56 protein-coding genes, 1 tRNA gene and 1 pseudogene (1 of these 58 only partly in view) are annotated in these 55,413 nt (G+C 67.5%); 41 read left to right on the forward strand and 17 right to left on the reverse strand.

Annotation, left to right across the window (positions count from 1 at the left end; translation table 11 throughout):
• Positions 1 to 103 precede the first annotated feature (103 nt).
• Together DS843_RS21925 and DS843_RS32075 are read right to left on the reverse strand one after the other, a co-directional pair.
• Complete coding sequence (locus DS843_RS21925; RefSeq protein WP_149470963.1) at positions 104 to 1,372, reverse strand: site-specific integrase; 1,269 nt, start codon at positions 1,370 to 1,372, stop codon at positions 104 to 106.
• Positions 1,373 to 1,393: 21 nt separating this feature from the next.
• Positions 1,394 to 1,564 (reverse strand): annotated as a pseudogene (locus tag DS843_RS32075) (DUF6538 domain-containing protein); the annotation flags it as partial.
• 209 nt (positions 1,565 to 1,773) lie between these two features.
• Here DS843_RS32075 and DS843_RS21930 point away from each other — a divergent pair.
• The 17 genes from DS843_RS21930 to DS843_RS22005 all read left to right on the forward strand — a co-directional run bounded on the left by DS843_RS21930 (position 1,774) and on the right by DS843_RS22005 (position 16,047).
• The gene (locus DS843_RS21930; RefSeq protein ID WP_149470964.1) at positions 1,774 to 3,567 is read left to right on the forward strand and encodes a site-specific integrase; all 1,794 of its coding nucleotides are present in this window, start codon (positions 1,774 to 1,776) and stop codon (positions 3,565 to 3,567) included.
• 71 nt (positions 3,568 to 3,638) lie between these two features.
• Positions 3,639 to 3,842, forward strand: coding sequence for a hypothetical protein (locus DS843_RS21935; RefSeq protein ID WP_149470965.1), 204 nt, complete (start codon positions 3,639 to 3,641; stop codon positions 3,840 to 3,842).
• 33 nt (positions 3,843 to 3,875) lie between these two features.
• A complete protein-coding gene (locus tag DS843_RS21940; protein WP_167525410.1) occupies positions 3,876 to 4,346 on the forward strand; it encodes a DUF1441 family protein in 471 nt (156 codons plus the stop codon).
• The gene (locus DS843_RS21945; protein ID WP_149470967.1) at positions 4,336 to 6,237 is read left to right on the forward strand and encodes a phage terminase large subunit family protein; all 1,902 of its coding nucleotides are present in this window, start codon (positions 4,336 to 4,338) and stop codon (positions 6,235 to 6,237) included. The genes DS843_RS21940 and DS843_RS21945 overlap by 11 nt, the downstream gene beginning before the upstream one ends.
• A 59-nt stretch (positions 6,238 to 6,296) precedes the next feature.
• A complete protein-coding gene (locus DS843_RS21950; RefSeq protein WP_149470968.1) occupies positions 6,297 to 7,757 on the forward strand; it encodes a phage portal protein in 1,461 nt (486 codons plus the stop codon).
• The gene (locus tag DS843_RS31320; RefSeq protein WP_167525411.1) at positions 7,754 to 7,924 is read left to right on the forward strand and encodes a hypothetical protein; all 171 of its coding nucleotides are present in this window, start codon (positions 7,754 to 7,756) and stop codon (positions 7,922 to 7,924) included. Before DS843_RS21950 ends, DS843_RS31320 begins: the two co-directional genes overlap by 4 nt.
• Positions 7,914 to 9,758, forward strand: coding sequence for a prohead protease/major capsid protein fusion protein (locus tag DS843_RS21955; RefSeq protein ID WP_149470969.1), 1,845 nt, complete (start codon positions 7,914 to 7,916; stop codon positions 9,756 to 9,758). Before DS843_RS31320 ends, DS843_RS21955 begins: the two co-directional genes overlap by 11 nt.
• Before the next feature lie 3 nt (positions 9,759 to 9,761).
• Complete coding sequence (locus DS843_RS21960; RefSeq protein WP_149470970.1) at positions 9,762 to 9,977, forward strand: phage head-tail joining protein; 216 nt, start codon at positions 9,762 to 9,764, stop codon at positions 9,975 to 9,977.
• A gap of 1 nt (position 9,978) precedes the next feature.
• Positions 9,979 to 10,314, forward strand: coding sequence for a DUF2190 family protein (locus tag DS843_RS21965; protein ID WP_149470971.1), 336 nt, complete (start codon positions 9,979 to 9,981; stop codon positions 10,312 to 10,314).
• Between the two features lie 201 nt (positions 10,315 to 10,515).
• Positions 10,516 to 10,827, forward strand: coding sequence for a head-tail joining protein (locus DS843_RS21970; RefSeq protein ID WP_149470972.1), 312 nt, complete (start codon positions 10,516 to 10,518; stop codon positions 10,825 to 10,827).
• The gene (locus DS843_RS21975; protein WP_149470973.1) at positions 10,824 to 11,438 is read left to right on the forward strand and encodes a DUF6441 family protein; all 615 of its coding nucleotides are present in this window, start codon (positions 10,824 to 10,826) and stop codon (positions 11,436 to 11,438) included. The genes DS843_RS21970 and DS843_RS21975 overlap by 4 nt, the downstream gene beginning before the upstream one ends.
• 17 nt (positions 11,439 to 11,455) lie before the next feature.
• A complete protein-coding gene (locus DS843_RS21980) occupies positions 11,456 to 11,863 on the forward strand; it encodes an acyl-CoA transferase (RefSeq protein ID WP_208852297.1) in 408 nt (135 codons plus the stop codon).
• 10 nt (positions 11,864 to 11,873) lie between these two features.
• Entirely contained in the window at positions 11,874 to 12,803 is a 930-nt protein-coding gene (locus DS843_RS21985; protein WP_149470975.1) for a phage tail tube protein, read from the forward strand.
• 11 nt (positions 12,804 to 12,814) lie between these two features.
• The gene (locus DS843_RS21990) at positions 12,815 to 13,330 is read left to right on the forward strand and encodes a hypothetical protein (protein WP_149470976.1); all 516 of its coding nucleotides are present in this window, start codon (positions 12,815 to 12,817) and stop codon (positions 13,328 to 13,330) included.
• 65 nt (positions 13,331 to 13,395) lie between these two features.
• Positions 13,396 to 13,605, forward strand: a complete 210-nt coding sequence (locus DS843_RS21995) for a DUF7697 family protein (RefSeq protein ID WP_149470977.1) — start codon at positions 13,396 to 13,398, stop codon at positions 13,603 to 13,605.
• Positions 13,571 to 15,670, forward strand: a complete 2,100-nt coding sequence (locus tag DS843_RS22000) for a phage tail tape measure protein (RefSeq protein ID WP_149470978.1) — start codon at positions 13,571 to 13,573, stop codon at positions 15,668 to 15,670. Before DS843_RS21995 ends, DS843_RS22000 begins: the two co-directional genes overlap by 35 nt.
• Complete coding sequence (locus tag DS843_RS22005; protein ID WP_149470979.1) at positions 15,667 to 16,047, forward strand: hypothetical protein; 381 nt, start codon at positions 15,667 to 15,669, stop codon at positions 16,045 to 16,047. Before DS843_RS22000 ends, DS843_RS22005 begins: the two co-directional genes overlap by 4 nt.
• A 186-nt stretch (positions 16,048 to 16,233) precedes the next feature.
• Here DS843_RS22005 and DS843_RS22010 read toward each other — a convergent pair whose 3' ends face one another.
• From DS843_RS22010 to DS843_RS22020, 3 genes are all read right to left on the reverse strand, one after another.
• The gene (locus tag DS843_RS22010) at positions 16,234 to 16,815 is read right to left on the reverse strand and encodes a hypothetical protein (protein ID WP_149470980.1); all 582 of its coding nucleotides are present in this window, start codon (positions 16,813 to 16,815) and stop codon (positions 16,234 to 16,236) included.
• A gap of 153 nt (positions 16,816 to 16,968) precedes the next feature.
• Complete coding sequence (locus DS843_RS22015; protein WP_149470981.1) at positions 16,969 to 17,379, reverse strand: hypothetical protein; 411 nt, start codon at positions 17,377 to 17,379, stop codon at positions 16,969 to 16,971.
• 48 nt (positions 17,380 to 17,427) lie between these two features.
• The gene (locus DS843_RS22020) at positions 17,428 to 17,811 is read right to left on the reverse strand and encodes a hypothetical protein (protein ID WP_149470982.1); all 384 of its coding nucleotides are present in this window, start codon (positions 17,809 to 17,811) and stop codon (positions 17,428 to 17,430) included.
• A gap of 116 nt (positions 17,812 to 17,927) precedes the next feature.
• Between DS843_RS22020 and DS843_RS22025 the strand changes: the two genes are divergently transcribed.
• From DS843_RS22025 to DS843_RS22035, 3 genes are all read left to right on the forward strand, one after another.
• Positions 17,928 to 18,467 (forward strand): hypothetical protein, encoded by a 540-nt coding sequence (locus DS843_RS22025; RefSeq protein WP_167525412.1) that lies wholly within the window; start codon positions 17,928 to 17,930, stop codon positions 18,465 to 18,467.
• An 80-nt stretch (positions 18,468 to 18,547) separates the two neighbouring features.
• Complete coding sequence (locus DS843_RS22030; protein WP_149470984.1) at positions 18,548 to 19,207, forward strand: hypothetical protein; 660 nt, start codon at positions 18,548 to 18,550, stop codon at positions 19,205 to 19,207.
• Between the two features lie 672 nt (positions 19,208 to 19,879).
• The gene (locus DS843_RS22035) at positions 19,880 to 20,086 is read left to right on the forward strand and encodes a hypothetical protein (RefSeq protein ID WP_149470985.1); all 207 of its coding nucleotides are present in this window, start codon (positions 19,880 to 19,882) and stop codon (positions 20,084 to 20,086) included.
• Positions 20,087 to 20,319: 233 nt separating this feature from the next.
• Here the strand turns inward: DS843_RS22035 and DS843_RS22040 are convergent.
• The 5 genes from DS843_RS22040 to DS843_RS22060 all read right to left on the reverse strand — a co-directional run bounded on the left by DS843_RS22040 (position 20,320) and on the right by DS843_RS22060 (position 27,365).
• Positions 20,320 to 20,394 (reverse strand) — tRNA-Gln (locus DS843_RS22040).
• 78 nt (positions 20,395 to 20,472) lie between these two features.
• A complete protein-coding gene (locus DS843_RS22045; RefSeq protein WP_149470986.1) occupies positions 20,473 to 22,572 on the reverse strand; it encodes a hypothetical protein in 2,100 nt (699 codons plus the stop codon).
• Positions 22,569 to 25,310, reverse strand: a complete 2,742-nt coding sequence (locus DS843_RS22050; protein ID WP_149470987.1) for a DUF4159 domain-containing protein — start codon at positions 25,308 to 25,310, stop codon at positions 22,569 to 22,571. Before DS843_RS22050 ends, DS843_RS22045 begins: the two co-directional genes overlap by 4 nt.
• A 179-nt stretch (positions 25,311 to 25,489) precedes the next feature.
• Entirely contained in the window at positions 25,490 to 26,389 is a 900-nt protein-coding gene (locus DS843_RS22055) for a DUF58 domain-containing protein (RefSeq protein ID WP_149470988.1), read from the reverse strand.
• A gap of 10 nt (positions 26,390 to 26,399) precedes the next feature.
• The gene (locus DS843_RS22060; protein ID WP_149471058.1) at positions 26,400 to 27,365 is read right to left on the reverse strand and encodes an AAA family ATPase; all 966 of its coding nucleotides are present in this window, start codon (positions 27,363 to 27,365) and stop codon (positions 26,400 to 26,402) included.
• A 242-nt stretch (positions 27,366 to 27,607) separates the two neighbouring features.
• On the opposite strand from DS843_RS22060, the gene DS843_RS22065 reads away from it, so the two are divergent.
• From DS843_RS22065 to DS843_RS22080, 4 genes are read left to right on the forward strand one after another with little or no spacing between them, the layout of a single operon-like run.
• On the forward strand, positions 27,608 to 28,177 hold the full coding sequence (locus tag DS843_RS22065; protein WP_149470989.1) for a DUF1285 domain-containing protein: 570 nt from the start codon (positions 27,608 to 27,610) through the stop codon (positions 28,175 to 28,177).
• A complete protein-coding gene (locus DS843_RS22070) occupies positions 28,174 to 28,818 on the forward strand; it encodes a CoA pyrophosphatase (RefSeq protein ID WP_149470990.1) in 645 nt (214 codons plus the stop codon). The genes DS843_RS22065 and DS843_RS22070 overlap by 4 nt, the downstream gene beginning before the upstream one ends.
• 12 nt (positions 28,819 to 28,830) lie before the next feature.
• Positions 28,831 to 29,121, forward strand: coding sequence for a DUF6111 family protein (locus tag DS843_RS22075; protein WP_149470991.1), 291 nt, complete (start codon positions 28,831 to 28,833; stop codon positions 29,119 to 29,121).
• 25 nt (positions 29,122 to 29,146) lie between these two features.
• Positions 29,147 to 30,385: a CCA tRNA nucleotidyltransferase gene (locus DS843_RS22080; RefSeq protein WP_149470992.1), complete on the forward strand. Its 1,239-nt coding sequence runs from the start codon at positions 29,147 to 29,149 to the stop codon at positions 30,383 to 30,385.
• A 10-nt stretch (positions 30,386 to 30,395) separates the two neighbouring features.
• On the opposite strand, the gene hemF is transcribed toward DS843_RS22080, so the two are convergent.
• Positions 30,396 to 31,271 carry an oxygen-dependent coproporphyrinogen oxidase gene (hemF, locus tag DS843_RS22085; RefSeq protein ID WP_149470993.1) on the reverse strand — a complete coding sequence of 292 codons (876 nt, stop codon included), beginning with the start codon at positions 31,269 to 31,271 and terminating at the stop codon, positions 30,396 to 30,398.
• Complete coding sequence (locus DS843_RS22090) at positions 31,268 to 31,753, reverse strand: tRNA (cytidine(34)-2'-O)-methyltransferase (RefSeq protein WP_149470994.1); 486 nt, start codon at positions 31,751 to 31,753, stop codon at positions 31,268 to 31,270. The genes hemF and DS843_RS22090 overlap by 4 nt, the downstream gene beginning before the upstream one ends.
• Before the next feature lie 256 nt (positions 31,754 to 32,009).
• Between DS843_RS22090 and petA the strand changes: the two genes are divergently transcribed.
• The 4 genes from petA (at position 32,010) to DS843_RS22110 (ending at position 35,317) form a co-directional block, all read left to right on the forward strand.
• The gene (gene petA, locus DS843_RS22095) at positions 32,010 to 32,579 is read left to right on the forward strand and encodes a ubiquinol-cytochrome c reductase iron-sulfur subunit (RefSeq protein ID WP_149470995.1); all 570 of its coding nucleotides are present in this window, start codon (positions 32,010 to 32,012) and stop codon (positions 32,577 to 32,579) included.
• A 29-nt stretch (positions 32,580 to 32,608) separates the two neighbouring features.
• On the forward strand, positions 32,609 to 33,877 hold the full coding sequence (locus DS843_RS22100) for a cytochrome b (RefSeq protein WP_149470996.1): 1,269 nt from the start codon (positions 32,609 to 32,611) through the stop codon (positions 33,875 to 33,877).
• Complete coding sequence (locus DS843_RS22105; protein WP_149470997.1) at positions 33,877 to 34,641, forward strand: cytochrome c1; 765 nt, start codon at positions 33,877 to 33,879, stop codon at positions 34,639 to 34,641. The genes DS843_RS22100 and DS843_RS22105 overlap by 1 nt, the downstream gene beginning before the upstream one ends.
• A gap of 124 nt (positions 34,642 to 34,765) precedes the next feature.
• Complete coding sequence (locus tag DS843_RS22110) at positions 34,766 to 35,317, forward strand: DUF924 family protein (RefSeq protein WP_149470998.1); 552 nt, start codon at positions 34,766 to 34,768, stop codon at positions 35,315 to 35,317.
• Here the strand turns inward: DS843_RS22110 and DS843_RS22115 are convergent.
• Entirely contained in the window at positions 35,292 to 35,861 is a 570-nt protein-coding gene (locus tag DS843_RS22115) for a response regulator (RefSeq protein ID WP_286192254.1), read from the reverse strand. The two genes, DS843_RS22110 and DS843_RS22115, sit on opposite strands and share 26 nt — an antisense overlap.
• A 181-nt stretch (positions 35,862 to 36,042) precedes the next feature.
• Between DS843_RS22115 and DS843_RS22120 the strand changes: the two genes are divergently transcribed.
• Entirely contained in the window at positions 36,043 to 36,447 is a 405-nt protein-coding gene (locus DS843_RS22120; RefSeq protein WP_149471000.1) for a DUF423 domain-containing protein, read from the forward strand.
• Between the two features lie 19 nt (positions 36,448 to 36,466).
• Here the strand turns inward: DS843_RS22120 and DS843_RS22125 are convergent, their stop codons facing one another.
• A complete protein-coding gene (locus DS843_RS22125; RefSeq protein ID WP_149471001.1) occupies positions 36,467 to 36,826 on the reverse strand; it encodes an ArsR/SmtB family transcription factor in 360 nt (119 codons plus the stop codon).
• A 245-nt stretch (positions 36,827 to 37,071) separates the two neighbouring features.
• On the opposite strand from DS843_RS22125, the gene DS843_RS22135 reads away from it, so the two are divergent.
• From DS843_RS22135 to DS843_RS22165, 7 genes are all read left to right on the forward strand, one after another.
• A complete protein-coding gene (locus tag DS843_RS22135) occupies positions 37,072 to 37,299 on the forward strand; it encodes a sulfurtransferase TusA family protein (RefSeq protein WP_149471002.1) in 228 nt (75 codons plus the stop codon).
• Positions 37,300 to 37,467: 168 nt separating this feature from the next.
• Positions 37,468 to 38,397: a histone deacetylase family protein gene (locus tag DS843_RS22140; protein WP_149471003.1), complete on the forward strand. Its 930-nt coding sequence runs from the start codon at positions 37,468 to 37,470 to the stop codon at positions 38,395 to 38,397.
• Positions 38,398 to 38,553: 156 nt separating this feature from the next.
• Positions 38,554 to 38,808: an exodeoxyribonuclease VII small subunit gene (locus tag DS843_RS22145; protein ID WP_149471004.1), complete on the forward strand. Its 255-nt coding sequence runs from the start codon at positions 38,554 to 38,556 to the stop codon at positions 38,806 to 38,808.
• Between the two features lie 25 nt (positions 38,809 to 38,833).
• Entirely contained in the window at positions 38,834 to 39,700 is an 867-nt protein-coding gene (locus tag DS843_RS22150) for a polyprenyl synthetase family protein (protein ID WP_149471059.1), read from the forward strand.
• Positions 39,701 to 39,709: 9 nt separating this feature from the next.
• A complete protein-coding gene (gene dxs, locus DS843_RS22155; RefSeq protein ID WP_475849321.1) occupies positions 39,710 to 41,635 on the forward strand; it encodes a 1-deoxy-D-xylulose-5-phosphate synthase in 1,926 nt (641 codons plus the stop codon).
• A gap of 235 nt (positions 41,636 to 41,870) precedes the next feature.
• Positions 41,871 to 42,779 (forward strand): histidine kinase dimerization/phosphoacceptor domain -containing protein, encoded by a 909-nt coding sequence (locus DS843_RS22160; RefSeq protein WP_149471005.1) that lies wholly within the window; start codon positions 41,871 to 41,873, stop codon positions 42,777 to 42,779.
• Positions 42,780 to 42,868: 89 nt separating this feature from the next.
• Positions 42,869 to 43,612, forward strand: a complete 744-nt coding sequence (locus DS843_RS22165; RefSeq protein WP_149471006.1) for a TlyA family RNA methyltransferase — start codon at positions 42,869 to 42,871, stop codon at positions 43,610 to 43,612.
• A 9-nt stretch (positions 43,613 to 43,621) separates the two neighbouring features.
• On the opposite strand, the gene DS843_RS22170 is transcribed toward DS843_RS22165, so the two are convergent.
• Entirely contained in the window at positions 43,622 to 44,350 is a 729-nt protein-coding gene (locus DS843_RS22170; protein ID WP_149471007.1) for an aspartate/glutamate racemase family protein, read from the reverse strand.
• Between the two features lie 61 nt (positions 44,351 to 44,411).
• Positions 44,412 to 45,860 (reverse strand): helix-turn-helix domain-containing protein, encoded by a 1,449-nt coding sequence (locus DS843_RS22175; protein WP_149471008.1) that lies wholly within the window; start codon positions 45,858 to 45,860, stop codon positions 44,412 to 44,414.
• Positions 45,861 to 46,080: 220 nt separating this feature from the next.
• On the opposite strand from DS843_RS22175, the gene DS843_RS22180 reads away from it, so the two are divergent.
• From DS843_RS22180 to DS843_RS22200, 5 genes are all read left to right on the forward strand, one after another.
• The gene (locus DS843_RS22180; protein ID WP_149471009.1) at positions 46,081 to 47,613 is read left to right on the forward strand and encodes an acyl-CoA carboxylase subunit beta; all 1,533 of its coding nucleotides are present in this window, start codon (positions 46,081 to 46,083) and stop codon (positions 47,611 to 47,613) included.
• Positions 47,614 to 47,627: 14 nt separating this feature from the next.
• Positions 47,628 to 49,637: an acetyl-CoA carboxylase biotin carboxylase subunit gene (locus DS843_RS22185; RefSeq protein ID WP_475849325.1), complete on the forward strand. Its 2,010-nt coding sequence runs from the start codon at positions 47,628 to 47,630 to the stop codon at positions 49,635 to 49,637.
• A gap of 39 nt (positions 49,638 to 49,676) precedes the next feature.
• Positions 49,677 to 50,270, forward strand: a complete 594-nt coding sequence (locus DS843_RS22190; protein ID WP_149471010.1) for a biotin transporter BioY — start codon at positions 49,677 to 49,679, stop codon at positions 50,268 to 50,270.
• 178 nt (positions 50,271 to 50,448) lie between these two features.
• The gene (gene scpA, locus DS843_RS22195) at positions 50,449 to 52,602 is read left to right on the forward strand and encodes a methylmalonyl-CoA mutase (RefSeq protein WP_149471011.1); all 2,154 of its coding nucleotides are present in this window, start codon (positions 50,449 to 50,451) and stop codon (positions 52,600 to 52,602) included.
• Between the two features lie 82 nt (positions 52,603 to 52,684).
• Positions 52,685 to 53,377, forward strand: coding sequence for a DUF2161 domain-containing phosphodiesterase (locus tag DS843_RS22200; RefSeq protein ID WP_149471012.1), 693 nt, complete (start codon positions 52,685 to 52,687; stop codon positions 53,375 to 53,377).
• A 7-nt stretch (positions 53,378 to 53,384) separates the two neighbouring features.
• Here the strand turns inward: DS843_RS22200 and DS843_RS22205 are convergent, their stop codons facing one another.
• A protein-coding gene (locus tag DS843_RS22205; protein ID WP_149471013.1) for a tetratricopeptide repeat protein crosses the window boundary here: on the reverse strand, positions 53,385 to 55,413 show its 3' portion. The gene runs 134 nt beyond the window's last position; the window shows 2,029 of its 2,163 coding nt (coding positions 135-2,163); its start codon lies beyond the right edge, outside the window; it ends in the stop codon at positions 53,385 to 53,387.

Consider the following 55,413-nt stretch of genomic DNA (forward strand, 5'->3'; position numbering starts at 1 on the left):
GGGTAACGCAGCCCGCTGCGATCGTGGCGGTCTCGCTTCTCCGCTGTCCACATCTTCGCCTCCGTCTTGGAGGCTACCTTGAATCACAACCGATTCATCCGATTCAACTTCTTCCCGGACAGGCTCTAAAAGTCCGACGTAGGCTGTGAAAATCACGCAGTGGCTCGTACAGACCGCAGCGCCGACGGTAGTCGGTGAAATGGGTGCTGTAGGTATCGCCGAACTTTTCAAGCTCCCCGGTGGGCTTCAGTTCCGGGAAGATCCGAGCGTCTCGGACACGGCCCCTTTTGAACAGATCGAGTGCGCCAATTTCTACCAGGAACGGGTGGACAGGGATGTTTCTGACACTGTTCTGGTTCTTCGTCCGCCGGTCACCTTCGTCATGGATTTTTATGAACGGCGTTCCATGCGCGTCGAACCCCAGGTCCGAATGGTGAAGCTGAGCCAACTCCTCTAGGCGCCCGCCAGTCCACAGAGCCAGCACCGGTAGCCACCAGTACGCATCCCGGTATACATGCGGTCCAGGTTGATTTCGCTTCGAGAAGGCTTCCCGGCGGCTTCGTGTCCCTGACCAGACAGGCGAACGGAACAGGGCGTTCAACTGGTCGATCTGCCAGCTCTTCCGCTTACGCGCTGAGGGCACCCATTCCGACAGGTCGATGCCGTCGAACATCCCATTGATGTCAGCCTCATGGGCGAATTTGTAGTGTTTGATGGCGCACCGGAACATCGCTTTGACGTGCATTATGTGCTTGCCGATGGTGGTCTCCCCCATCGTTGGCTTGCCACGCGACTCCCGGAGTAGCTGATCAATGCTCTTCTTCTGGTCCGACGGCGACTTACCTAGGCTGGCCTTGAAGCGTTCAAGCGTTCTGACCCACGCCACAATGTCGGCGCGCCCGTAGGCGTTCAGCGCCTTGTTGCCGGTAACACGGGCGAACAGCCGGATGTAATTTTTCACATGACGGTCACTATCGTCCTGAAGTCGTTTTTCTTCGCTGTACGTCTCGTCGAGGAAGGCAATGACCTTGGGTGCGGGCGTTGACCTCATCGTTACGCCAAGGGTGCCGAGGAGGTCGCTCAGCTTGTCGATGGTTTCGGTCGCCTGTGCGATGCCACCGGCTTTCTCAACTTTGTCGCGCTCGTCGATCAGCGCTGTGATGACCTCCGCGTCGCGCAGGCCCTCTCGCTCGGCGTAGGCGACGTAGTCCCCGTGGCGTTCCAGCAGTCCGACTGTCTGGTTGTTAAGTGCCGTGTACTCGGCGGTGACCAGTTCCAGAGCGGCCGTTGTGTCCTGGAGTTGTCGTGTGGCCGCGTCCAGCGCCCGCGCCAGCGACGCAATCAGCGCATCCTTGTCCTGCCCCCCGTCCATGGTCCCCTTCCGCAACTGCTCAAACCACGTCTGTGCGGCGACGTAGCACCGTGCGGCCGTGGTCCGGGCAACCCGGTGGTCCGCAGTGCCGAGTGACCGCTTGACCTCGGCTCGGCCAAGGCGGTTTACCAAGTCGCGCGGGACGCGGCAACGGAATGAGTAAGCGGCGGTGCGCCGTACGAGGAACGCCATGGGTGCCCAACCAGCTGGTACACAGGGGTGGTACACAGCGCGGCGCCGGGTGCCTCGAAAACGGCAGATTTCCTTGCCTGGAAAATTGGCTGGGGCGCCAGGATTCTAATCCAGCCCCATCCAACCCCTTGAGCACTGTAATTATTGCGTTTTTCGGCGCTGACTGTTACACATAGCAGCCTCAGACGACTGATACGCGCGAGAAAACAATGTGCCTTGCAACCAACCTCGTTCGGCGCAATGCGACCTACTACATCCGGGCGCGGGTGCCGAAAGACCTGACAGGGCACATGGGCAAGGAAGAGGTGTGGAAGTCCCTTCGGACGAAGGACCCGCAGGAGGCGAAGCGACTTCTCCCGGCCGCGATGACGGAGCTTCACGCGCTGTTCGACGGTGAGCGCGCCAAGCGCGATCACGGTCCCGGTAACGGCGAACAGCGCCACGCCACGCCGCAGCGGTTCACCACCGAGCAGCTTCAGGGCTTCGCGCTCGACTACTACCGGGCCGAATTGGCGACGGACGAAGGGGAGCGGCTTCACGGCACCGATCCGACCTTCGCCGCGCTCCGTCAGCGCTCCGCGGAGTTGCAGCGTCGCGACCTCGGCATGAGCGGCAACTTCGTTCACGTCCACCATGCGGCCGACGCGATCTTCGAGCGCTTGGGGTGGACCGTGCGTCCGCCGGCCGACGAAGACCCTCACGCACCCCAGGGCGATCCTGCCCGGCCGGTCCTGCGGCGGGATGATCCTGCTTACCGGGAACTCTGCATGTGGCTCATGCGTGCGAAGGCGGAAACCAACAAGCGCTTCGCCGAGCGCGACCAGGGCGACTACGGCGGCACGCCGGCCGACCCGGTGCTCAAGCCGTCCCCCGCACCAGCGCCGGCCCCGTCAAGAGCCGAACCGGAACCCGCGGTGGTTGTCGCTCTCGAAGGCGAGACGCTGGCCGAACTGCATGGGCGCTACCTCGCCGAGCGGCAGGACATCACGCCTGAATGGGCAGGGACGAACCGGGCGATCATCCGGCTGTTCATCGAACACGTCGGCGCCCGTAAGCCCGTCACGACGATCAACAAGCGTGACGTGCGCGAGTGGAAGTCTGAACTTCTCCATTTCCCTTCGCGTGGCACGCTACGCGGGGATAGAGGCACGTTCAAGGAGATCGTTGCGCGGAACAAACGGGAGAAGTTGCCGGCCGTCAGCGCGCGCACGATCAACAAGTATCTCTCTGCGCTCCGTCAGTTCGGGAAGTGGCTGGAGGATCACGACTACATCGAAGCGAACTTCGTCCCGGACGATATGTCGCTTCCAGAAGGCGACGACCAAGACAAGCGCGATCCATTCACCGTCGCGCAGCTTGCCAAGCTGTTCAAGTCGCCCGCTTTCACCGGCTGCAAATCGAAGGACAGCGCTGAACAACACCTTCCGGGCAACGTGCGCCTGGACGATAGCCGCTATTGGGTGCCGCTTCTGGCGCTCTGGACCGGCGCGCGCCTCGGCGAACTGCTTCAGCTTCAGGTGTCCGACGTGCAGACGTTGAGCGGTGTCGTGTGCATCAACATCAACACCATCGGCGGGAAGCGCGTGAAGCGGAAGGCGAGTAAGCGCATCGTGCCCGTGCATTCGCACCTGAAGCGCTTGGGCTTCCTCGACTTCGTTGAGAGGCGGAAAGGGCAGGGTGCCGACCGGTTGTTTCCGGAGATCGAGCCCGATGCGCTCGGCCGCATTTCGAGCAACTACAGCAAGGCGTTTGCAAAGTATATGAAGCGCATCGGCGTGAAGACTGACGAGCGGTTGACCTTCCATTCGTTCCGGCATTCGTTCGCTGACCAAATGCGCGTTGCCGGCTATCCAGACGCCACCATTGCCGCCATCATCGGGCAGTCAAACGCTACAGTCACGGCGAGCTATGGCGGACTGTCGGAGTTCGGCCCGAAGGAACGTGCCGTCATGGTTGAGTCTGTGAAATACGACGGTCTCGACCTCTCTCACCTTCATCCATAGCCAAGCAACAATCTTGCGCACGGACGCCCTGACCGTTATGATATAACATAACGTTCGCAAGGGAGTCTGTCATGGTTGAGTTTGGTGAGTTCTGGCCCGAGCCGGGCACGCTGCCGTTCGTCAACGCGCTGCACGACGCGCACGCCCGCATCATCCTTGACCTCGACCATGACGACCCCGTGCCCATGCCGGGCGCGATCCTGCCCATGGTCAACGGGTCCTTCCCAGGCGCGGGAAACACGGGTGGCGGCAGCGCGGGAGTTTTCCAGCGGTAGACCCCCCTCCCTTGATCCACAATGGGTAGCGCTGTGGCTGCTGATCCTGAAGCTCTCTGGTCCATCAACGCCCTGGCCGCCGCGCTCGGCATGGACCGGCGCACCATCACCAAGCGTTTGAAGGAGACCGAGCCGGCCGACAAAGAAGGCAGGCACCCGGTTTACCGGCTCGGCGATGCGGTGCGCGCCATCTTCGAACTTGCCGACGCCGCCCAGGATGACCGCAACCGCTCCCGGCTTCTCGCTGCCCAGGCCGAACAGGCTGAACTCAACCTTGAGCGCACCCGCGGCGAACTGCTGTCCCGCGCCGACGTGGAGCGTGCCGCCTTCGAGACGAGCCGCACCGAGCGCGCGACGTGGCAGGGATGGCCGGTGCGCGTCGGCCCCGTGCTGGCCGCGGAACTCGGCATTGACCACGCCCGGCTCACCGCGGCCCTGGAACGCGAGGTGCAGCGCCAGCTTGAAGACCGCGCCGCACCGGAAATGATTTCCGATGCTGCCTGACGCCGCCACGATCTACGCCGATGCCTACCGCCGGGGCTTGCGTCCCGAACCGCGCCTGACCGTCTCGGAATGGGCCGACCGCCACCGGATGTTGTCGGGCAAGGCATCGGCCGAACCCGGCCCGTGGCGCACCGACCGCACCCCCTACCTGCGCGTCATCCAAGACGCTCTGTCGCCGCACAGCCCCTATGAGCGCGTCGTCTTCATGAAGGGCGCGCAGATCGGCGGGACTGAGGCCGGCAACAACTGGCTCGGCTACATCATCCACAACACCCCGGCCCCGACGCTCGCCGTGTCGCCGACGGTGGAGATGGCGAAGCGCGGCAGCAAACAGCGCCTCGACCCGCTGATTGAGGAAAGCCCGGTCCTTCGTAATCTTGTCGCGCCGGCCCGAGCGCGGGACAGCGGCAACACCGTCATGAGCAAGGAGTTTCCCGGCGGGGTGCTGGTGCTGACCGGCGCGAACTCCGCTGTCGGGCTGCGCTCCATGCCGGCCCGCTTCCTGTTTCTGGACGAGGTGGACGCCTACCCCGGCGACGCCGACGGCGAAGGCGATCCCGTCGCCCTGGCGATGGCCCGCACCAGCACGTTCGGCCCCCGCCGCAAGGTCTTCCTAGTTTCCACCCCGACCGTGGCCGGGGTGTCCCGGATCGAAGCCGCCTACGCCGAATCCGACCAACGCCGGTTCTTCCTGCCGTGCCCACATTGCGGCGACGCGGCCCCGCTGTCCTGGCAGCGCATCCGCTGGCCGGAAGGGCGACCCCGCGAAGCCTTCTGCGTCTGTGAGGCGTGCGGCGGGGTGATCGATGAGCACCACAAGGGCGCAATGCTGGCCGCCGGTGAATGGCGCGCAACCGCGCCGGGCGACGGGCGCACCGCCGGCTTCCATCTGTCGGCCCTCTACTCCCCGCCGGGTTGGTTCTCGTGGGGCGACGCCGCCGAACAGTTCACCCAGGCGAAGGGCAACCCGTCGCGCCTGAAGACCTTCGTCAACGTGGTGCTCGGCGACGTGTGGACCGAACGCGGCGACGCCCCCGAGTGGAAGCGCCTTGCCGCCCGGCGCGAGACCTACCAGCGCGGTCACGTTCCGAAGGGCGCGCTTGCGCTCACCGCCGGGGTGGACGTGCAGGATGACCGGCTCGAAGTTGAGATCGTCGGGTGGGGCCGTGACCGGGTGTCGTGGTCGGTGGATCACGTCGTCATTCACGGCAACCCAGGCCAAGCCGACGTGTGGCGTGACCTGACCAGCCTGTTGAACAGCGACTTCCCCGGCCCCTTTGGCGGGACGCATCGCATCCTGAAACTGGCAATCGACATCGGCGGACACCACACCGACGCGGTTTACCGTTGGGCCGCGACAGACCCGGCGCGGATCATGGCCGTGAAGGGCATGGCGACCGCGACCGTTGCCCTTGGCCCGGCAAGCCGGGTGGAGGTGAACCGCGCCGGCCGGAAGGTCAAGCGCGGCGCGATGCTGTGGCCCGTCGGCGTTTCGACCCTCAAGGCCGACCTTTATGCCCGGTTGAAGCTGGACCCGCCCGACGAGGACCAGCCCGAACCGCCCGGCTTCTGCCACTTCCCCGGCTACGCCGACGAGTGGTTCAAGCAACTGTGCGCCGAACAGCTTGTGAAGCGCACGACGCGCATCGGGCACACGCGCTTGGAATGGGAAAAGACCCGCGACCGCAACGAAGCCCTGGATTGCCGTGTCTACGCAATGGCCGCGATGTTGGCCGCCGGAATCGACCGTTGGACCGATGCGGACTTCCGCACCGCGGAGACCGCCGCCGGCTATCGCGATGCAAGATCGCACCTCGACGGTGCCATGGTTCCGCCGATACCGGTGCCCGCAAGACGCGCGCCGGTCCGGTCCCAATGGATGAACGGCTAGCGTTGTAAATTCTTTACACGACGCTTGCGAAATAAAGTTACAAGATTTACAATTGAGCCATGTTCGGCTCAATTTCGTCCCGCATTGCTGAAGCCTTTGGCCGCAACCGCTCGGCGGTTCGCGACGGGAAGCGCTCGTTCGATGCCGCCGCGGGTGGCCGCCGCTGGGACAAGGCCCAGACCGTCGGAAACCTCAACTCCGCGGTCTTGGCCGCCTCTACGGTCTCCGCCCGCCGCGCGGCCTACTACGCGCGGAACAACGGGTGGGTGGATTCGGCCGTTTCGTCGCTTGTCGGCAACGCCGTCGGCACCGGAATCAAGCCCCGCTCGCAGCACCCCGACCCGGCTGTTCGTGAAGCCCTTCACGCTCTCTGGGATCGCTGGGTTGACCTCGCCGACGCGGGCGGTTTGGGTGACTTCTACGGTCTTCAGGCCCTCGCCGTCCGTGCGATGATCGAAGGTGGCGAGGCGTTCGCCCGGTTGTGCACCCGGCTCCCGTCCGACGGTCTTCCGGTGCCGTTCCAGGTGGAGCTGATTGACCGGGAACAGGTGCCGCTCGACCGCTTCGGCGACCTCGGCAGCAACCGCGTCCGCGCCGGCATCGAATTCGACACCATCGGCCGGCGCATCGCCTTCCACGTCCTGCCCGCACGCCTCGACGATCCCTTCGCGCCGCTTGTCGGAAATGCCTACACCCCGACGCGCGTCCCGGCCGAAGACATGATCCACATGTTCCGGCCGATTGCCGCCGGGCAGCTTCGCGGGATCACGTGGCTTGCTCCGGTGCTTCTGCGCCTGCATGAGCTTGACCAATTCGAAGACGCGGCGCTGGTCCGTGCCAAGGTGAACGCCCTGTTCTGCGGCTTCATCCGCGACCCCGACGGCAGCGTTGCCGGGCAGAACGACGGTTCCGCCAACAACGGCATCCTCGACATGGGCATGGAGCCGGGCACGCTGCTGCCGCTCCCGCCCGGCGCCGACATCGCCTTCAGCGACCCCAAGGGCGATGCCTCTTACGATCCCTTCGTGAAGAACCATCTTCGCGCCATCGCCGCCGGGCTTGGGCTGCCCTACGAGGCGATGACCGGCGACCTGTCGGGAGTGAACTACTCGTCCATTCGCGCCGGCATGGTGGAGTTCCGCCGCCGGCTCGAACAGCTTCAGCACGGCGTGATTGTGCACCAGCTTTGCCGGCCGGTGTGGCAACGCTTCGTGCGCCTCGCCGTGCTGTCGGGAGAACTTCCCGCCCATGACTTCGACGCGAACCCGGCGCCCTACCTGTCCGCGAAGTGGCTCCCGCCGCGGTTCGATTACGTCGATCCCGCGAAGGATATCCGCGCCGAGATCGAGGCCATCAACGCCGGGCTGAAGTCCCGGTCCCAGGCCATCGCCGAGCGCGGCTATGACGCCGAAGAGATCGACGCCGAGATCGCGACCGACCACGAGCGCGAACAGTCGCTCGGGCTGTCCTTCACCGTTCCGTCGGCCGACGTGCCGCCCCAGGCCCCGGATAATCCATGACCCAGGACATCGCCACCATGCGCGCCCTGCTGGCCGACGCCCGCGAACAGCTTGACGCGATCCGCCGTGACTTCAAACGGCAGGCCGACGCGCTGAAAGCCGCGCTCACCCGTTGCCCGGCCGACGTGGTGCCTGCCGTCCTTCGAGAGAGGCACCATGACCGCTGAAACCTACACCCGCGGCCTTGCTTTCGCCCCGTCCACCCTGGACACCGCGGCCCGCACGGTGGAGGTGGTTGCGCTGAGCGGCCCCGCGCCGGTGATCCGCCCCGCGCCCGCGCCCGACGGCACGCGCTCCGCCTGGATTGAAGAACTCGACGCTGCCGGGGCCAACCTGTCGCGCCTGATCGGCGCGCCGGCCCTGAAGGACCACCGCAACGCCGTCGATTCCGCCGTTGGTGTGGTTTCCCAGGCCCGTGCCGAAGGCAACCGGATCGTTGCCGCCGTCGCCTTCGACACCAGCGCACCCGCGTCCGACCTGATCGGCAAGGTTCAGGCCGGTTCCGTCCGCGGCGTGTCGCTCGGCTACTCCATCCAGCGTTGGCACCCGGCCGGCAACCGCAACGGCTTGCCCGTGTTCCGCGCCGTCGCCTGGACCCCGCACGAACTCAGCTTCACCCCCGTCCCGGCCGACGCCGGGGCGACTGTCCGTTCCCATGAGGACCCGATGACCATCGCCACGACCGAGACCACGACCGAGACCCCGGCCGTGGTGACCACCGAGACCCGCACCAGCGAGCCGATGCACACCCGCGCCGCAGTCAACGTCGAAATCCGCAGCATGGCCCGTGTTGCCGGGCTGGGGCAGGATTTCGTTGACGCGCAGATCGACGCGAGCGCGACCATCGAACAGGCTCGCGCCGCTGCCTTCGCTGCGATGGCGCAGCGTTCCGGCGGCCCGATCCGCACCGAACAGACCTACGTTCAGGTGATCGCGGACCACAACGACCCGACTGCGATCCGCTCGGCGATGGCCGACGCGCTGTCGGCCCGGCTGAACCCGGCCGTGAAGCCGGAAGGCCGCGCCCGCGAGTTCATGGGCGTGCGCTTGCTGGACATGGCCCGCGACCTGTCCGCGGCCCGTGGCGAGCGCATGGCCCGCAGCGACGCCGCCGCGGTGGACGCGCTGTTCACCCGCTCCGCGCACAGCACCAGCGACTTCCCCCTGTTGCTGGAAAACGCCGTGAACAAGGCGATGCTGCCCGGCTATGCGTCGGCCGCGCCGACCTACCGGACATGGGCCGCGCAGCGCTCGTTCAATGACTTCCGGCCGCACAAGTTCCTGCGCATCGGCGACTTCCCGTCGCTGAAGGAGATCGGCGAGGGTGGCGAAACTAAGTTCGGCACCGTCTCGGAGAACCGGGAGGAAGTGACCGCGAAGGAGTTCGGCACCGGCATCGCCATCGGCCGCCGCGCGCTCATCAACGACGACCTCGGCGCGCTTCAGAACTTCACGGCCATGATCGGCGTGCGCGTCGCCAGCGACGAAAACGCCATGGCTTACGCCCTGCTGTCGCAGAATCCGACCCTGGCGGATGGGAAGGCCGTCTTCCACACCGGCCACGGCAACAAGGCCGCTTCCGGCGCGGCGCTGGACGTGACCAGCATGGCCGCCGCGGTGAAGGCGCTGCGCTCGCAGACGAGCCTGGATGGCATCAAGCTCAACGTCGCCCCGCGCTATCTGGTGATCGGTCCGGCCCTGGAACTGACCGCCCGGCAGCTTCTCGCGTCCATCGTCGCCAACCAGACCAGCAACGTGAACCCGTGGTCCGGGCTGGTGGAACTGGTGATCGACGCGAACATCACCGGCAACGAATGGTATCTGTTCGCCGACCCGGCGATGGTCCCGAACTTCGTGTTTGGCTACGTCGCGGGCACGTCCGGCCCCGTGGTCCGTTCGGAAATCGACTTCGACACTCGCGCCTTCAAGGTGGCCGTCGGTCTCGACTTCGGCGTTGGCGCCATCGACTTCCGGGGCGCCTACCTGAACGCGGGCGCCTAAGCCATGGCGACGCTTGCCGACATGATCGCGATGCGGGACGCGCTTGAGCGCGCCCGCTACGCCGGCACCCTCAAGGTGAAGTCCGGTGACGATGAAGTCACCTACCGATCCGATGCGGAGATGAAGGCCGCGCTTGCGGACCTCGACGCCAAGATCAACGCGGCAAGCGGCACCACTCCGGTTCGCCAAGTGCGCATTTCCTCTTCGAAAGGTCTCTGAGATGAAGAACTTCATTCAGGCCGGCACCGTGGTCTCTGTGACTGCCCCGGCCACCGTCACGTCCGGCTCTCTGGTCAAGGTGGGTGCCCTGTTCGGCGTTGCCGTGACCGACGCCGCGTCCGGTGCCGCCGTCGAGATTTCCACCGAAGGCGTCTACACGCTGCCGAAGGTGACGACCGACACCATCGCCATTGGCGACAAGCTCTATTGGGACGACACGGCCAAGCTCGTCACCAAGACCGCGACCAACAACACGCTAATCGGCGTGGCCCTGTCTGTCGGCGGCAACCCTTCGGCGACGGTCAACGTCCGCCTGAACGACTGCTTCGGCATCTGATCCCCGCGCGGCGCAGAGCAATGACCACGGCCCTTCATACCGCTGACCACCTCAACCCGACGCGCCGCGCGTCGGCGGTTGGCCGTGCTTTCCCTCAAGGCCAGTCGGCGAGTGCCTTCGTAACCCCGACAGCGCACGGCGGAATGAACTCCCCCGCGCGGTGCGTGTGCGTATCCGTCGCCAACGCGGGGAGGGTGTGACGTGTCCTTTCACGCCCTCCCCGACGCGCTCTTCGCAGACCCGAACGTCGCTGAAGACGCAACGTTCACGCCGGCCGACGGCGTGCCCGCCTCGGTGCGGGTGATCCGCAAAACCGCTTCGGCCGATTTCCGCTTCGACGGCACGACCGTGCGCAGCGACGCCGTGACCTTCAAGCTTCGCGTCGCCGACGTGCCCACGCCGACCGAGGGCGACACAATCACTGACGCCGACGGCGCCGGCTATGTGGTGCAGGGCGCCCCGTCCCGCACCATGCGTGGACTGGTGTGGCTGGTGGAGGCCGTCCCGGCATGAGGCTCGCCGCTGCCCTCGAAGGTAACCTTAAGGACGTGATGGCGAGCGAGATCAAGGCCGCCGAGCGCGCCGTCACGCGCGGACTCACCCGCGCCTCATCCGGGCTTCAGCGCGAACTTCGCGGACAGGCCCGCCGCGCCGCGCTCGGCGTCGGCGTGGAGAAGGCGTGGAGCATGAACCGCTACCCCCGCGCCCGGAACTCCATCAACGCCGCGACGCTCGTCTTCTCGAAGGCGCAGCGCATCCACGACGCTTTCAGCGCCGACCGCACCATCCGGGCACAGAACGGCCGATGGCTGGTGATCCCGCTCGACGCCGCCAAGGCGCGCGGCTGGGATCATTCCCGGCGCATGAGCAAGGGCAACCGCGCGCGCCGCTACGCCGAGACCCAGGCCGCCGAACAGACCCTCGGCGCGCTCGCCTTCGTGCGGCTGGCCGGCGACCGCGCCTTACTCGTCCACCGTGAAGGAAAGGGCAAGCCGACGCCCGTCTTCCTTCTGGTCAAGCAAGTCTCGCTGCGCAAGCGCTTCGACATCAACGAGCCGGCCCGCAAGTGGCACGACCGCGCGCCCGGCTACATCTTGCGCGAATGGGAGCGCGCCACGGCATGACGCACCGAGAACAGATCATGCAGGCCATCGTTGCCGCTCTCGGCGCCATCGGCGCCAAGGTGATCCGCAACGCCGAGGTGCCGACCACGGTGCCGGCCGAAGGGCTCGTAATCTTGCGCGACGGCGACCCCGGCGAGGCTGTGGAAGTGGTGCTTTCGCCGGTTGCCTACACCTTCGACCACCGGGCTGAGATCGAGGTTTACGCCCAGGCTCAGGCGAAGACCGCCCGCGCCGCGACCCTCGACGACCTGATCGCCGCCATCGGCACCGCCCTCGCTGCGGATCGCACCTTCGGCGGATTGGCCGATTGGTCCGCGCCCGGTGGCCCGGCCGTCACCGACACCGGCAGCACCGGCGCGGCATCCGTTGCCAGCGCCGCAATCCCGCTGACCGTCGCCTACACCGTCAACGACCCGCTTTCGTGAGGTTCACCCCATGACCACCAAGGCTTATGGCCGCAACGCGATCCTGTTGGGTGCGTTCGAAACCACGCCCGGCACCGCGCCGGCCGACGGCTATACCCAGCTCCCGTTCGTTTCCTCGACCGTCGGTGGGGAACGCCCGATCATTGCCGCGGACATCCGCAACGGCAGCCGTGAGCCCGTCGCCGGTCTGCCGGGGCACCTCGAAGTGGGTGGCGATGTCGTCGCGCCGCTGTGCGTGAACGCGAGCGGCTTTTGGCTGAAGAGCATCTTCGGCGCCCCGACCACCACCGGCACCGGCCCGTTCACCCATGTCTTCGAATCCGGCGGTTCGCCGGCCCCGGTGACGCTGGAAATCGGGCACCCGGACGTGGGCAAGTTCCGGCGCAACACCTTCCTTGTCGCCGACAAGCTGACCCTGGCGCGCAAGGGCGACGACGCGGCCCAGCTAAATATGACGGTCTCGTTCCGCGGTGCGGATGAAGCCGTCGCCGGCACGACCATCGACAGTGCTCCGGCATCCCTGCCGCTCAAGCGCGTTCCGGTGCTCACCGGCACGGTGACGCTCGACGGTGCTCCGCTCGGTTCCGTGGTGGGTTTCAGCCTCGACTACACGAACGCCGTTTCCGTGGTGCGCGAGTTCGGCCGGATCGACGTGGCCGAGGGGGATGCGACCCTCGCCGGCACGGTGACGATCCGCTTCGACGGCACGACCCTGGAAAGCGTCGCCGGCACCGGCTCGCCGGTGACGATCACGTTCACGCAACAGATCGACGCTTCGAACTGCATCGCCTTCGCAGTGCACGGAACCCTGAACAGCCCAAAGGCCGCCATCGAAGGCCCGGCCGGCATCGAGAAGACGTTCAGCCTGTCCGGCTGTCGGCAGGCGGACGGCGGCCCGATGCTCACGGCCACGCTGGTCAACACCGTCGCGAGCTACTGAGGACCGCCGGCATGATCCGTCTCAACCTCCCCTCGGCTCCCTACGACATCGCCCTTGAGCACGGCGTCACCGTCACGGTGCGCCCGTGTTCCACGGCGATCTATGAGGCCGCCCGCTCGAAGATGTCGCGCCTTGTCCGCGACATCGCCCGGCAGCGCGAGGAAGCCGCCGAAGTCGGCGCCCGCCTCGAAGGACTTCCCGACCTCACCGACGATGACCAGCGCGCGGGGTTCTCCCAAGCGTTGTTCGTCACCGCGCTCGCCCAGGCAGCCGTCACCGCCTGGAGCGGCGTGCTCGACGCCGACGGCAGCCCAGCCCCGGTGAACGACGTCACCGTTGCCGAACTCATGCGTATCCCGGCCATCGCCGAGCGGTTCGCCGTGGAATACACCCGCCCGCACGCCGACTTGGTTGCCGAGGGAAACGGATCAACCGCCGGGCAGAATGGCACCATTCCGGCGGGCGTGAATACTGCGGCCGGTGCGCCGAACAAGACCTCCCCTGTTCCCGAGGCGAACGCGGCGTAGACGGCTGCCTCTGCCCCTACCACGAGCACGCGCCGCGGACCGCCGAGGGCTGGCAGGCGTGGGACGTGGCCGAGCGCTGCGCCGGGCAGGTGCGCACCGCCGGCATGGGGGCGCCCGTCGGCATGGAACTCGGCACCGCCCTGAAGGTGGCCGAGATCGACGGTGCCGACCCGAAGGCGATGGTGTCGCTGATCCCCGCGTATGAGGCCGGCATGGTCGCCGGCATGAGGAAGAAGGCCCATGAGCGACACGAAGAACCTCGCGATCCGGCTTAGCCTCAAGGACGGCGAAGTCGTCAAGAAGGCGCTCGCCGCGCTCGGCGAAGAAGGGCAGCGCGCCCTTCAGCGGATCGAGAAGGCCGGCGAGCCGGCGTCGCGCTCGCTTCTGGCGCTGAACGACGCCTCGCAGAACGTGCGCGGCGGCATGGAAGGGCTCACCGGCCGGCTCGGCCCCATCGGCTCGGCGATGTCGGCAATGGGCACCGGAGGGCTCGCCGCTGCGGCCGGTGTCGCCGCGGTGGGGCTCGCCTTGGCCGCTGCGGTGCAGCGCTCCAAGCAGGCCGCGGAGACATTCGCTGAGATCACCAAGGAGGCCGACCGCATCGGCGTGTCGGTGACGGCGTTCCAAGAGATCGGCTATGCCGCCAAGCAGTCCGGCGTCAACGTCGAACAGCTTGGCGAGGCCATGAAGGAGCTTGCCGGGCGTGCGGCTGACGCCGTTGCTTCCGGCACCGGCGACGCCGCCGAGGGCTTCGCCATGATCGGGCTTTCGACAGATGCGCTGAAGCCGAAGCTTGCCGACACCGATGCCCTGTTCACCGATGTGATTGAGCGCATCGGCCGCTTGAAGACGGCCGGCGAACGGGTGCTCGCCGTCCAACAAATCTTCGGCGACGAGGGTGGGGAACCCCTGCTGGCGCTGATCGCCAAGGGCGCCGACGAATTCGCCCGGATGCGCAAGGAGGCGCACGACCTCGGCATCGTCGTGGACGAGCATATCGTGCGCACCGGCGCCAACGCCGCCAAACAACTCGACGTGCTCGGCAGCGTGATCGACACGCACCTGAACCGCGCCGTCGTGGACCTCGCTCCGGTGCTGGTGCAGATGGCACAGCTTTTCGCCGACATCGCCGCCGCGGTGGCTGACGTGGTTGACGGTTTCCGCGAGTTGGAGAACCGCAGCACCCGCGGCCTACGCTCCCGGCTGGCCGAACTCGAAGGCCAGCGCGGCGCGCTTGTCGCCGAGCATGAGAAGGCGCAGACGGCTCCGCCGCGCACCTTCTACAGCACCGACCCGATCGAGGCGATGCAGCGGGAGGATTGGGACGAGGCGCGCACGAACGCCCTGCCGCCGTCGATTCAAGCGATTGACGCCGAGATCGCCCGGATCAAGGGCATCCTCACCGAGCGCGACAAGCCGGCGCCGACCGCGCCCCGGCTGGCGCCCTACAAGCCCGTTGAGTTGAAGAAGCCGGGTTCCGGTTCCTCTTCAGCCGAGGAAGAGCCTGACCGGGTTGGGGAGTATCTGTCTCAGCTTCGCCAGCAAGTGCAGCTTCAGGGGCTTGAGGAAGAGCAGCGCAAGCGGCTTGAAGCCGTCATCCGGGCGCAGAATCTTGCGATGCAGGACGGCAAGCTTATTACCGAAGAGCAGCGCGCCGAAATCTTCAAGCTCACTGATGCTATCGTCGAGCACGACAGGGCGACCAAGGCCGCAGAGACGGCGCAGCGTGACATGCAGGACGCAACGCGCGAACTCGGCATGACGTTCAGTTCCGCGTTCGAAGACGCGATCATCAGTGGGAAGAATTTCAGCGATGTCCTTCAGGGGCTTGCCCAAGACATTGAACGCCTTCTTCTACGCAAGATGGTTACAGAACCGCTGGTCAATGCGATTGCCGGCGGCTTCGGTGGGGGAGGCTTTGGGGGCGGCATTGGCACGCTCTTCGCCGAACTGATTGGCAGCATCTTCCACGACGGCGGTATCGTCGGCGAATCGGCCGCGCCGGGGCGTCCCGTCCCGGTCTCTCTGTTCGAGGGTGCTCCGCGCTTCCATAGCGGCGGCTTCCCCGGTCTTCGGCCCGATGAAGTGCCCGCGATCTTGCAGAGGGGCGAAGGGGTCTTCACCCGCGAACAGATGGCCGCGCTGGGGGCTTCGGCTTCCGCGTCGTCGGCGAAGGCGCCAGACGTCACCGTCAACGTCATCAACCAGACCGGCCAGCCGGTCAACGCCGAGCGCGGCAACCTCCGCTTCGACGGCGAGCGCTACGTGCTCGACGTGGTGATGCGCGCGGCGAGCCAGCCCGGCCAGTTCCGCGAAGCCATGAAGGGAGCCCTGCGGTGAAGAGCTATCCGACCCTGACCAGCCTGTTCGACAGCGCCAGCTACAGCGAGGGCGTCAAGAAGGGTGCGGTGATGACGCACGCCCAGGGCGGCTACACCTTGACCCGGCCCCGCTACACCCGCCCGCCGCCGCTGACCTATGAGTTCGCCTACCCGGCCATGAGCAACGCCGACAAGCTGGCGTTGGAGAACTTCCATCGGCTCGACGTGCGCGGCGGTTCGGACATGTTCGCATGGACCCGGCCGACTGATGGCGTGACGCGCTACGTTCGGTTCGTGGAAGACGATGGGATGACATTCAAAGCGATCCACCATCGGAAGAACGGTGGATCGCTCGAAATCTGGTGGCGCGTTATGGTGAAGCTCGAAGACTTATAAAAGGAGCCGAATATATGCCGGCGTTATTACAACTCTTCCTTAGGGGGCTTGAAGCTATTCTCGACAACAAAGCGATTTGGCTGTGGACCGGGCCTCGCGCTGTTTGTGTTCTGATTTGGTCTAGCGACCGGCTTTGGAGGAGGTGGAGGAGGCGGATTTTCCGTTTTGTTCGACATGCAAACTCCTTTACTTCGTGTTGATACTTTCCCAGGCAACTTCTAGTGAGAAGATCACAGATATCAAAATTGCCGAAATGGCCAGTAATTTATACAAATTAACACGCTGCAATGCTCTTCGGTCATTTACACGACAGTTATGCGTAGCGGCATTTGCAAGTTCAACGATAAGATTTAATCTTAGGTTTTCTTTAATGCTTCCTTCGCCATACTCACCAGTCTCTTGGCAGAGAAAAATTTTATCATCCTTCACAGATGAAATAATGCCATCGGGGCTACGAATGTGCTGGTAATTTCCTCCGCAAACCAGCTTCCAAGCGTTCCAGAAGGCTAACCCCACAAAATAAACAGAAGAGGCAGTCAACACCCATATCAGTATTGAAAGCTCATCTCTAATTGGCGGAAGTCGCGAAATTACAAAATTAAATCCTGCAAGAATGCCCCCAAACGCAGCAACTATTGCATTCATATTGTTGAGCATTTTGTCCTTTCGGTCGTGCTCAACATCATAGGCTTTCCTGATGAGAGGCTCCAGGTATTCCGCCTCTGTCTTCTTGACTTCTAGCCGCTCCATCAAGGCGGCATCATCCATGGCTTTACCCCTTCTGCTGTGGTGTCGGTGGGATAATACTAAAGAGAGGGGTAACTCACAAGCTTTTGCGTCGGTAGAAGGATGGCGCCCATGAGGCGCCATCCGCGACAAGTAAAGCAGTCGGCGAGGCGCATCTTCCGATGCTATATCTGCTTAATCTTCCGGCCGTGTCGGCAAGCTGTCCATGTCCTGTGGCAAGTCGCCGTCGGGTGCCAGTGCGGCTAGCGCTTCGTCGTCGAGTTCCGACACGTCGATGGTGGCGGGATGATCGGCCCATTCCTGCCATGTGGCCGCCATGGTTTCGACCGCATACCCCCTATCGCTTTCCTGCCAGCGCTCGGACTTCTCGCTGTGATAGAAGGAAATTTCTTCTGCGATTTCGCTGGCGAAGCCCTGCGCTTCCTCGATCACGGCGTTGTAAGCCGCGATGGTTTCAAGCAACGCCGGTTTGAGATCGGCATTATCCTCGAACTTGTTTGCGGCTTCCTCAACTGCCGTCGCCGCTTCACTGATCTTGTTCGAGAGTTCCTGTTGGCGAGTAACCTGCTTCTTCGACAGCTTCATGATAGTTCCTTGTGATCTTCAAATTTTTGATCAACGAACGGGTTTGGATTACCCCAGGACCACCGGAGACGTGTCGATGCCATGAACGATGCGTTCGAGCCGTTCGGCCAGATGGAACGCCGTGCCGATAGAAAGACGGATCGGGTGACGCTCCTCTTCGTTCCCGGTGCCGACGACCACGGTGAGGATCACCGTGTCGTCATGGTTCAGCACGGCGAAGCGCTCCAGCTTGCCGGCAACCTCGCCGCTGAAGCTCTCCGTGTCCGTGGCGCTCATAAGCGTGCGTGCGAGTTCCATCGCCGTATCCGCCGACAGGTGGCAGACGGGCAGACCCCGCCCGGCAAAGTGGAGGTGGTTGTCGTCGAGCCGCACCAGATCGAACACCATCGAGTCCGTGTGGACCGGCAGATTGACGGTAAGCCGCTGATTCATCGCTATTCCCTCTTGCGAAAGTGCCTGTTCAACGATTCTTGAACCTGCTACCATTATGGCATCAGCGCTCTAGCGCATCAGTCCATTAACGCAAGAGTAGACTAATGGCTCAACGAATGTCAATCGCGCTCGTGCCCGAATTGGGGGAGCGTCTACGCAAGCTCGCTAACCGGCAGGGAATCGCGATCACGGCTCTGATTGAGCGCATGGTTGAGAGGGAGGAAGCCGACTTCGCCGACGAGATCGTGAGCAACGGCGGCCTCCCCAACGGCTGGACGGTGGAGGCTCTGGCCGTCGAGAAGGAGCGCATCATCCTCTTCGGGGGCGAAGGTCTTCCCCTGACCGCGCTGACGCTCCCGGAAGCGACCCTTTTGTCGGCCGCCCTGAACGCCGCCGCCGAAGAGAACAAGACGACCATCCTCCCCAAGACGGACCGCGGCAAGCGGCTGATCGAGGTGAAGCGGCAGGGACGCGGCGTGGTGGCGTCGATCGACGGCATCCGCCGCAGCATGACGCCGGTCTTCGCGGCTCACCTTGCGGTCTACATGGATATCCAGATTGACCACGCCCCCACGCTGGAAGACGGTGTAGCAGCACCAGCCGAACCGCCGACCGAGGGGCGAGCGCTTGAGCTTTGGAACGCGCTTCAGCGCTAAGAAAAAAGCCGGCGCTGCAACGCCGGCTTCACACACGAAGGAGAAGTTTCAACAACGGTTCATGACGGGAACAATATAGCATGAATGCCGTCGATTTGTCAGAAAAAAATCAGGATTCGGAAAGCTCTTTTGAGGAAAAATCGGAGCGATTTCCCGATGGTCTGTTGACCGAGATCGTTGAAGAACTCAACAGACAGGATTACAGACATCGCGTAATTGGCAGTGTGCGGCGAAACTTCCCGGAACTATTTTCCTCGCCCTTCGCCGACCTTGAGCGCGATCTTGACATCTTCGTTAAGGGGCTCGGCCCGTCCGGCATCAACATTCATACGGCTAAGGCCGCGGTGCTCGACGCGCAGAAGCACCGGAAACTGCGCAAGAAGGAGCGCGACCGGCGTGAAGCCGAGCGCGCAAGCGAGCGTCCGGCGGGTTGGCAGACCTTCACGATTGTCGAAAGCGAACGCGAAGCCGCCCGCGTCGCCTTGATGGCTTGGCTCACGCCCGCCGACACGCCGTTTAAGCGCCAGCACCAGCACCGCGTTGACGAGTTGACGTTGCTGTGGTGTGCCTGGACGCTTACAAGCCGGCGGCTTGGCCGCGCGCCGAAGCAGCGTGAGTTCGGGGAGACGTTGAAGGAGATCGGCGGCGCCGAGTTCGTGAAGTCCCGGTCCGCGGAACAGAACCGCTTCGAGAAGATGCGGGACACGTTGACCGCGCCCGGTGGTCCCTGGAATGTGTAGCCGGGAAAGTTCTGGTGACGTATTTTGTATCGCCCTTGGCGCGGTCTTCCATAGCCGCGGACATGCTGTGAAAACAGTAACTTATCGCACGTTCCGGGGGAGGTTGCGACCGGAGAGGGTGATACAACATCCGTCACCGTCGCTATAATATAATATACTTTTAAGAAGACTCTTTCGGATACAGATTCACTTATGGCCGCGGTGACGGATTCTGTATCACCCTCTCCGGCCACCAAGCCCCTTCCTGTGATCTGATAAACCCCCGTCCCGGATCGGGGGCTCCGCTCGCTTCGCTCGCGGGCAACGGTTCCGGCTCGCTGCGCTCGCCTTCACCGTCGCCATCGTCTCTTGGCCGGAAGGGGTTCCTGAATGAACCCGTGCCGGACTGTGAGCCCAGGCCCCTATCCGGGTGAAAGAGCGAACCGGATACGTGAGCTTGTTCCGCTCCGGCCCCGCGACATTCCGCCGCGCCGCTCTCCGGAAAGTTCAAGAATGGCTGAACGCCTCCGCAGTGCGCCAGAGAATTGACGCGGCACAACAACAGGATGATCGTCTTCGATCAATCAAAGTTGATTGATAATTAGTCTGCTAGTCGAGCACTGCTACTTTATTGCGATATCGAAATTGTTATGCGAAGATTGCTCATCATCAACTTACGACGACAGGCTTATCATGAACCTACTTCGCGTCTCTGATCTTCAGAAATTCGCCGCCCTTCGCGCGGAGCTTCGCGACGTGGAGACCGTGCCCGGCGAGATGGGTAACGCCTTCCGCGGCGCCCATGACCAGCACGGCGAGGTGATCTTGATCCAGGACGGCGACGGCGGATGGCTCATCGGCGACGGTGTGCGCTTCATCGCGCCGGGTGACGAAATCTGATCCCCGTAGCGGCCCGCAGGTTGCGTGCTGGTGAGTCCTGGCGATGCCCCGGCTACCCTACCAGCGGAATACCTGAGAGGGCATTCAGCGGGCTTCCTGCGAATCGCAATCAGGTAGGGCTTTTCGGTGTGGTGAAGAGCCTGCGCCCGGCCGGTTCCTGCTACGCTCGACCAGCCCGCACGACTGTTACGCACGGTGCTTGTAACAGTCGCTAAGTTATTGAAAAATAAGGGTGGCTGGGGCGCCAGGATTCGAACCTGGGAATGGCGGTACCAAAAACCGCTGCCTTACCGCTTGGCGACGCCCCAACCGAACGGCGCATTCGCGCCGGAAGGGTCGGGACCATAATCGGAAACCCGACCCAATTGCAACAGCTACGTTGACCCTTACCGTCCTTCGCGGCGCCACGCCAGCAACAAGGCGCCCAGCGCCAGGGCCAGAACCGCGCCCACAGGCAGCAGAGGCACCTCCGACACGCCGGTCACGGTGAAATCGCCGTTGGCGCGCAGGCCAATCCAGTCGTCGCCGGTCTGCGGGCGGTCGGGGCGGGTGCGGCGCACGTCGATGCCGGGGCGCACGCCGCCTTCCGTGTCGGAAATCCAATGCACGCCGCCACCGGTCTCCCCGGCGACGCCGGACAGCCGGTCTCCGGTGGAGCGGACGTCGGCCAGTTCCGGCGGGTTGACGGCGCCCACCACGGCCAGGGCCGTGCGCTCGCCGTCGGTGATGCGGTAGATGCCGGGTTCGACCGCGATCACGGTCGCGCTGGTGCGGCCCGTTCGATCCTCGGTCATCTCCAGTGTGCGGGTCTCGTCGGAGGGGGTGGTGAGGGTGACGTTGCGCGGGTCGGGTTCCAGGGACCGGCGCTCCACCGTGATACGGTTGCCGTCCACATGGGCGCGCAGGTCGTTCTCCTCCAACTCCGGCTCCTTCATCAGCCAGTGGGCGAGGCGGCGCAGAAGCTCCGCCTGAGGGCCGCCGCCTTCGAAGCCGCGGCTCCACAGCCACATCTGGTCCGAAGCCAGCTGTGCCACCCGGCCCTTGCCGACGCGGTCGAGGATCAGAAGCGGGCGGTTGTCGGCCCCGTTCATCACCACCGCGCCGTTGCCCGGCACGACCTCCACCTGATGGAACCAGCGGCCCCAGCTCGGCTCGCCGTCCGGGCGGTCGCCGGGAAGGCCGGCGGTCACCGGATGGCGGCGGCCTACCTCGGTGACGGTCGGCTTGAAGGGGCGGTCGATGGCCTGCCCGGTCGGCTCCGCCGGCATCACTTGGCCCAGAGGCGTGCGGAACAGCGAGAGCGGCGTGGCGTAGCCCTGGCCGGACGCCTCAAGCAGGGCGCCGCCCTTCTGCACATACTCGGCAATGTTCTCCAGATACATCTGCGGCAGCACGCCGCGCCGGCGGTAACGGTCGAAGATGATCAGGTCGAACTCGTCCAGCTTGATCTCGAACAGCTCCCGGATCGGGAAGGCAATCAGGGACAGCTCGCGGATGGGGGTGCCGTCCTGCTTCTCCGGCGGGCGCAGGATGGTGAAGTGGACGAGATCGACCGACGGGTCGGCCTTCAGCAGGTTGCGCCACGTCCGCTCGCCCGCGTGGGGTTCGCCGGACACAAGAAGCACGCGCAGCCGGTCGCGCACGCCGTTCACCACCACGGCGGTGCGGTTGTTGGCGAGCGTCAACTCCTGCCGCGCCGCCTCGACTTCCATCTCCAGCACGTTCTGGCCGCCGTGGTTGACGGGCAGTTCCATGTGGAAGTCCCGTCCCACCGGCACGCGGATGGTGCGCGGCGGGCCGCCGTCCTGGCGCAACGTCACCGCCGCATCGGCCGACTGGCGCCCCGGCATGTCGTCCACCCGGATGGTTAGCTCCACCGGCTTGCCGACGAGGCCGTAGGCCGGCGCCTGGACGATGGCGAGGCGACGGTCGCCCTCGTCGCGGTTGCCGGTCAGCAGCGTGTGGACCGGGCCGATCTCGGCCAGCCGGGCGAGGTTCTCCGGAACGTCGTGGACCTGCCCGTCGGTGATCAGCACCGCCCCGGCCATGCGGCGGCGCGGCACGTCGGCCATGGCGCGGTTCAGCGCGTCGAACAGGTGCGTCTCGTTGATGGCGGAGGCGCCGGATTCCGCGTCCCCGGCGCGGACCACGCGCAGTTCCAGGTCGTCGAAGGCCTTCAGGCGCTCGGTCAGCCGTTCCAGTTCGGCCTCGGCACGGGCGCGGCGGTCGCCGATGTTCTGGCTGGGCGAAGCGTCGAGCACCACCACGGCCACGTCCTTGATCGCCTCCCGCTTCTCCTGCACCAGCGAGGGGTTGAGGAGCGCCAGGGCAAGCACCGTCACCGCCAGCGCCCGCAGCCAGACGCCGCGCGCCCGGCGGAAGACGGCCAGCGCCAGGATCGTCAGCGCCACCACGAACAGCGGGACCAGAAAGACCCAAGGCAGCAGTGGGGCCAGCGCGATGGAGGTTCCGTCAAGCAGGGTCACTGGCCGAGCCTCTCAAGGATCGCGGGCACATGCACCTGATCGGCCTTGTAGTTGCCGGTCAGGGCGTACATGACGAGGTTGACGCCGAAGCGGTAGGCCATCTCCCGCTGCCGCTCGCCGCCGGGCACCACGGCGTAGAGCGGCTGGCCGTTGCGGTTCGCCGCCCAGGCCGCGGCCCAGTCGTTGCCGCCGATCAGGACCGGGGACACGCCGTCGTTGGCGCGGCCCTCGCGCGCCTCGATCCAGAGGTCGCCGCCATTGTAGCGACCGGGGAAATCGTTCAGCAGGTAGAAGGACTTGGTCAGCACATGGTCGGGCGGCACGGGGGCCAGCGGCGGGATGTCCAGCCCCTGCACCATGCCCTGGAGCGCCTGATTGCCGCCGAAGGCGCCCGCCGACTGGTCGCGCGTGTCGAAGAGGATGGTGCCGCCGTTGCGCATGTACTCGTTCAGGCGCGCGCGGGCGCGGTCGGTCAGCGCCGGCTGCCCGCCGGACACCGGCCAGTAGAGCAGGGGGTAGAAGGCCAGCTCGTCGGTTTCCGGATCGACGCCGACCGCGCCTGCGGCCTCCACCGCGGTGCGGCGGGTCAGCACCTCCACAAGGCTTTCAAGCCCGGCGCGCGAGGTGTCGTCCACTGTCCCGTTTCCGGTGCGCACATAGGCGAGGTAGGTCTCCGCCGTCACCTTGGTCGATTGCAGGTCGTCGGCGCGTGCGGGCGTCCAGGGCGCCGCAGCCATGGGGAGCGCCGCGCCCAGAGTCAGCAGGACCGCGGCGGCGGCTCCGGCGCGGCGGCGGCGCTTCCCGCTTCCGAACCCCCAGCCGCCCAGCAGGCCGCGCAGCGCCAGGGCGATCAGCAGGTCGATCATGGCGAGCGCCAAGGCGGCGCCGAGCAGCGCGGGCTTCAACGCCACCTCGCCCCGCGTGCCGTAGGTGCCGCGGGCGACTCCGCCGGGCATGGCGCCCAGCGGCTCGATCCGGGTCACCACGGCCGTCAGGTTCAGGGCACGGCGGGACTCCTCCGTGCCGTAGAAGCCCGGCGGGTGGCGCGGACCGATCACATCGGCCCCGGCATCCCCGGCGATGGGGAAGGCGGCGGCCGGCGGTGGCACCAGCCGTCCGAAGCCGTCCAGAACCTCCAGCGGCTCCAGCGTGCCGCCATGCGCGCCCCCGGCGACGCCGCCGCTCAGCGTCACCAGACGGCGCAGCATGTCGACGAACAGGCCGGACATCGGCAGGTTGGACCATTCCGGGCTGGCGGTGGTGTGGACGAGCACGATGTAGCCGTCTCCGCGCTTTTCCGAGGTGACCAGCGGCGTTCCGTCCTGAAGCCGTGCCCAGGTGCGGTCGGCGAGATCCAGCGCCGGTTCGGCGAGCACCTGCCGCGAAACCGCCACGTCGTCGGGGATGTGCAGGCCGGCGAAGGGGCTGCGCCCGTCGAAGGGCTGGAGCTTCGCTGGCTCCGACCAGGACAGCGCGCCGCCCAGCGCCCGGTCGCCGATGCGCAGACGCACCGGCACCAGACCGTCGGGATTCTGGGCCAGCCGCGGCCCGGCGAAGCGCAGCAGCACGCCGCCCTTGCGCACCCAATCCTCGATGGTCTGGGCCTCCTGCCCGGTCACGGCGCCGATGTCCGACAGGACCAGCACGGCGAGGTCGCGCTTCAGAAGCTCGTCCGGCGCGCCGCGCCGCACCTCGTTGTAGGGGGCGAGCGCCCGTTCCAGGTAGTGCAGGTCGGAAAGCAGCGGCTGGTTCTCGCCAGCCGCGCGGCCCGAGGCCAGTCCGACGGGGCGGCGGCGCCAGCGCTCGTCCAGCAGGACGGTGGCTCCGGCGGTGGTGTCGTTCTCCACGCGCAGGCTGGCGGCGTCGTTGCGCAGCTCCGCCGGCACCTCGAACAGCACCTCGCGGGTGAGTTGCCCCGGTTCGAAGGCGACGGGCTGGCGGGTCAGCAGGCGTCCATCCGTGGCGGACAGGCGCAGGGTCACGCTGTCGGGGCGGGAGGCGTCGGCGCGCACCACGCGGGCGGACAGGCCGGTTCCCTCCGCCGAGGGGGGAAGCAGAAGGTGAGCGGGCTTCTCCGCGGAATCGTCCAGGATCTCGATGGAGCCCATGCGCTGAAGAGTCTCGGCAAGGCTGCGGGCGCTGCGGTCGCCGATGCCGTCCGACAGCCAGACCGTGTGGGCGGAACCGCGCGCGGCCAGCCCGCGCACGGCCTCCAGCGCGGCGGCGCGGTCGGTCGGCCAGGGGTGCGGCTCCAGCGCCTGGATCAGGCGGCGGGCTTCGGCGGCGGGCAGGGGCGGGCTGGCCTTCACCGCCTCGCCCCCGGCGGGCCGGGCGGTCGGCAGCAGGATCACCGGGCGGTCCTGCCGCTCCGCCTGGGAGACCAGCTCCTCCATCGCGCGGCGGCGGTTCGGCCAGTCGCGGCCGGACGCCCAGCCGTTGTCCACCAGAAGCAGCAGCGGCCCGCTGCCCGGCAGGGCGGCACGCGGATTCAGCAGTGGCCCGGCCAGCGCCAGGATCAGCAGCGCGGCGACGATCAGGCGCAGGATCAGCAGCCACAGCGGGGTGCGGGCGGGCGTCTCCTCCCGCGCCGTCAGGTCGCGCAGCAGCCGGATGGCGGGAAAGCGCACCACCCGTGGGGCCGGCGGCGTGACGCGCAGCAGCCACCACAGCACCGGCAGGACGGCCAGAGCGGTCAGAACCCACGGGGCGGCGAAGGCGATCGGTCCGAAACCCAGCATCGGCGTCTACGCTGTTGGTGGATGGGGGTGGGGGAGTGTCTTGGGTGGTCGGGTCGGGCCCCCACCCAACCCTCCCCCACCTGCGGCGGGGGAGGGCTTGAGAACCTGCCCCCGCCGCAGGTGGGGGAAGGAGGGGCCCACGCGCAGCGTGGGAGGAAGGGGGCGCGGTGCCGCCACCTCTAAACCGCCTCCCGCGCCAACGCACCCCACAGCCCGAGCAGGGCGGTCTGGGGCGGGCGGTCGGTGCGGTGGACGGCGTAGGTCCAGCCGGCGGCGCGGGCCAGGGCGTCCAGACCGTCCTGGTGGGCGCGCAGCCGCTCCAGATAGGTCTGGCGCACCGCCTCCACGCGGGGCACCAGCAATTCCTCCTCGCCCTCGAAGCCTTCGAACTCGACGCGCCCCTCGTAGGGCAGGGTCTCCTCCGCCGGGTCGAGGATCTGGAGCAGATGGCCGCGCACGCCGCGCCCGGTCAGGGCGGCCACGGTCTCGTGGATTTCCGGCAGCGGCGACAGCAGATCGCCCACCAGAACCACCTGGGCGTGGCGGGGCAGCGGCTCGGGCCGCGGCAGCGCGTCGGGGGAATGGGCGTTGCGCGGGTCGGTCATCTGGCCGGCCATGCGGTTCAGGGCGAACTTGCCGTGGTCCGGGCGCTGGCCGGAGTTCAGCAGGCCCACCCTCTCGCCGCCGCGCACCAGAAGCACCGCGGCGGCGAGCGTCAGCAGGTCGGCGCGCTCCCGCTTGGTCGGCAGGGCGTTGGTGGACCGGTAATCCATGGAGGGCGAGCGGTCGCGCCACAGCCAGACGGTCTGGGCGGCCTCCCACTCGTTCTCGCGCACATAGACGGGTTGGGTCTTGCCGGATTGCCGCCAGTCGATCATCTGCGGCGAATCGCCGGGCTGGTATCGGCGGAACTGCCAGAAGGTCTCGCCCAGCCCGACGCGCCGCCGCCCGTGCACGCCCTGCGCGACCGTCGAGGCGACGCGCTCCGCAGCGACCAGAAGCGGCGGCAGGGTGGCGGCCAACCCCTCCGCGCGCTGCTGCGCCCGCAGGGTGGTGGCGCCGAGAGTGGGAGTGGCCATCGGCAGGTCCTTACGACAAGGGGGCGCAGAGGCGGTTGATGATGTCGTCCAGGGTGATGCCGTCCGCCCGCGCGGCGAAGTTCAGCGCCATGCGGTGCCGCAGCACCGGCTTCGCCAGGGCCATCACGTCGTCCAGCGACGGCGACAGCCGCCCGTCCAGAACGGCGCGGGCGCGGGCGGCCAGCATCAGCGCCTGGCTGGCGCGCGGGCCGGGACCCCAGGCGACGTGGCGCTGCACCTCCGGCACGTCGGTGGTTTCCGGACGGCCCCGCCGCACGAGGTCGAGGATGCCTTCCACCACCCCTTCGCCGACCGGCACGCGGCGGACCAGCCGCTGCGCCGCCTGGAGGTCGGCGGGGGAAAGCACCGTCACCGCCTGCTCGTCCAGGGCGCCGGTGGTGGCGATCATCATGCGCCGCTCGGCGTCGCGGTCAGGATAATCGACGTCGATCTGCATCAGGAAGCGGTCGAGCTGCGCTTCTGGCAGCGGGTAGGTGCCCTCCTGCTCCAGTGGATTCTGGGTGGCGAGGACGTGGAAGGGCTGGGGCAGGGCGTGGTACTGGCCGGCGACCGACACGCGCCGCTCCTGCATCGCCTGGAGCAGGGCGGACTGGGTGCGCGGGCTGGCGCGGTTGATCTCGTCCGCCATCAGGAGCTGGCTGAAGACCGGACCCGGAATGAAGCGGAAGGACCGGCGGCCCTGCTCGTTCTCCTCCAGAACCTCCGACCCCAGGATGTCGGCGGGCATCAGATCGGGCGTGCACTGAATGCGCTTCTCCGCGAGGCCCAGGACGGTGCCCAGCGTTTCCACCAGCCGCGTCTTGGCGAGGCCGGGCACGCCGATCAGCAGGACGTGGCCACCGGCCAGAAGCGTGATGAGCGTGAGGTCGATCACCTCCTGCTGGCCGAAGATGATGCGCCCGATGCGGTCGCGCACATGGGTCAGCCGGCCGCCGAGCGCCTCGATCTCCGCCATGAGCTGATGCGGATTCTCGGTGGCGGGAAAGCCCTGGCCCGGATTGGCGCCCGGATTGACGGCGTCGGTTGCGCTCACGTCTCTGCTCCCGTTTAAGACCATGCAGTCATGACCCCTGGGGTCGGAACGGCCGTCGTGGCAATTGCGCCAGTCTGGACCTATGTGACGAGTATGGCGAAATTACGTTGCGCGGCCAGTTCCCACTGTGCCCCCTCATGCCCGAAAAGACGAGAAGGCCAGCGATGAAGGTCGGCAATGAACGGTCGAATGACAAGCGCCCAGGTGGAGAGAGCGGCGAAAGCCTGCCCGGCGGTTTGCAACCGACCGCCAGGGAGCAGCGTTTCGACATCCGCATCGCCCGCGACGGCACCTGGTTCCACGAGGGCGACCCGATCCGGCGCATCGAGTTGGTGAAGCTGTTCGCCACGGTTCTGCGGCGGGACGAGGCGGGCGATTTCTGGCTGGTCACGCCGGTCGAGCGCGGGCGCATCGTGGTTGAGGACACGCCCTTCATCGCCGTGGAAATGGTTGCAAGCGGAGATGGAGACGAACAGACGCTGTCGTTCCGTACAAATTTAGACGAATGGGTGGAATGCGGGCCGGAACACCCGATAAGGGTTGTGCACAATCCTGAAAATGGAGAACCGACGCCCTATATCGTCATAAGAAATGGTTTGGAAGCGCGAATTCTTCGGTCGGTCTACTACGAAATGGTGGACCGGGCCGTTGCGCGCGGCCATGATGGGGAAACCGAGGTGGGAGTATGGAGCAGGAAGGCCTTCTTCGCGCTGGGCAAGCTGCCTGGAGAGTGAGTCTCGACGAGGTCCGAAAGCGCTTTCCGGGAAGCGCCACGGCCAGCCTGCACCCCGTCAAGGTGCGCGGCGACCATGATCTGAATCCCGGATTCCAACCCTCCACGGGCAAGCTGCGGGAGGCCGCGGTGCTGGTTCCTCTGGTGGACCGCCCGGAGGAGCCGACGGTCATCTTCACCCAGCGGACCGCCAACCTGACGGCCCACGCCGGCCAGATCAGCTTTCCCGGCGGCCGGATGGAGAGCGCGGACCGCGACCCGGAAGACACCGCCCTGCGCGAGACGGAGGAGGAGATCGGGCTGAACCGCAGCCGGATCGAGCTGCTGGGCCGGCTGGACACCTACGTGACGCGCACCGGCTTCCGGGTGACCCCGGTGGTCGGGCTGGTGCGCCCGCCCTTCGACGTGATTCCCGACCCGACCGAGGTCGCGGAGGTGTTCGAGGTTCCGTTGGCTGCCATCCTCGACCCCACCAACCCGCAACGCCACAGCCGCGAGTTCCAGGGCGCCCAGCGCTATTTCTACGCCTTCCCGTATCAGCAGCGCTTCATCTGGGGGGCGACGGCGGGGATGCTCGCCAATCTCTGCGACGTCCTGCGCGCCGACCGGCTGGGCGACCTGCCCACCGGCGGAACCCGGTAGGGCGGTGGCGCGGTGCTGCGTATCTTCCTGACGGTCATCCTGCCTCTGGTCCTGCCCACGGTCGGCTATGCCCTGTACGTGTTGGTGGTCGAGCGCCGCCGCCGGGAGGCTGAGGAGGCGCACAACCCGGCCCCCTGGTGGGCGGCCGCGCCCTGGCCCTGGCTGGTGCTGGGCGGGGTGGCGGCGATGGCGGTGACGCTGGGCTCCGTCGCCCTGACCAGCGGGGTGCCGCCGCACACGCCCTACACCCCGGCGCACGTCGAGGACGGGCGGGTGATCGGCGGCGGGGCTTCTAGCAATTGAGCGTCCCGCGGGCTAGCCTGCCGCCATGACCGTCAACGCCCGCATCGCCCTTCAGCCCTGGATGACCGCGCCCGAGACGCGCGCCGTGTTCGAGGCCCTCGCCGCCGGGGGCGCGGACGCGCGCTTCGTCGGCGGCTGCGTGCGCGACGCGTGGCTGGGTCGCAGGGTGAAGGACATCGACATCGCCACCCACGCCCCGCCGGAGCGGGTGATGGAGTTGCTGAAGGCCGCCGGCATCGCCGCCATCCCCACGGGGATCGAGCACGGCACCATCACCGCCGTGGCCGGGAAGGCGCATTACGAGATCACCACGCTGCGCCGCGACGTGGAGAATTTCGGGCGCCACGCCCGCGTGGAGTTCACCGACGACTGGCGGGAGGACGCGGCCCGGCGCGACCTGACCATGAACGCGCTGAGCTGCACGCTGGAGGGCTGCGTCTACGATCCGTTCGGGGGGTTGGGCGACATGGCCGCCGGGCGGGTGCGCTTCGTCGGCGACCCGCGCCAGCGCATCGAGGAGGACGTGCTGCGCCTGCTGCGCTTCTTCCGCTTCCACGCCCATTACGGGCGCGGCGCCCCGGACGAAGCGGCGCTGGCCGCCTGCACGGAGATGGCGCCCCGCCTGCCGACCCTGTCCGGCGAGCGGGTCCGGGGCGAGTTGTCCCGGCTGCTGGCCGCGCCCGACCCGGCGCTGGTCTGGGACCTGATGATCGAGCGCGGGGTGATGGCCCACCTGCTGCCCGACGCGGTTCGCACCGTCCGGCTGGACGGGCTGGTCCGGCTGGAGCATGACCTGGGCGAGCCGACTGAGGCGGTGCGCCGCTTCGCCGCCGTTCTGGACACCGACCGGGCCGGTGCGCTGGCCGTGGCGCAAACGCTGCGCCTGTCCAACGCCGACCGCGACCGCCTCGCGGCCTTGACGGAGCCGCCCATGGCCGTCTCCCCGTCCGACGGGCCGATGAAGCGGCGGCAGGCTCTCTACCGGTTGGGAGACGCCGGGCTGTACCGCGACCTCGCGCTTCTGGCGGCGGTGGACGCTCCCGGACCGGTGGCGCTCGATGCGGTGAAGGCGGCGCTGGCGACGGCGGAGGAGCTGCCGTCCCTGACGCTTCCCATCGCCGGGCGCGACCTGCTGGCCATGGGAATGCAGCGCGGCCCGGCGGTGGGCGCGCTGCTGAAGCAGGTCGAGGCGTGGTGGATCGCCGAGGACTTCCGGCCGGGGCGGGAGGCGTGCCTGGCCGAGGCGGAAAGGCGGATGGGCTGAGGCAAAGCCGCTACGGCCACTTCACCTCCGGCGGCATGCTCATCAGGATGGCTTCGGTGTTGCCGCCGGTCTTCAGGCCGAAGGTCGTGCCGCGGTCGTAGAGCAGGTTGAACTCGACGTAGCGTCCGCGGCGGATCAACTGGTGCTCGCGCTGCTCCGGGGTCCAGGGGCGGTTCATGTGGCGGCGGACCAGGGCGGGGAAGACCTCCAGGAAGGCCAGCCCGACGTCGCGGGTGAAGACGAAATCGGCCTCCCAGTTCCCGGAATCCAGATTGTCGTAGAAGATGCCGCCGACGCCCCGCGCCTCGCCCCGGTGCGGCAGGAAGAAATAGCGGTCGCACCACTCCTTGTAGCGCGCGTAGCAGGTCGGGTCGTGGCGGTCGCAGGCGTCGCGGAAGGCGGCGTGGAAATCGGCGGTGTCCTGCTCGTCGGGCACCATCGGGGTCAGGTCGGCGCCGCCGCCGAACCAGCCGATGCTGGTCACGATGTGGCGCGTGTTCATGTGGGTGGCCGGAACCAGCGGCGAGCGCATGTGCGCGACGAGGCTGATGCCCGAGGCCCAGAACCGCCCGTCTTCCGCAGCACCTGGGATGTTGGCGCGGAATTCGGGGCTGAAGGTGCCGTGCACGGTGGAGACGTTGACGCCCACCTTCTCGAACACGCGGCCCCGCATCACCGACATCACGCCGCCGCCGCCCTCGCCGCCGCCATGGTCCGGGCGCTGCCACGCCTTGCGCTCGAAGCGGCCCGGCGGCAGGTCGGAATGGGTGCCGGTCAGCTCGTCCTCGATCCGTTCGAACTCGGCGCAGATGCGGTCGCGCAACTCGGCGAACCAGGCGCTGGCCTGTGCCTGCCGGTCGGTGGCGTCGGGAAGGGAGGTGGTCATGGGCGGGCGTCCGGGCTCGGTCGGTGCAGAGGTCGGGGCAGTGCGGCCGTCTGCCGCATGGCCTCACCCAACACCATCGCGGCACTCAGCGCAACATTCAGCGACCGGGCGGGCGGTTTCAGGGGAATGACCAGCCGGGCGTCGGCGGCTTCGTGCACCTCCTCCGGCACGCCGGCGCTCTCGCGCCCGACCATGATGCGGTCGTCCGGGGCGAAGGCGAAATCGGTGTAGGGAACGGCCCCGCGGGTGGTCAGCAGCACCAGCCGCCCCGCCTGCGGCAGCGCGCGGTAGGCCGCCCAGGAGCTGTGCCGGACCAGGGAGAGCTGGTCGATGTAATCCATCCCGGCCCGCCGCAGCTTGCGGTCGTCCAGCACGAAGCCGCAGGGCTCGATCAGGTCCAGCGGCACCCCGAGTCCCGCCGCCAGCCGCATCAGCGTCCCGGCGTTCTGGGGAATGTCGGGTTCGAAGAGTACGAGGCGCATGAAATTCCCTTGTTGTTCAGCGAAGTCTAATGGTGCACCGCGAAGCGCGACAAGTTGTCCGATGACAAAGCCTTTTCAAGGCGCTGCCGCGACTGTATACCGCACCCCGGATACCCGGGGCATACAACCCCGGCCGACGCGGCGCGCCCACGCCCACCCAGTGAGCGGACACGCCCGTCAAGTCGTGATAAACACTGGTCCACGTGTCATAGGGCGCTTCGGCGCGCCGCCGTATGCCTTGAGGAGATTAACGCTTATGGCTCAGACCACGCATCCGCCCGGGACGGGTGCCCACGCGGCCCCCGGCGGCGAGGGAGCTTCCCGCCGTGATTTTCTCTACCTCGCCACCGGGGCCGTGGGTGCCGTTGGTGTCGCGTCCGCCGTCTGGCCGTTCATCGACAGCATGAACCCGGCCGCCGACACCCTCGCGCTGGCTTCGATCGACGTGGATCTGGCCCCGGTCCAGGAAGGCCAGGCGATCACCGTCACCTGGCGTGGCAAGCCGGTCTTCGTCCGCCACCGCACGGCGAAGGAGATCGAGGAGGCCCGCACCGTCAACCTCGGCGACCTGCGCGACCCGGCCGCCGACGACACCCGCGTCAAGAAGCCGGAATGGCTGATCGTCATCGGCATCTGCACGCATCTCGGCTGCGTCCCGCTGGGGCAGAAGCCGACCGATCCGCGCGGTGAATACGACGGCTGGTTCTGCCCGTGCCACGGCTCGCACTACGACACCGCAGGGCGCATCCGCAAGGGTCCCGCCCCGGCCAACCTCGTCGTTCCGCAGTACGCTTTCACGAGCGACACCGCGGTCCGGCTCGGCTAAGCGGCCCTTAAGGTTCTGGAGACCCCAAGATGGCTCAGGCTCACGCCCCCCAGTTCAAGAATCCCGTCGTGAAGTGGATCGACAGCCGCCTGCCGATCTTCACGATGCTGGACCATGAGTACAACCAGTATCCGATGCCCCGGAACGTCAACTATCTGTGGGCGTTCGGTGCCATCGCCGGCATCATGCTGGTCATCATGATCGCCACCGGCCTCGTGCTGGCGATGCAGTACGCCGCGCACACCAGCATCGCCTTCGAGTCGGTGGAGCGCATCATGCGCGACGTCAACTACGGCTGGCTGCTGCGCTACGTCCACGCCAACGGCGCGTCGATGTTCTTCATCGCCGTCTACATCCACATGTTCCGCGGTCTCTACTACGGCTCCTACAAGGCGCCGCGCGAGATCCTGTGGATTCTCGGCGTGCTGATCCTGCTGGCCATGATGGCCACCGCCTTCATGGGCTACGTGCTGCCGTGGGGCCAGATGAGCTTCTGGGGCGCCACCGTCATCACGAACCTGTTCTCGGCCTTCCCGCTGGTCGGCGACCCGATCGTGACCTGGCTGTGGGGCGGCTTCTCGGTCGACAACCCGACGCTGAACCGCTTCTTCGCGCTGCACTTCCTGCTGCCGTTCGTGCTGCTGGGCCTGGTGATCCTCCACACCGCCGCCCTGCACGTCTCCGGCTCCAACAACCCGCTGGGCATCGATCCGAAGGGCCCGCAGGACACCGTGCCGTTCAACCCGTACGTCACGATCAAGGACGGCTTCGCGGTCGTCGTGTTCCTGATCTTCTACGCCTCCTTCGTCTTCTTCGCCCCGAACTACCTCGGCCACCCGGACAACTACATCCCGGCCAACCCGCTGGTCACGCCGGCCCACATCGTTCCGGAATGGTACTTCCTGCCGTTCTACGCGATCCTGCGCGCGATCCCGGACAAGCTGGGCGGCGTGCTCGCCATGTTCGGCGCCATCGCGGTCCTGGCGGCCCTGCCGTGGCTCGACACCTCCAAGGTGCGGAGCTGCAAGTTCCGTCCGATCTACCGCCAGTTCTTCTGGATTCTCGCCATCGACGCCCTGGTCCTGGGCTACGCCGGCGCGATGCCCGCGGAAGGCGTGTGGCTGCTGATCGCCCGCATCGGCACGGCCTACTACTTCTTCCACTTCCTGATCCTGCTGCCGCTGCTGGGCAAGCTGGAGCGTCCGCTGCCGCTTCCCGCCAGCATCTGCGAACCGGTTCTGAAGGGCGGTGGCCGCGTTGCCGCCGGCGCCCATGCCAAGCCCATGGAGAAGGCATAATGCGCTCTCTGAAGTCTGCCATCCTCTCCGCGGCCTTCGCCCTGGGCCTGGCCGGCGCCGCGCAGGCGTCGGAAGCGGTGCACATCCCCAAGCAGGAGTGGTCGCACAGCGGCGTCTTCGGCACCATCGACCGGGCGTCTGCGCAGCGCGGCTTCCAGATCTACAAGGAAGTCTGCGCCACCTGCCACTCGGCCAAGCTGGTCCCGATCCGGACGCTGGCCGGCATCGGCTTCAACGAGGACGAGCTGAAGGCCATCGCCGCCGGCTATGAGGTCCAGGCCGGTCCGAACGACGCGGGCGAGATGTTCATGCGTCCGGGCATCCCGGCCGACCGCTTCCCGTCGCCGTTCCCCAACGACAACGCCGCCCGCGCCGCCAACAACGGCGCCCTGCCGCCGGACCTTTCGCTGATCGCGAAGGCCCGCGTCGGCGGCGAGGACTACCTGTACGCCTTCCTGACCGGCTTCGAGGAGAATCCGCCGGAAGGCGTGACCCTGATGCCGGGCATGAACTACAACAAGTACTTCCCGGGCCATCAGGTGGGCATGCCCAACATCCTGATGCCGGACGGCGTGTCCTACGCCGACGGCACCCCGGCGACGGTGCAGCAGCAGGCCCACGACATCAGCACCTTCCTGACCTTCATCGCCGAGCCGCACATGGATGCGCGCAAGCAGATGGGCGTGAAGGTGATCCTGTTCCTGATCGTGCTGGCCGGCCTGATGTACGCCACCAAGCGCAAGCTCTGGAGCACCCTGCACTGAGCTGTGTCCCCGGACGCGGTTTCATGCCGGATTCAAGACTGGACAGGGCGCCCTCGGGCGCCCTGTTCTTTTTGTGGCCCTCCGTTCCTTATGGACGGCCCATTCCCATTCGAAGGTGGTGCAGATGGTGGACAGGCTGATCGACGAGATCGTGGATTTCTGGTTCGACGAGGCGATGAAGCCCTATTGGTTCCGCCGGTCCGACAGCTTCGACCGGACGGTGCGCGACACGCTGCTTCCTCACCACGAGGCCGCGGCGGAGGGCCGGTACGATCACTGGCTGGAGGATGTGGACGGCTGTCTGGCGCTCTGCATCCTGCTGGATCAGGTGCCGCGCAACGTCTTCCGCGGCACGCCGCGGGCCTTCGCGACCGACGCCAAGGCGCTGGCGGTGGCCCGCCATGCGGTGGAGCAGGGCTACGACCTGGAATGCAACGGGGACGAGCGGATCTTCCTCTACCTGCCGTTCGAGCATCAGGAGGACCTGGATTGCCAGGAGCTGTCCTGCACCCTGTTCCGGGAGCGGGTCGGCGACCCGGAGACCGTGCGCTACGCCGAACGCCACCGGGACATCGTCGCGCGCTTCGGGCGCTTCCCCCACCGCAACGCCATCCTGGGCCGCGACACGACGCCGGAGGAGGCCGAGTTCCTCAAGGAACCGGATTCGTCCTTCTGAGCCCGCCGTTCTCGCGGGCGACGGGCTCCAGCCAGCGCGCCAGGGCGGACAGCAGCTCGGGGCGGCGCACCGGCTTGAGCACGTAATCGTTCATGCCGGCGATCATGCAGCGGTCGCGGTCCTCGGCGAAGCCGTGGGCGGTGACCGCGATGATCGGCACCGTGGCCCGGGGGCCGGGCATCGCCCGGATGGCCCTGGTCGCGGCGATCCCGTCCACCTCGGGCATGGCGACGTCCATCAGCACGGCGTCGTAGGGGACGTCCGCCGAGGCGACGGAGGCGATGGCTTCCGCCCCGCCGTCCGCCGTGTCCACGGAGAACCCGACCTTGCGCATCAGCGCCGCGGTGAGAATCCGGTTGGTGGGGCTGTCGTCCACCACCAGCAGATGGCCGCCGCGCGCCCGCGCCCAGCCGGTCAGCCAATCCTCCACGGAAGCTGGAGGCGCGATGGAGGGCACCGACGCGGCGTGGCGATCCTCGGCCGGGGGCACCGGATCGACGTGGCAGGTGTCATGCGCCTGCCGGTGCAGAATGTTGCGGTCCACCACGAGCCTTTGGCATTTTGCAAATCAATTTGCGCCGAACCGCAGCGGACTCCCCGTTTCCACGGGCAGCCGGCGGCCGGCAGGCCGGTTCGCAGCAAAGGACGGGCCAAGCGGGTGCGAGGTCGAACTTTTTCGTCGCCAGCGCCGAAAGGCGCGACGGCGACCAGGGTGGAGAGGAAACATGGGACTGGTTGATCGGCTCTGGGTGGCCTTCGCGGCCCTGAACGGCGCGGTGGCGGTCGGGGCCGGCGCCTACGCCAGCCACGGTCTGGCGGACGCGCCGCGCGCTCAGGAGTTGTTCCGGCTGGCCGGGCAATACCAGATGTGGCACGCCCTGGCGCTCGTCGCTCTGGTCGCCCTGCTGCGCACCGCCGAAGGGCCGGCGCGGCTGGCGCTGCGCCTGTCGGGATGGCTGTTCGTGGCCGGAATCCTGCTGTTCAGCGGAACGCTCTACGCCACCGCCACCGGCGGGCCGTTGCCCATCGCCATGACGGCCCCGACCGGGGGAAGCGCCTTCATCCTGGGCTGGCTGATCCTGGCGCTGGCCGCTCTGCTGTTCGGGCGCCGCTTCCCCGGGCGGGTTTGAGCGGGGGCGTGAAGGGCACTCAGGCCGGGGCGTTGGTGGGTTCCTCGGCTCCGGCGGGGGACCCCTCGTCCTTCTTGCGGGCGGCGGGGGCGCAGAACAGCTCGTGCAGCGTGGCCATGATGGTTTGCGCCTCGTGCCCGTTCAGCGAGTAGTAGATGTTCTGGGCGGCGCGGCGCGTCCGCACCAGCTTGTCGCGGCGCAGGCGCGCCAAATGCTGGGACAGGGCCGACTGGCTCAGATCCACCAGCTCTTCCAGTTCGCCGACCGACTTTTCACCCTCGCTCAGGTAGCACAGGATGAGCAGGCGGCGCTCGTTGCTCATGGCCTTGAGCAGCGTGCTTGCCCGCCGTGCGTTGTTCTGCAGATCGGCAATGTTCATGAAACGACCGTTTCTGTCGGCGCCAAGCAACAGCGAACCGTTGCGCTCGAATCGTGCGCCGCCGGACCGCCGTTTATCGTTCGTGTTCAATCATATGGAAGAGTGTATCGCGCTGTCTACCCGTGGATGTCCCGTAGTCGTAAGAATATTCCCCGCTTTGCAGGGGCATCGTCCGGCGGAGTTGAGGGGGCGCCGCAGCCGTTCTAGAATCGCCCCGACGGTGCCCTCAAGGAGTGCAGAAAACGATGGCCGACCAGACGCTTGACGCCAAGGGGCTGCAATGCCCGCTGCCGGTGCTGCGCGCGCGCAAGGCGCTGAAGACGGTCCCCGCCGGGTCGACGCTGATCGTCGAGGCGACGGACCCCAGCGCGCCCAAGGACTTCGCCGCCTTTTGCGAGGCCACCGGAAACCGGCTGGCCTCCAGCACGGAGGAAGGGGGCGTCTACCGCTTCGTGATCGAACGTTGCGCCTGACAATGCCGTGGCGGTGCAGGCGCGCACGTTCACCGCGAAAAGGGGGTGGCGGCGGCGGTTGGGGGGATGTGACGATAAGCCCCGGAATCAGCCTGTACTTTCATTAGCGATCCAGGAACAATAGACGCAGGGAAATGCCTCGAACACGAACGAAAAAGACAGAAAAGCATGTTCACCACCCTGTTCACCCACGCCGCCTGCCTGGACCACGACACAGGGCTGGGCCATCCGGAATGCGCCGACCGGCTTCGTTCCGTGCTGGCGGCTCTTGAAACCGAAGAATTCTACATGCTCGAACGGCAGGAAGCGCCGCTCGCCACCATCGAGCAACTCTCCCGCGCCCACCCGCGGGAGCATGTGGAAAGCGTCCTCTCCTTGGTGCCGGAGCAGGACCACGCGGGAATCGACGCGGACACGGTGATCTCCCCCGGCTCGGGCGAGGCCGCCCTTCGCGCCGCCGGTGCCGTGATCGCGGCGGTGGATGCGGTGGCGTCGGGCCATTCGCGCAACGCCTTCTGCGCCGTCCGCCCGCCGGGGCACCATGCCGAGTACGAGAAGGCCATGGGCTTCTGCCTGTTCAACAACGCCGCGGTCGGCGCCTACCACGCGCGGGCGGTGCACGGGCTGCAGCGGGTGGCGGTGATGGATTTCGACGTCCATCACGGCAACGGAACGCAGGACATCTTCCAGCGCGATCCGGACATGCTGTACTGCTCCACCCACCAGTCGCCGCTCTACCCCGGCACCGGCGACGCGGCGGAGAAGGGCGAGTACGGCAACTGCATAAACGCGCCGCTCGCCGCCATGTCGGGATCGCCGGAGTTCCGGCACGCGATGACCCACATCATCCTGCCGGCCATCGACCATTTCAAACCCGACCTGCTCATCATCTCCGCCGGCTTCGACGCCCATTCGCGGGACCCGCTGGCCGGGCTTCACCTGACCGACGACGACTTCGCCTGGGCCACGCGCAAGCTGGGCGATCTGGCCCGCACCCATTGCGGCGCCCGCATCGTGTCGGTGCTGGAAGGCGGCTACAACCTGCGCGCCCTGGCCTCGGCCACCGCGGCCCATGTGCGCGAACTGATGTACTGCTGAGCTTTCCGAATCTTCCGGCCGAATCTTCCGGCTAGGCCCGTGGTGGGAGCGTAATACGCCCGCCGCGGGCCTTGCGCATTTGGGGGCCGGACCATAATTTCGGGTTTCGGTCCCATCGCGGGCACCCCATCGTATGGATCACTGGCCGGATGGATCATGGCTGACCTCGCTAAAATTCCCCCCGACATCGCCGCCCTCAGCTTCGAGGACGCGCTGGCCGAACTGGAACGCATCGTGCGCCAACTCGAGGACGGGCGCGGCAAGCTCGACGACGCGATCTCCTCCTACGAGCGCGGCACCGCGCTGAAGCGGCATTGCGAGGCGAAGCTGCGCGAGGCCCAGGCCAAGATCGACCGCATCACCGTCGCCGCCGACGGCGCCCTCGGCACCGAACCCGCCCGGATCGACTGACGTGCAGACCGACCTCAAGACAGCCATGGCCGACATGGCGGCGGATGTGGAGCGTGCGATCCTGCACCTCCTGCCGACCACCGACCTTCCCGAATCGCGCGTGCTGGAGGCGATGCGCTACGGCTGCCTGAACGGCGGCAAGCGGCTGCGCCCCTTCCTGGTCTGCCAGTCCGCCGCCCTGTTCGGCGTCAACCCCGATTGCGCTCTGCGCGTCGCCGTCGCCGTGGAATTCGTGCACAGCTATTCGCTGATCCACGACGACCTGCCGGCGATGGACGACGGCGACCTGCGCCGCGGCCAGCCGACCACGCACCGCAAATTCGACGAGGCGACCGCCATCCTGGCCGGCGACGGCCTGCTGACCTACGCCTTCGAGGTGCTGGCCGATCCGGCGACCCACGAGGACCCGCATGTGCGCTGCCAGCTCGTGGCGGCGCTCGCCAAGGCGGCGGGACCGCACGGCATGGTCGGCGGCCAGATGCTCGACCTGATCGCCGAGCACGAGACCTTCGACCTCGGCACCACGACGCGGCTCCAGCGCATGAAGACCGGCGACATGATCGCCTTTTCCTGCGAGGCCGGCGGCATTCTTGGCAAGGCCTCGCCGCCGCAGCGCCACGCGTTGCGCGCCTACGCCCACGACCTCGGGCTGGCCTTCCAGATCGTGGATGACCTTCTGGACGTGGAAGGGACGGAGGCCGAGACCGGCAAGTCGGTCGGGCGCGATGCGGAGGCCGGGAAATCGACCTTCGTGTCCATCCTCGGCCGCGACCGCGCCCGCTCCCAGGCCGGGATGCTTGCCGTCCAAGCCAAAGCGCACCTGGAGATCTTCGACGGGCGTGCCGATACCCTCAAAGCGGTCGCCGACTTCGTCGTCGCGCGGCGGACCTGAACGGAGGACGTGCTGAACGTGACCCCGAACGACAAGACGCCGCTTCTCGACCTCGTCCACACCCCCGCCGACCTGCGCGCGCTCAAGCCCGAACAGCTCCGCCAACTGGCCGACGAGCTGCGCACCGAGACCATCAGCGCGGTGTCGGTGACCGGCGGGCATCTGGGCGCCGGGCTGGGGGTGGTCGAACTGACCGTCGCCTTGCATTACGTGTTCGAGACCCCCCAGGACCGTCTGATCTGGGACGTCGGGCACCAATGCTACCCGCACAAGATCCTGACCGGCCGCCGCGACCGAATCCGCACCCTGCGCATGGGTGGCGGGCTGTCGGGCTTCACCAACCGGTCGGAAAGCGAATACGACCCGTTCGGCGCCGGCCACAGCTCCACCTCCATCTCCGCGGGTTTGGGCATGGCGGTGGCGCGCGACCAATTGGGCCGCGACAACCATGTGATCGCCGTGATCGGCGACGGCGCGATGAGCGCCGGCATGGCCTACGAGGCGATGAACAACGCCGGGTCGGCGAACAGCAAGCTGATCGTCATCCTGAACGACAACGACATGTCCATCGCGCCCCCGGTCGGCGCGATGAGCGCGTACCTGTCGCGGCTGATCTCCTCCAAGCCTTACCTGTCGTTGCGCCATCTGGCGAAGGACATCGCGGAGCAGTTGCCGCGCCCGCTGCGCACGGCGGCGCGCCGGGCGGAGGAGTACGCCCGCGGCATGGTCACCGGCGGCACGCTGTTCGAGGAGCTGGGCTTCTACTACATCGGCCCGATCGACGGGCACAATCTGGACCATCTGCTGCCCGTCCTCCAGAACGTGCGCGACGCCGACGACGACAAGCCCGTGCTGATCCACGTCGTCACCAAGAAGGGCAAGGGCTACGGCCCCGCCGAGGCGTCCGCCGACAAGCTGCACGCGGTGGCCAAGTTCGACGTGGTCACCGGCACCCAGGCCAAGCCCAAGTCCAACGCCCCGACCTACACCCGCGTCTTCGCCAACGCCCTGATCGCCGAGGCCGAGCGCGACCCGGCCATCCTGGGCATCACCGCCGCCATGCCGTCCGGCACCGGGCTCGACCTGTTCGCCCAGCGCTTCCCGTCCCGCTGCTTCGACGTCGGCATCGCCGAGCAGCACGCGGTGACCTTCGCCGCCGGGCTCGCGACCGAGGGCTTCAAGCCCTTCTGCGCGATCTACTCGACCTTCCTGCAGCGCGCCTACGACCAGCTCGTCCACGACGTGGTGCTGCAACGCCTGCCGGTGCGCTTCGCGCTCGACCGCGCCGGTCTGGTCGGGGCGGACGGGGCGACCCACGCCGGGGCCTTCGACGTGGCCTATCTGGGCTGCCTGCCCGACATCGTGCTGATGGCCGCGGCGGACGAGCTGGAGCTGATGCACATGGTGGCGACCAGCGCCGCCATCGACGACCGCGCCTCGGCGCTGCGTTACCCGCGCGGCGAGGGGGTGGGGCTGGAATTGCCGGAGCGCGGCGCGGTTCTGCCCATCGGCAAGGGGCGGATCGTCCAGGAAGGCACCAAGGTGGCGATCCTCAGCTACGGCACGCGCCTGGGCGAGGCGCGCAAGGCGGCGGCGGAGTTGGGGGCGCGGGGCCTGTCGACGACGGTGGCTGACGCCCGCTTCGCCAAGCCGCTGGACGAGGAGCTGGTGCGCCGGCTGGCGCTGGAGCACGAGGTGCTGATCACCATCGAGGAGGGCTCGGTCGGCGGCTTCGGCAGCTTCGTGCTGCAGTACCTTGCGATGGCCGGGCTGTTGGACGGCGGGCTGAAGATCCGCCCGATGGTCCTGCCCGACCGCTTCCTCGACCATGACAACCCGGCCAAGCAGTACGAGGAGGCCGGGCTCGCCGCCCGCCACATCGTCGCCACCGCCTTGCAGGCGCTGGGGATCGAAGCGGCGGCGGTGCGCGCCTGAAGCCGGAAGGAAAGCGCTCCCGGTCGAGCCTGGACGAAGGGGCTAATGCCATTAGCCTAAGGTCGGGCGGGGCGCTTTCTCTGGTGTGGTTGGGACCGCTGTCTTACAATTCGAAAACAATAGTTAATGAACGATCCGGCAGGACTGGGTGTTGTCTGATATGCCTCAGGTGTTTGCAGCGGGTGCTGGGCGCGCATCCGACGAGAATGGCGCTTCGGCTCCGGACAGCCAGGGGATGTTCCGGTCCATCGTGGAGGCGTCTCCGACGCCGACGGCGGTGATCGACGGGGCGTCCTTTCGCTGTCTCTACGCCAACGCGACCATGCGCGCTCTCGGCCTGGGCCCGGGGCACCCGTTGGCGGACCGCTTCCCGGAGGCTTCCGCCGAGCGGCTTGCCGAGACCCTGCGCAACGGCGAGAGCGCCCGCCTGCGCCTCACGGGGCCGGAGGAGGTGTCCTGGAGCCTGAGCCTGACCGCTCTGGACGGCGGGCCGTCCCTGCTGGTCACCCTGCGCCCGTCCGAAGCGGAGTCGGGCGAAACCGCCCATCATCACGCGCGGGAGGTCAGCCACCGGGTCAAGAACACGCTCCAGCTCGTGTCGAGCCTGCTGACGCTCCAGACCCTGTCGGCCAAGGACCCCGACATGCGCCGGGCCTTTCAGGAGGCTTGCGGCCGCATCGGCACGGTGACCCAGGCGCATCAGCGCGTTCACGCCGCCGCCCGCGGAAGCCTCGTCGATTTCGGCGCTTACCTGAGCGACGCCTGCCGGGAGATGGAGAATCATTTCGCGGTCGGCGGGCCGGAACGCCGCATCACCGTGACCGTGGATCAGGCGATGCTGCCGGTGGATTCGGTGATCCCGCTCGCCCTGATCGTCAACGAACTGGTCGGCAACGCCACCAAATACGCCTACGCGCCGGGCAGTCCCGGGGAGATCGAGGTCAGCCTCGTGCCGCGGGAAGAGGGCGGACGCCGTCTGACCGTCGCCGACCATGGGCGCGGCCTGCCGCCGGGCTTCGAGGTCGCGCGGGCCGACTCGCTGGGCATGAAGGTGTCGCGGGCCTTCGCCGGGCAATTGAAGGGCAAGCTGCGGGCGGAGCCGAACGTCCCCGGCGCACGCTTCGTCCTGGACCTGCCGTTCTGACCCTTCTTCGCCTGTGACGGCTCTTCGCCTCTTGCCGAACGCCGCGTCCTGCGCCATGCATCCACCCGCTTTGATGACGGAGTCGTGAGATGGCGCGGGTGCGTGCGGACGTGGCGCTGGTGGAACGGGGGCTGGCCGAAAGCCGGGCCAAGGCGCAGGCGCTGATCCTGGCCGGGCTGGTCTATTCCGACACGAAGCGCATCGACAAGGCCGGCGACCAGCTCGCCGAGGACGCCCCTCTGTCCGTGAAGGGGCAGGACCATCCCTGGGTGTCGCGCGGCGGGCTGAAGCTGGTGAAGGGGCTGGACGTCTTCGGCATCGACCCGACCGGCCTGACCGCCATCGACGTGGGCGCCTCCACCGGCGGCTTCACCGACGTGCTGCTGACCCGCGGTGCCGCGAAGGTTTATGCGGTGGACGTTGGGCACGGGCAGTTGGCCTGGAAGCTGCGCAACAACCCGCGCGTGGTGGTTCTGGAAAAGACCAACGCCCGCCACCTGACCAGCGCCGAGATTCCGGACCCCGTGGACATCGTGGTGTGCGACGCCAGCTTCATCGGGCTGGAGGTGGTGCTTCCGGCGGCGCTGACCCTGGTCGTGCCGGGCGGGCGGCTGGTCGCCCTCATCAAGCCGCAGTTCGAGGTCGGCAAGGGCCGCGTCGGCAAGGGCGGGGTGGTGCGCGAGCCGGAACTGCACCAGGAGGTCTGCGACCGCATCCGCGCGTGGCTCGACGCGCTGCCGGGCTGGCGGGTTCTGGACGTGACCGAAAGCCCGATCACCGGCCCCGAGGGAAACAAGGAGTTCCTGATCGGGGCGGTGAAGGACCGGGGCTGACGGCTCCGCTCAGTCGTCCAGCGCGAAGGCCACGGCGGCGGCGGCGTGGAGCGCCGTCGTATTGAAAATCGGGAAATCCGGACGGTCGGCCTGATCGACCAGCAGGAAGATTTCGGTGCAGCCGAGAATCACCCCCTGTGCCCCTTCGGCGGCCAGCCGGTCGATGATATCCAGGTAACGCGCCTTGGACTCCGGACGCAGATCGCGCCGCACCAGCTCGTCGAAGATGATGCGGTCCACCGCGGCCTTCTCCGGATCGGAGGGCACCAGGATTTCCACCCCGAAACGCTCCTGGTAGCGGCGGTGAAGATCGTCGGACAGCATCGTCGGCATGGTGCCCAGCAGAGCGACCCGAGACAGGCCGGCGTCCCGGATCGCCGCGCCGGTCGGATCGGCGATGTGGATGAAGGGCGTGGCGCGCTCGGCCATGATCGGCTCGACCACGCGGTGCATGGTGTTCGACACGCACAGGATCACGTCCGCCCCGGCGCGCTCCAGCGCGTCCACCTTGCCGGACAGGTAGCGGTGCGCGGCCTGCCATTCGTTCTGCCGGACGAAATGCTCGAAGTTGCCGAAATTGACGCTGACGATGACGATCTCGCCGTTGTCCCAGCCGCCGAGCCGGGCGTTCAGCCCTTCGTTCAGCATGCGGTAATATTCGGCGGTGGCCTGGTTGCTCATGCCGCCGAGGACGCCGATGGTCTTCTGGGGCAGGGGCCGGGCGGCTGGTTTCGTCATGTCGTGATCCCGTCGGTTGAGGCGGCGGATGATAGAGCGGGCGGGAGGACCCGCCAACCGCTCACACCTTGTCCACGGCCTGCCCTTCCTGCGTGAACAGGTACGGCACGAAGCTGCGGTGGTGCTCGTCCACCGACAACTGGCTGCCGATGGGCGGGAAGGCGCGCTGCTGGCAGTCGGTGCGCTCGCAGATGCGGCAGTTCACGCCGATGGGGACGGCGGCGGCCTCGTTGGAGGTGTCGATGCCGGCGGCGTAGACGATCTCGTTGGCGTGGGTCGCCTCGCAGCCCAGCCCCACGGCGAACTGGCGCGACGGCTTCAGATAGGCGCCGCCGCGCTTGGTCACCGTGCGGGCGATGCCGATGTAGGTGGTGCGGTCGGGCATGGTGGCGAACTGCACCAGGATCTTGCCGGGCTGGGCGAAGGCCTCGTGCACGTTCCACAGCGGGCAGGCGCCGCCGAATCGCGCGAAGTGGAAGCGCGTGGCCGAATGGCGCTTGGTGATGTTGCCGGCCATATCCACCCGCACGAAGTAGAAGGGCAGGCCCCGCGCCCCCGGCCTCTGCAGGGTGGACAGCCGGTGGCAGACCTGCTCGAAGCTGGCGCCGAAGCGGCTTTGCAACTGCTCCACGTCGTGGCGCAGCGCGCGGGCCTGGGCGGCGAAGGCGCGGTAGGGCAGGACCAGCGCGCCCGCGAAGTAGTTCGCAAGCCCGACCCGGCAGATCGACCGCGCGTCCTCGCTGGAGAATTTCGCCTGGGCGACCAGATCCTCGATCATGTCGCCGAATCCCAGCAGGGCGATCTGGTGCGCCATGTGGAAGGCGCGGCTCGGGCCGTTCAGCAGGGCGGACAGGCGCAGCGTGCCGGTGCTTTCGTCGTAGCTGCGCATGGCCGTCTCGCCGTCGTCGGCGACGATCTTCACCCGCACGTCGTGCCGCCGCTTCAGATAGGCGGCCAACTCGTTCAGCAAGGCGCCGGAGTGGATCTTCTCGGTGTCCCACAGCTTTTCCGCCGCTTCGTCCAGCGGGCCGATGTAGTTGTTGCAGTAGTGGAAATAGTCGCGGACCTCCTCGTAAGGGAACTGAGGCCCGGCGAAGGTGTCGCTCTGTTCCTGGTTCGACAGGCTGTCGGCCAGCGATTGCACCCGCTCGTGCAGTTTCTGGTAGGCTTGATGCAGGCTCAGCACGCGGCGGGCCAGTTCGGGGCTGGAGCCCACGGCGCTGCGCAGTTCCGCGTTCGTCAGCGGCGCTCCGGCGAACAGGGGGTCGGCCAGGGCCTCGCGCAGGTCGGCGACCAGACGGCTGTCCTCGTCCTCCACGAAGTTGGACAGGTCCACCTCGAACACGGCGGAGATCTTCAGCAGGACCGGCAGGGTCAGCGGACGCTGGTTGTTCTCGATCTGATTCAGATAGCTCGGCGACAGGTCCAGCGTCTTGGCGAGCGCCGCCTGGGTCAGCCCACGCTGCTCGCGCAGCCGGCGGAGCTTGTAGCCGAGGAAGAGCTTTTGCATGGAAATTGCCTACCACCGAAAGATTATGTCAAAGTGCATATTCGCAATCTTGGCAAACCGTGCGCTGCGTTTGCAAATATGTTCGCAACTTCGCACATTTTTAGCGCCCGGCCAATTGCCCTCTTGTGAATCCTGTGAATAATCCAGGCGTTCCGGTGAGGGGGCCGCTGCCACAAGGTTCGCAAGGTCCTCCGCCGCTCGCCAAAGTGGGAAACGCCTGATGCAAGAAATTCTGGCCAAGTTGGACGCCATGCGCTCCGGGGCGCGGCTGGGCGGCGGTGAAAAGCGCATCGCCTCCCAGCATGCCAAGGGCAAGCTGACCGCGCGCGAGCGCATCGAACTCTTCCTCGACGAAGGCTCGTTCGAGGAGTTCGACATGTTCGTGCAGCACCGCTGCAACGACTTCGGCATGGAAGGCCAGAAGGTTCCCGGCGACGGCGTCGTCACCGGCCACGGCACGGTGAACGGGCGTCTCGTCTTCGTCTTCAGCCAGGACTTCACGGTCTTCGGCGGCTCGCTGTCGGAAGCGCACGCCGAGAAGATCTGCAAGATCATGGATCAGGCGATGAAGGTCGGCGCGCCGGTCATCGGCCTGAACGATTCGGGCGGCGCCCGCATCCAGGAGGGCGTGGCCTCGCTCGGCGGCTACGCCGAGGTGTTCCAGCGCAACGTCAACGCCTCGGGCGTCATCCCGCAGATCTCCCTGATCATGGGGCCGTGCGCGGGCGGGGCGGTGTATTCGCCGGCCATGACCGACTTCATCTTCATGGTGAAGGACAGCTCCTACATGTTCGTGACCGGCCCGGACGTGGTGAAGACGGTCACGCACGAGGTGGTCACGGCGGAAGAGCTGGGCGGTGCCGTCACGCACTCCAGCAAGTCCGGCGTTGCCGACATGGCCTTCGAGAACGACGTGGAGGCGCTGCTGCAACTGCGCCGCTTCATCGACTTCCTGCCGGCCTCCAACCGCGAGCGGGCGCCGGAGCGTCCCTGCACCGACCCGATCGACCGCGACGACCTGTCGCTCGACACGCTGGTGCCGGAGAACCCGAACAAGCCCTACGACATGAAGGAGCTGATCCTCAAGACGGTCGACGAGGGCGACTTCTTCGAGCTTCAGCCGGACTACGCCAAGAACATCATCATCGGCTTCGGCCGCATGAACGGCAGCACGGTCGGCATCGTCGCCAACCAGCCGATGGTGCTCGCCGGCTGCCTGGACATCGACAGTTCCAAGAAGGCCGCGCGCTTCGTGCGCTTCTGCGACGCCTTCGAGATTCCGATCCTCACCCTGGTGGACGTCCCCGGCTTCATGCCCGGCACCTCGCAGGAATATGGCGGCATCATCAAGCACGGCGCGAAGCTGCTGTTCGCCTACGCCGAGGCCACCGTGCCGAAGATCACCGTCATCACGCGCAAGGCCTACGGCGGCGCCTATGACGTGATGGCGTCCAAGCATCTGCGCGGCGACATCAACTACGCCTGGCCGTCGGCGGAGATCGCGGTGATGGGGCCGAAGGGTGCGGTGGAGATCATCTTCCGCGGCGACATCGGCGACACCGCCAAGATCGAGGCGCGGACCGAGGAATACCGGCAGAAGTTCGCCAACCCGTTCGTCGCGGCGTCGCGCGGCTACATCGACGACGTCATCATGCCGCACGGCACCCGCCGGCGCGTCATCAAGGCGCTGTCCATGCTGAAGAACAAGCAGCTCCAGAATCCCTGGCGCAAGCACGACAACATCCCGCTCTGAAGGCGCGCCGCCCCATGACGACCATGTTCTCCAAGATCCTGATCGCGAACCGCGGCGAGATCGCCTGCCGCGTCATCCGCACGGCGCGCCGCATGGGCATCAAGACGGTCGCCGTCTATTCCGATGCCGACAAGAACGCCCTGCACGTCGAGATGGCCGACGAGGCCGTCCACATCGGCGCCGCCCCCTCGGCGCAGAGCTACTTGCTGATCGACCGCATCGTCGACGCCTGCAAGAAGACCGGTGCCCAGGCCGTCCATCCCGGCTACGGCTTCCTGTCGGAGAAGCGCGAGTTCCAGGAGGCGCTAGCCGCCGCCGGGGTCGCCTTCATCGGCCCGGACGCCCACGCCATCCAGGCCATGGGCGACAAGATCGAGTCCAAGAAGCTGGCCAAGGCCGCGGGCGTCAGCACGGTGCCCGGCTATCTGGGCGTCATCGCCGACGACAACGAGGCGGTCACCATCGCCCGCGACATCGGCTATCCGGTGATGATCAAGGCGTCGGCGGGCGGCGGCGGCAAGGGCATGCGCGTGGCCTGGAACGACGAGGAGGCCCGCGAAGGCTTCCGGTCGGCCCAGAACGAGGCGCGCTCCTCCTTCGCCGACGACCGCGTCTTCGTCGAGAAGTACATCCAGCAGCCGCGCCACATCGAGATCCAGGTGCTGGCGGATGGGCAGGGCACGGCCCTGTATCTGGGCGAGCGTGAATGCTCGATCCAGCGCCGCCACCAGAAGGTCATCGAAGAGGCGCCGTCGCCCTTCCTCGACGCCGCGACCCGCAAGGCGATGGGCGAGCAGGCCGTGGCGCTGGCCCGCGCCGTGGACTACAAGTCCGCCGGCACGGTCGAGTTCATCGTCGACGCGGAGCGCAACTTCTACTTCCTGGAGATGAACACGCGCCTTCAGGTGGAGCATCCGGTCACCGAGCTGATCACCGGCCTCGACCTCGTGGAACTGATGATCCGCGTCGCGGCGGGCGAGAAGCTCACTCTGAAGCAGGACGACATCCACCTGCACGGCTGGGCCATCGAGTCCCGCGTCTATGCGGAGGACCCCTTCCGCAACTTCCTGCCCTCCACCGGCCGGCTGACCCATTACCGCCCGCCGTCGGAGGACCCGCATGTCCGCGTGGACACCGGCGTCTACGAGGGCGGCGAGATCTCCATGTTCTACGACCCCATGATCGCCAAGCTGTGCAGTTGGGGTTCCACGCGCGACGCCGCCATCGCCCGCATGCGCGAGGCGCTGGACCAGTATTACATCCGCGGCGTCAGCCACAACATTCCGTTCCTCGCCTCGCTGATGGCCAACCAGCGCTTCGTCGAAGGCCGGCTGACCACCAACTTCATCGCCGAGGAATACCCGAACGGCTTCCACGCCACCGACCTGCCGCCGGAGGACCCGGCGATCCTGATCGCCGTGGCCGCCGTGATCCACCGCTGCCTGAACGACCGCGACATCCAGATCACCGGCAAGATGCCGGGCAACAAGGTCCGGGTGCGCGACGACTGGGTCGTCGTGATGGACGGCAAGCAGCATCCGGTCCATGTCCATCCGGTGGACGGCAGCCCGCAGCGCATCGGCTACTCCGTCGATTTCGAGGGCAAGCACCGCGTGGTGTGGAGCGACTGGAACCTGGGCGAGCCGCTGTTCCGCGGCACCGTGGACGGTCACCATGTCTGCGTCCAGGTGGACCGCGCGGGCGTGGGTTACCGTCTGTCCCACTCCGGCAGCCAGGCGCTGGTGAAGGTGCTGACGCCGAACGCGGCGCGGCTGGACGCGCTGATGCCGGTGAAGGCGCCGCCGGACATGTCGAAGTTCCTGCTGTCGCCGATGCCCGGCCTGCTCGTCTCGGTCGCCGTCACCGAGGGGCAGGAGGTCAAGGCCGGCGAGGTGCTGGCCGTGGTCGAGGCGATGAAGATGGAAAACATCCTGCGCGCGGCGCAGGATGGCACGGTGTCCAAGGTGCACGCGACGCCCGGCTCCAGCCTGGCGGTCGATCAGAAGATCCTGGAGTTCGCGTGAGCCAAGCGGGCTCCGACAAAGAGGGAAAGGTGAAGGACGATGGCTTACGCAAACACGCTGACGCAGCGTGCCTCTTCGCTTCTTGAGACGGTCGCCCCGCGGGGCGGCCTGCTCACCGCCGCCACCGCGGCGGTTCTGGGCAGCCTGCTGCTGGCCGCCTCGGCCAAGGTGCAGGTGCCCTTCTGGCCGGTTCCGATGACGATGCAGAGCATGGTCGTCATCCTGCTGGGCATGGCCTACGGCAGCCGCCTCGCCACGGCGACGGTGCTGCTGTACCTGCTCGAAGGTCTGGCCGGCCTGCCGGTCTTCGCGGGTCCGGGCGCCGGCCCGGCCTACATGGCCGGTCCGACCGCCGGTTATCTGCTGGGCTTCGTTCTGGCCGCCGGTGTCACCGGCTGGCTGGCCGAGCGCGGCTGGGACCGCAGCCCGGTCAAGGCCGTCGCCGCCCTGGCGATCGGCCATGCCCTGCTGTTCGTTCCGGGTGTCGCCTGGATGGCCGTCCTGTTCGGCGGCGAGAAGGCCGTCGCTCTCGGTCTGACGCCGTTCCTGGCCGCCACGGTCCTGAAGACCGCGCTGGGTGCCGCGATCATGCAGGCCGCCTGGAAGGTCGTCACCCGCCGGTCGCAGGCGTAAGAGTACGGGTTGCGCTTGCCCCCACCCTAACCCTCCCCCGCTGGGCGGGGGAGGGGACTTGGGGCACCCCATCTCCCTCCCCCGCCCAGCGGGGGAGGGCCGGGGTGGGGGCAAGCGCCCCACCATTTTCATTCATCGTTCCAAATAATTGAACCACGCGGTGTCGAGGAGGCGTCCCATGTCCGAGTTTCCGAAGAAGACCCAGGCCGACTGGCAGGCGCTCGCCGCCAAGGATCTCGGCGCCAGCGGGACGCCCGACGATCTGGTCTGGAAGACTCCGGAGGGGCTGGACGTCAAGGCCCTCTACACCGCCGACGATCTTGAAGGTCTGGAACTGGACAGCCTGCCCGGCTTTCCGCCCTTCACCCGCGGCCCGCGCGCCACGATGTACGCGGTGAAGCCCTGGACCATCCGCCAGTACGCCGGCTTCTCCACTGCCGAGGAATCCAACGCCTTCTACAAGGCGAACCTGAAGGCCGGGCAGATGGGCCTGTCGGTCGCCTTCGACCTCGCCACCCATCGCGGCTATGACAGCGACCACCCGCGCGTCGTCGGTGACGTGGGCAAGGCCGGTGTCGCCATCGACAGCGTCGAGGACATGAAGATCCTCTTCGACGGCATCCCGCTCGACAAGATGTCGGTGTCGATGACCATGAACGGCGCGGTGCTGCCGATCCTCGCCGGCTACATCGTCGCGGCGGAAGAGCAGGGCGTCAGCCAGGACAAGCTGAGCGGGACCATCCAGAACGACATCCTCAAGGAGTTCATGGTCCGCAACACCTACATCTACCCGCCCGAACCCTCGATGCGGATCATCGCGGACATCATCGAGTACACGGCGCTGAACATGCCGAAGTTCAACTCGATCTCGATCTCCGGCTACCACATGCAGGAAGCCGGGGCGACGGCGGTGCAGGAGCTGGCCTTCACCATCGCCGACGGCCTCGAATACGTCCGCGCCGCCATGTCGAAGGGGCTTCCGGTCGACAAGTTCGCGCCGCGCCTGTCCTTCTTCTTCTCCATCGGCATGAACTTCTTCATGGAGATCGCCAAGCTGCGCGCCGCGCGCCTGCTGTGGTCCACCCTGATGAAGCAGAAGTTCGATCCGAAGGACGCCCGCTCGCTGGCCTTGCGCACCCATTGCCAGACCTCCGGCGTCAGCTTGACCGAGCAGGACCCCTACAACAACGTCATCCGCACCACCATCGAGGCGATGGCCGCGGTGCTGGGCGGCACCCAGTCGCTGCACACCAACGCCTTCGACGAGGCGCTGGGCCTGCCGACCAAATTCTCCGCCCGCATCGCCCGCAACACCCAGCTCATCATCGCCGAGGAGTCGGGGGTCACCAACGTGGTCGATCCGCTGGGCGGCTCCTACTACATCGAGAATCTGACCCACAGCCTCGCCAACGCCGCGCTCGACCTCATCAACAAGGTCGAGGATCTGGGCGGCATGACCAAGGCGGTGGACAGCGGCATGCCCAAGCTGCTGATCGAGGAGGCCGCCGCCCGCCGTCAGGCCCGCGTCGATCGTGGCGAGGAGGTGATCGTCGGCGTCAACAAGTACCGTCCGGAAAACCCCGAGATGGTCGACGTGCTGGACATCGACAACACCGCGGTCCGCGAGTCCCAGATCGCCCGCCTCAACCAGGTCCGCGCCGGCCGCGACGACGCCAAGTGCCGCGCCGCCCTGGAGGCCCTGACCAAGGCCGCTGCGGAGAAGTCCGGCAACCTGCTGGCCCTGTCGGTGGAGGCCACCCGAGCCCGCGCCACGGTCGGCGAGATTTCCGACGCTCTGGAGAAGGCCTTCACCCGCCATGTGGCGGTCATCCGCTCCGTCTCCGGCGTCTACGGTGCCGCCTACGAGGGCGACGAGGGCTTCAAGAAGATCCAGGAGGAGGTGTCCGCCTTCGCCGCCGAGGAAGGCCGCCGCCCGCGCATCCTCGTCGTGAAGATGGGCCAGGACGGCCACGACCGCGGCGCCAAGGTGATCGCCACCAGCTTCGCCGACATCGGCTTCGACGTGGACATCGGGCCGCTGTTCCAGACCCCGGACGAGGCCGCCCGTCAGGCGGTGGAGAACGACGTGCACGTCATCGGCGTGTCGTCGCAGGCCGCCGGCCACAAGACCCTGGTCCCGCAACTGGTCGAGGAGCTTCGCAAGCAGGGCGCCGGGGACATTCTGGTGGTCTGCGGCGGCGTGATCCCGCCCCAGGATTACGACTATCTCTACAAGGCCGGTGCGGCGGCGATCTACGGCCCCGGCACCAACATCCCGAAGGCGGCGTCCGACATCCTGTCGATCCTGCGCAAGCAGAAGGCCGCGGCGTAACCTCGGCCTGCACTTTTCCCCTCCCCCGCCCAGCGGGGGAGGGTTAGGGTGGGGGCTCCGTCCAGAACGCACCCCACCTCCCTTGACCATCGCCGCCGAAACCGACCTCTACGCTCCCGTCAAAGCCTTCCTCGAAGCCCAGGGCTATGACGTGAAGGCTGAAATCCACGGCTGCGACCTCGTGGCGGTGCGCGGGGCCGAGCCGCCGCTGATCGTCGAACTGAAGAAGCGCTTCACGCTGGACCTGCTGCTTCAGGGGGTGGACCGGCTCGCCCTGACCGACACCGTGTATCTCGCCGTGCCGCAGCCCGGGCGCAAGGCCAGCGGCGCGTCGCCTCACGACAGCGGGGTGCGAAAGCTGTGCCGGCGGCTGGGCGTCGGGCTGCTGGTCGTGGACACCGGTCGGGCGGCGGGGCACGAGGTGGAGGTTCTGCTCGACCCCGTTCCCTACAGCCCGCGCAAGGACAGGAAGCGCACCGCCCGCCTGCTGGGGGAGCACGCCCGGCGCCGGGGCGATCCCAATCGCGGCGGGTCCACCCGCGTGCCCATCGTCACCGCCTACCGCCAGGACGCGCTGCGCTGCGCCCGGCTGTTGCAGGGCGGTCCGCTGTCGCTGAAGGCGCTGCGCGCCGCCGGGGCGCCGAAGGACGCAGCGGCGATTCTCCAGCGCAACGTCTACGGCTGGTTCGAGCGGATCGCCAAGGGCACTTACGGGTTGAGCGAGGCCGGCATCCAGGGCGTGGAGACCTTCGCCCACGCTCTCGCGGCCGAGTAGGCGTCCCTTACCGCGCCGACGCGCACCAGCGCCGCCAGAGTTTGCGGAAGGCGGCCTCGTAGGCGCGGGCCAGCGCCGGGACGTCGCCGAGCGGGGAGGCCGCGACACGGCCCCGCAAACCGGCGCGCAGGGCGGCCAGCGCGTCGAGGTCGGCGGCCAGCGCCGCCGCGCGGGCGGCGTAGGCGTCGGCATTGGGGGCGATCAGGTCCGGCAGTCCGGCGGAGGTCATGATGGCGCCGCCGACCCGCGCGATTCCCAGGTCGCGGGGGCGCCCCGCCGGAACCACCACGGGCACCCCCATCCACAGCGCCTCGCAGGTCGTCGTGTGGCCGTTGTAGGGGGTGGGGTCCAGCCCGATGTCCACATCGTTGTAATCGGCGAAGTTGGCGCGGATGCCGGAGGGCGGCAGGCGAAGCTCCAGCCGGTCCGCCGTCACGCCGTGGCGGGCGAACAGCCCGATCAGATGGGCGCGCGAGGCCGGATCGCGCATCGCCTTGTATTTCAGCAGCAGGCGGGAGCCGGGAACGGCCTTCAGGGCGCCCGCCCACAGGTCCGCCGTCTCCTCGGTGATCTTGCTGGGGTTGTTGAAGGAGCCGAACGTGACGAAACCGTTGCGCAGCGCGGGCAGGGGTCCGACCTCCGGCGCTTCCGGAGGCCCCTGATAGGCCCAGGAGAAGCGGGGGAGCCGCAGCAACGGCTCGGCGTAATGCGCCTCCTCGCCCGGCGGGGCGAGCAGGGCGTCAGTGATGCAGGCGTCGAAGCGGTCGATGCCGGTCGTCACGATGACCACCGCCGTGGTCACCTGCACCGGCGCCGGGCGCCGGGTGAAGACGCCCAAACGGTTGCCCGCCGTGTGGGCGGCCAGATCGACCAGCACGTCCACACCGTCCTGCCTTATCCGGGAGGCCAGTTCCTCCTCGGTCAGCGGAGCCGCCTCGCACCAGCGGTCGGCCAGGGCGCGGAAACGATCCGTCTTGGCGTCGGGGGCGGTGACGGTCGAATAGAACAGCAGTTCCACCGCCGACCGGTCGAAGGCGCGGAACAGCGGCTCCATGTAGAAGGAGAAGGCGTGGTGGCGGAAATCGCCGGACACCAACCCGATGCGCAGGCGGCGCTCCGGGTCGGGATCGTTCGCCGGGCGCGGCATGGGCTCCGCGACCGCGAAACGTTCCGCCCAGCGCCGCGACTCCTTCAGAAGGTCCGGGCCATCCTGACCGCTGCGGTAGAGCAGGGCGCACAGGTGGCGGCTGCGCGCGTCGCGGTCGTCGGGGTTGAGCCGGACGGCCCGGCGGAGCAGCGGAAGCGACTCCTCCACCCGCCCCATCAACCCCAGCGCCCCCGCGAGATTGCTGAACGCCCCGGCATGCCCCGGTTGCAGCGCGAGTGCCCGCCGCGCCGCCTCCGCCGCCGCGCCGTAGCGTCCCATGGCCTCGGCGGCGGCGGACAGGTTGACCCAGCCATCGACATGGCCGGGCTGCACCGCCAGCGCCCGCCGGCAGGCGGCGGCGCCGTCCGCGGAGCGCCCGGCTTCGTCGAGCAGCAGGCCCAGGTTGCTCAAGGCTTCGGCATGGCCGGGGTCGAGCGCCAGCGTGCGGCGGAACTCCCGCAGGGCACAGGTCCGGTCGCCCAGCGCGTAGAGCGCCGCCGCGCGGTCGAAGCGGATGCCCGCGTCGTCCGGCATCAGCCGCACCGACCGCGCCAGCAGCGCCGCGGCCTCCGCCCGCCCGCCGGCGTCGCGGTGGGGCCGCGCCATGATCTGCAACAGCAGGGCCGCGCGGCCCGACGCGCGGTGGTCGCCGGGCACCAGCCGCACCGCGCGCTCCAGCGCCGTGACCGCCGCTTCGCGTCGATGGGTGCCGCCATGGGGCAGGGCGTTGCCGAACCGGTACCAGCCCTCCGCCGAGGCGGGAGCCAGCGACAGGGCGCGGCGATAGGCCGCCGCCGCCCGCTCGGGCTGCCCTGCGGCGTCCAGAATGTTGGCGAGGTTGGACGGATAATCCGCCGCGTCGGGACGCAGCGCCATGGCCTCGCCGATC

Source organism: Roseomonas genomospecies 6, from assembly GCF_008365375.1.
Classification (GTDB): Bacteria; Pseudomonadota; Alphaproteobacteria; order Azospirillales; family Azospirillaceae; genus Azospirillum.

What these genes read in the sequence shown, in the direction of transcription:
- DS843_RS21925 (WP_149470963.1), bottom strand. Translation starts at nt 1,372, where the DNA reads ATGGACGGGGGGCAGGACAAGGATGCGCTGATTGCGTCGCTGGCGCGG.
- DS843_RS21930 (WP_149470964.1), top strand. Translation starts at nt 1,774, where the DNA reads ATGTGCCTTGCAACCAACCTCGTTCGGCGCAATGCGACCTACTACATC.
- DS843_RS21935 (WP_149470965.1), top strand. Translation starts at nt 3,639, where the DNA reads ATGGTTGAGTTTGGTGAGTTCTGGCCCGAGCCGGGCACGCTGCCGTTC.
- DS843_RS21945 (WP_149470967.1), top strand. Translation starts at nt 4,336, where the DNA reads ATGCTGCCTGACGCCGCCACGATCTACGCCGATGCCTACCGCCGGGGC.
- DS843_RS21950 (WP_149470968.1), top strand. Translation starts at nt 6,297, where the DNA reads ATGTTCGGCTCAATTTCGTCCCGCATTGCTGAAGCCTTTGGCCGCAAC.
- DS843_RS31320 (WP_167525411.1), top strand. Translation starts at nt 7,754, where the DNA reads ATGACCCAGGACATCGCCACCATGCGCGCCCTGCTGGCCGACGCCCGC.
- DS843_RS21955 (WP_149470969.1), top strand. Translation starts at nt 7,914, where the DNA reads ATGACCGCTGAAACCTACACCCGCGGCCTTGCTTTCGCCCCGTCCACC.
- DS843_RS21960 (WP_149470970.1), top strand. Translation starts at nt 9,762, where the DNA reads ATGGCGACGCTTGCCGACATGATCGCGATGCGGGACGCGCTTGAGCGC.
- DS843_RS21965 (WP_149470971.1), top strand. Translation starts at nt 9,979, where the DNA reads ATGAAGAACTTCATTCAGGCCGGCACCGTGGTCTCTGTGACTGCCCCG.
- DS843_RS21975 (WP_149470973.1), top strand. Translation starts at nt 10,824, where the DNA reads ATGAGGCTCGCCGCTGCCCTCGAAGGTAACCTTAAGGACGTGATGGCG.
- DS843_RS21980 (WP_208852297.1), top strand. Translation starts at nt 11,456, where the DNA reads ATGCAGGCCATCGTTGCCGCTCTCGGCGCCATCGGCGCCAAGGTGATC.
- DS843_RS21985 (WP_149470975.1), top strand. Translation starts at nt 11,874, where the DNA reads ATGACCACCAAGGCTTATGGCCGCAACGCGATCCTGTTGGGTGCGTTC.
- DS843_RS21990 (WP_149470976.1), top strand. Translation starts at nt 12,815, where the DNA reads ATGATCCGTCTCAACCTCCCCTCGGCTCCCTACGACATCGCCCTTGAG.
- DS843_RS22000 (WP_149470978.1), top strand. Translation starts at nt 13,571, where the DNA reads ATGAGCGACACGAAGAACCTCGCGATCCGGCTTAGCCTCAAGGACGGC.
- DS843_RS22010 (WP_149470980.1), bottom strand. Translation starts at nt 16,815, where the DNA reads ATGGATGATGCCGCCTTGATGGAGCGGCTAGAAGTCAAGAAGACAGAG.
- DS843_RS22015 (WP_149470981.1), bottom strand. Translation starts at nt 17,379, where the DNA reads ATGAAGCTGTCGAAGAAGCAGGTTACTCGCCAACAGGAACTCTCGAAC.
- DS843_RS22020 (WP_149470982.1), bottom strand. Translation starts at nt 17,811, where the DNA reads ATGAATCAGCGGCTTACCGTCAATCTGCCGGTCCACACGGACTCGATG.
- DS843_RS22025 (WP_167525412.1), top strand. Translation starts at nt 17,928, where the DNA reads ATGTCAATCGCGCTCGTGCCCGAATTGGGGGAGCGTCTACGCAAGCTC.
- DS843_RS22030 (WP_149470984.1), top strand. Translation starts at nt 18,548, where the DNA reads ATGAATGCCGTCGATTTGTCAGAAAAAAATCAGGATTCGGAAAGCTCT.
- DS843_RS22035 (WP_149470985.1), top strand. Translation starts at nt 19,880, where the DNA reads ATGAACCTACTTCGCGTCTCTGATCTTCAGAAATTCGCCGCCCTTCGC.
- DS843_RS22050 (WP_149470987.1), bottom strand. Translation starts at nt 25,310, where the DNA reads ATGCTGGGTTTCGGACCGATCGCCTTCGCCGCCCCGTGGGTTCTGACC.
- DS843_RS22055 (WP_149470988.1), bottom strand. Translation starts at nt 26,389, where the DNA reads ATGGCCACTCCCACTCTCGGCGCCACCACCCTGCGGGCGCAGCAGCGC.
- DS843_RS22060 (WP_149471058.1), bottom strand. Translation starts at nt 27,365, where the DNA reads ATGGCGGAGATCGAGGCGCTCGGCGGCCGGCTGACCCATGTGCGCGAC.
- DS843_RS22065 (WP_149470989.1), top strand. Translation starts at nt 27,608, where the DNA reads ATGAAGGTCGGCAATGAACGGTCGAATGACAAGCGCCCAGGTGGAGAG.
- DS843_RS22080 (WP_149470992.1), top strand. Translation starts at nt 29,147, where the DNA reads ATGACCGTCAACGCCCGCATCGCCCTTCAGCCCTGGATGACCGCGCCC.
- hemF (WP_149470993.1), bottom strand. Translation starts at nt 31,271, where the DNA reads ATGACCACCTCCCTTCCCGACGCCACCGACCGGCAGGCACAGGCCAGC.
- DS843_RS22090 (WP_149470994.1), bottom strand. Translation starts at nt 31,753, where the DNA reads ATGCGCCTCGTACTCTTCGAACCCGACATTCCCCAGAACGCCGGGACG.
- petA (WP_149470995.1), top strand. Translation starts at nt 32,010, where the DNA reads ATGGCTCAGACCACGCATCCGCCCGGGACGGGTGCCCACGCGGCCCCC.
- DS843_RS22100 (WP_149470996.1), top strand. Translation starts at nt 32,609, where the DNA reads ATGGCTCAGGCTCACGCCCCCCAGTTCAAGAATCCCGTCGTGAAGTGG.
- DS843_RS22105 (WP_149470997.1), top strand. Translation starts at nt 33,877, where the DNA reads ATGCGCTCTCTGAAGTCTGCCATCCTCTCCGCGGCCTTCGCCCTGGGC.
- DS843_RS22110 (WP_149470998.1), top strand. Translation starts at nt 34,766, where the DNA reads ATGGTGGACAGGCTGATCGACGAGATCGTGGATTTCTGGTTCGACGAG.
- DS843_RS22120 (WP_149471000.1), top strand. Translation starts at nt 36,043, where the DNA reads ATGGGACTGGTTGATCGGCTCTGGGTGGCCTTCGCGGCCCTGAACGGC.
- DS843_RS22125 (WP_149471001.1), bottom strand. Translation starts at nt 36,826, where the DNA reads ATGAACATTGCCGATCTGCAGAACAACGCACGGCGGGCAAGCACGCTG.
- DS843_RS22135 (WP_149471002.1), top strand. Translation starts at nt 37,072, where the DNA reads ATGGCCGACCAGACGCTTGACGCCAAGGGGCTGCAATGCCCGCTGCCG.
- DS843_RS22140 (WP_149471003.1), top strand. Translation starts at nt 37,468, where the DNA reads ATGTTCACCACCCTGTTCACCCACGCCGCCTGCCTGGACCACGACACA.
- DS843_RS22145 (WP_149471004.1), top strand. Translation starts at nt 38,554, where the DNA reads ATGGCTGACCTCGCTAAAATTCCCCCCGACATCGCCGCCCTCAGCTTC.
- DS843_RS22150 (WP_149471059.1), top strand. Translation starts at nt 38,834, where the DNA reads ATGGCCGACATGGCGGCGGATGTGGAGCGTGCGATCCTGCACCTCCTG.
- DS843_RS22160 (WP_149471005.1), top strand. Translation starts at nt 41,871, where the DNA reads ATGTTCCGGTCCATCGTGGAGGCGTCTCCGACGCCGACGGCGGTGATC.
- DS843_RS22165 (WP_149471006.1), top strand. Translation starts at nt 42,869, where the DNA reads ATGGCGCGGGTGCGTGCGGACGTGGCGCTGGTGGAACGGGGGCTGGCC.
- DS843_RS22170 (WP_149471007.1), bottom strand. Translation starts at nt 44,350, where the DNA reads ATGACGAAACCAGCCGCCCGGCCCCTGCCCCAGAAGACCATCGGCGTC.
- DS843_RS22175 (WP_149471008.1), bottom strand. Translation starts at nt 45,860, where the DNA reads ATGCAAAAGCTCTTCCTCGGCTACAAGCTCCGCCGGCTGCGCGAGCAG.
- DS843_RS22180 (WP_149471009.1), top strand. Translation starts at nt 46,081, where the DNA reads ATGCAAGAAATTCTGGCCAAGTTGGACGCCATGCGCTCCGGGGCGCGG.
- DS843_RS22185 (WP_475849325.1), top strand. Translation starts at nt 47,628, where the DNA reads ATGACGACCATGTTCTCCAAGATCCTGATCGCGAACCGCGGCGAGATC.
- DS843_RS22190 (WP_149471010.1), top strand. Translation starts at nt 49,677, where the DNA reads ATGGCTTACGCAAACACGCTGACGCAGCGTGCCTCTTCGCTTCTTGAG.
- scpA (WP_149471011.1), top strand. Translation starts at nt 50,449, where the DNA reads ATGTCCGAGTTTCCGAAGAAGACCCAGGCCGACTGGCAGGCGCTCGCC.